This is a genomic window from Streptomyces sp. NPDC004629 (genome assembly GCF_042873595.1).
Lineage (GTDB): Bacteria > Actinomycetota > Actinomycetes > Streptomycetales > Streptomycetaceae > Streptomyces.
Map to the genome: position 1 here is coordinate 1 of NZ_JBIALO010000010.1, position 57671 is coordinate 57671.

Here is a 57671-nt window from a genome sequence, read left to right on the forward strand (position 1 = left end):
CCCTCGCACCGGCCGCGCCCACCGCCCCCGCCCGGGCGTGCCCGGGCCCGGGGGGGGGGGGGGGGGGGGGGCCCCCCCCGCCCCCCCGCCCCCGCGGGGGGGGGGGGGGGGGGGGCCCCCCCCCCCCCCCCCCCGACCCTTGTGGGAGCGCTCCCAGGCGACCATGATGCCGGAATGGCTTCGTCTCCCGTCGTACGCCCCTACCGTCCCGCCGACCACGATGCCGTCGAGGACATCTGCGTCCGCACCGCACACCTGGGCCAGGACAGCCGCCCGCACTACACGGACCCGGCGATCTTCCCCGCGACCTTCGCGGCTCCCTACCTCCGTCTGGAACCGGAGTCGGCCTTCGTGCTCGACGACGGCGCGGGGCGCGCGGTGGGCTACATCCTCGGCACCGCCGACACACCCCGCTTCGTCAAGGAGTTCCGTGCCCTGTGGCTGCCCGGCATCGCCGACCGCCACCCCGAGCCCGTCGGGGCACCGAGCACCCCGGACGCGGAGATCGTCCGGCTGCTGCACCACCCGGAGCGGATGATCGTCCCTCAGGTCGCCGCCTATCCCGCCCATCTGCACATCGACCTGCTGCCGGCCTGGCAGGGCCACGGCCACGGCCGCGCGCTGATGACGGCCTTCCTGAGGGCCCTCGGGCACCGAGGCGTCCCGGCCGTCCATCTGTGCATGGTCACGGCCAACACCGCGGCCCGGGCCTTCTACGGCCGGCTGGGCTTCCACGAGATCCCCGTACCCGACCCGGGTCCGGTCAGCTATCTGGGCCGGACGACTGAAGTGCCGCTGCCGTAGGCGCGGTTGGGCCCAGCCGGGCGGTGCGGGCCGCCGTCAGGGCCTGGCCGGCGATGACGTCGGCCTGCCTGAACAGCGCGGCGTCGGACCGGGCGCGGGCGCCGATCGCGTTGTTCCACTCGACGCCCTCCAGCGGAATGCCGCACGCGAACAGCCGGTCGGAGGCGACCCCGTCGGCGTCCCGCACCCGCAGCCGGGCCGGTTCCACATCGAGGGCGCCGCTGGGCCCGCCGCGGCCTGCGTCCGTGCCATGGAGCCGGGCCAGCCCCGAGTCGAGCAGCGAGCGCAGCAGCGGGTCGGCCGTACGGGACGCGTCGGCACCGGGCAGCCAGGCGTCGATCAGCGCACGTGCCTCGACCGGTGCGCCGGGCACGGTCGCCGAGACCGCCGTGAACACCCCGGCGTCCATACGGACTTCGGGCCGGGCACCGAGGAAGGACACCACCCCCGCCTCGCTCAGCGCCAGCAGTTCGGCGATTCGGGACGGCGGCGGCCCGCTCGACAGATGCGCGCCGAACGCCCGGAACCAGGACAGGGCCGCGCGGGTGTCACCCCGCAGTGCACCGGCCGCCACCAGTCGCCGTACCGGGCCCTTGACCGCGGCCACGGCGGACGCGGCCGCCTTCAGCGGGGCGGCCGCCGGATCCAGGGCCTCGGCCAGGTCGGCACGCAGGTGCCCGCGCATCCAGGTGTCGAACTCCTGCCGTGACGCGAACTGCCGCGCGGCCAGCGGCCGGTCGAGGTCGCGCAGGTCGAACCGGTCGCCGGGATCGGCGAAGGCCCCGGTCAGCAGGTCCGCCTCGGCCGCCGACCGGTAGGGGGCCGCGAGGTACCGGTCCAGGAACTCCCGCGGCGGCAGCGCGCACCTGCCGGGAAAACGGCGCAGCAGCACCTCGTACCAGGCGTGACCCGCTTCCTTGGCGATCAGCGGCCACACATCGTCCGTGAAGGAGACCGAGCCGGGCCCGCGGGCGAGCAGCCGCCGCACCGCCGCGTCGTCGAGGACCCGCCTGCGGTGGCCGGCCGGCATCGTGCCGGGCGCGTGGCCACGCGCCAGATAGGGCACGCCGCGCCCGGAACCCGCGTACACCCGGGGTTCCCGGCCGGACGGCAGATAGCGCAGCAGGCCGTGCTCCCGCGGTGCGAACCGTCCGCCGCGGCCCGTCGTGAGCAACGTGATCTGGTCGAAGAAGTTCAGGGCGAGCCCGCGCATCAGCACCGGTTCCCCGGCGGGCACGGCATCCAGGTCGCTCTCGTGCGCCTGCCCGGGCGGCACGTGGATCAGGCCGTGGGCCGCGGCGTGGGCCGCGAGGGCCGTCTCCTCGGATCCGGGCAGCACCTCGGTGTGCCCGGTGGCGAGCACCACCGCGTCGGCGGTGAGGCCGCCGCCCGCGGCCAGCGTGAGCCGCAGCCGTCCGCCGGGCTCAGCGGCCAGCGCCACCGCCCGGTCCGGGTGGTGGATCACCCGCACCCCGGGCGGCGGATCGGCGACGATCCGCCGGTACGCCCAGGCCAGGTAACGGCCCATCAGGGCGCGCGCCGGATAGGTGTGCGGGGCCAGGCCCGGGGCGTGCTCCGCGGACCACTCCAGCAGCGAGGGGCCCTGGGCCGGCGGGCCCGCCATGCGCACACTCGCGTCGGGGAACGCGGTGGCGTGCCCGGCGAGGGTGTTCATCAGCAGCGACTCCGGCTGGCCGGGCGCCCAGACCCGGCCGGCCCCCGGGACGTGCGGCTCGATCACATGGACGTCGACGCCGAGCGGGCCGGTGCCGTCAAGGCCGTGTCCTGCGTCGCCGCCGCCGTCGTCCGCACCGGCGCGCAGGCGGGCCAGCAGCCGTTCCAGCACGGCCGTGCCGCGCGGTCCCGCGCCGATGACCGCGACCGCCGGGCGCCCGGCATCCGGCGATCGGCCAGGGCCGGGGTGCGGGGAGGTCACGCCGCCTCGCCCCAGATCTCGCCCAGCACCCGCATCAGGTTGCCGGCGAGCACCTTGCGCAGGTCGTCCTCGCCGTAGCCGCGCCGCGCCAGTACGTCCGTGATGACGGGCAGGTCGGCCGGGGTGCCCATGCCGACCGGGTGGATCAGGTCGAGGTTCAGGCTGTCGTCGACGATCGGGATCTCCGGGTAGAGCCGGCGCACCCGGGCCATGCCCTCCTTGGAGTACTTGCGTTCGTCGCCGACGTCGGTGCCGATGATCACGTGGTCGATGCCCACCAGGTCGACGAGGTGGTCGATGTTGTCGGCGAACGTCTCCGGTCCTGTCGGGCCCTTCAGGCCGTCCGGGCTGAGGAACCCGGACTTCGCGGCGAGGCCGAACGCCCCGCCGCGCGCGGCGAGTTCCCGCACGACCCGGTCGCTCTTGTTGCGGGGGCTGTCCACGAAGCGGGTGAGCCCCGCGTGGGTGACCAGCACCGGTTTCTCGGAGAGTTCGATGGTCTCCAGGGTGGACCGCTCACCGGTGTGGGACAGGTCCAGCGCGATGCCGAGCCGGTTGCACTCGCGGACCAGCGACCGTCCGAACCGGCTGAGTCCGCCGTTGGCCGTCTCCCCGCTGCCGTCCCCGGCGAAGTTGCGGTTCTGGTACGTCAGTCCGAGGAAACGCAGCCCGAGCTGGTGCAGCGCCTCCAGCCGCCACAGCTCGTCCCCTATCGGCCTGCTGTCCTCGAAGCCCACGAACCAGGCGACCGAACCGTCCTGCTTGGCCCGGCGCACATCGGCGAGAGTGCGGCCCTGGAAGACCCGCCCGTCCGTCTCCGCAAGCCGGCGCTGCCAGCCGACGATCGAGGCGACGGCGGCGTCGTAGCCCTGGGAGACGACCGTGGCGTGGTTGAACGCGGTCACCCCGGAGGCGGCCAGCTTGCCGAGGTACGTCTCGTCCGCCCACGACAGCGGGGTGCAGTCGAGCGCGTTGAAGACGATGCTCTCGCGGTGCAGCGCCGCGGGGTCGAAGGACGGGGCGGGTGCGATGGACACATGACCTCCAAGGACGGGAAGCGGACGAGGGGTTGGGCGGCACCGGCCGGGGGCGTCGGCGCGGGCACCGGTGGGGGAGGCGGGCAGGCGCCGGTCACGAGCGCAGACTGCGCCGCAGCCCGAGGCTGCGCTCGACGACCACCACGGCCGCGACCGACAGCAGCACCAGGCAGACGGACAGCGCGGCGATCGACGGATCGCTGCGGTACTCCACGTACTGGAGCACCGCCACCGGCAGCGGCCTGGTGTTCTGCCCGGAGACGAACAGCGAGATCACCGTCTCGTCGAAGGACAGCAGGAAGGCGATGATGGCGCCGGAGACCAGTCCGGGCAGCGCGGCAGGCAGCGTCACCCGCCGCAGCACCGTGAACCGGCCGGCGCCCAGGGTGCGGGCCGCCTCCTCGGCGCGTGGATCGGCCCCGGCGAGCGCCGCCGACACGGTCCGCACCACATAGGGGACGGTCACTCCCAGGTGGGCCAGGATCAGCCCCCAGTAGGTGTCGGTCAGCGGGATCGGCGCGAACAGCACCAGCAGCGCGAGGCCGAGCACGATGTGCGGCACCAGCAGCGGCGACAGGAAGGCCGACTCCACCGCGCCCCGGCCCCGGAACCGCAGCCGGGTCAGGGCCAGCGCGGCCGGCACCCCGGTGACCAGGGCGAGCAGGGTGGTGACAGCGGCGGTGACGGCGCTGACCCGGATGCCGGAACGGAAGTCCGCGTTGGCGAAGACCTGCCGGTAGGCGTCGAGGGTGAAGCCCTCGGGCGGAAAGCGCAGATAGGTGGAGTCGTCGAAGGACTCGATGAGCACCACGATGATCGGGGCGAGCAGAAACAGGTACAGGACGGTCAGCAGCGCGGCCCGCAGGATCCGCCCGGCCGGGTGGGACTTCACCGCGAGCCTCCCTTCTCACCGGTGAACCGGCGTTCAAGGGCGCGCTGTGCACGCTGGTACAGGACGATGACGATGCCGAAAAGCACCAGCAGCACAACCGAGAGGACCGCGGCCGCCGGCCAGTTCAGCGCGGTGATCGCCTCGTCGTAGATCTCGGTGGCCAGCACGAAGACCCGGCCGCCGCCGATCAGCCGCGGGGTGATGTATCCGCTGAGGCTGAGCACGAACACCAGGAGCGCCGCGGTCAGCACCCCGGGCAGGGTCAGCGGGAGCACCACCCGGCGCAGCACCTGGAACCGGTTCGCGCCGAGCGAGGCGGCGGCCCGCTCCAGTTCGGGCTCCAGCCGGCCGAAGCCGCTGATCATGGCGAGGATCGCGAACGGCATGTAGATCTCCACGGACGCGATGACCACGCCGGTCATGTTGTTCGCCAGCGGCAGCGGGCCGTCGGTGAGGGCGAGCGCCTGCAACGTCTTGTTGACCAGGCCCTGGTTGCCGAGGATCGCCATCCAGCCGAAGGTGCGGGCCACCGAGGAGATCAGCAGCGGCGCCACGGCGAGCGCCATCAGCAGGCTCCGCCACCGGCTCGTGGTCCGGGCCAGGAACAGGGCCAGCGGGTAGGCCAGCAGCAGCGTGAACACCGTGACCAGTACGCCGAGTTGGAGGGTCTGGCCGATGACCTTCCAGTAGTGGCCGTCACCGAGCACCTGGGTGAACGTGCCGAAGGTGAGGGTCTGCCGGATGGCGCCGCCGTCCAGCGGTTCGTTCAGCGCCATGCGGACGACCCACACCAGCGGCATGGCGTAGGTGAACAGCAGGGCGAGGGCGCCCGGGGCCAGCAGCATCAGGGCGGTACGGCCGGTACGCGGCCCGCGCGGCGCCCGCGCACCGTCCCCCGGTGCGCCGCCCGGCGCCGCCGTCCGAGGTTCGCCCTTCGGGCCGGGGACGGCGCCCCCGGCCGCCGTTGCCGTGCCGCTCACTGCGTCACCCCGCGCGGTGCGGCCGGGGCGGCGTCCGCCGCGCCCACGGCCGCATCGGCACCGCTCTCGTCGTCCCCGGCCGCGTCGACCAGCCGGGCGGCCGAGGCGTCCCAGGTCAGCAGCACCTCGCTGCCCGGTGCGTGCGCGGCCTCGGGACCGGCCGGCCGCTCCACGTCCAGCACCGGTCCTGCCGCGCCGACGCGGACCCGGTAGGCCACGCTCTCACCGCTGTACCCGGCGCCGAGCACCGTGCCCCGCACCGGCGCCGCGGGCGAGCCGTCCGGGACGCCGTCGGCGGGGCCGATCGCGGGGGCCGGGGCCAGCGCGATCCGGTGCGGCCGCAGCAGGACCGCCGCCCGCGCCCCGGCCGGGCGCGGCTCCCCGAGCGCGGGCACCCGGCCCACACCCGGCAACTCCACCACGGTGCGCGCCCCGTCGGCGCCCGCCACGGTGCCCTCGATCAGATTGGCGCGGCCCACGAACCGGGCCACGAACCGCCCGGCCGGGCGTTCGTAGACGTCCTCCGGGGTGCCGATCTGCTCCAGGCGGCCCTGCGCGAGGACGGCGACCCGGTCGGCCATCGACAGCGCCTCGTGCTGGTCGTGCGTGACGAACACCGCGGTGATGCCCGTCTCCTGCTGGATGCGCCGGATCTCGTCGCGCATCTCCCCGCGCAACTGCGCGTCCAGGTTGGACAGCGGCTCGTCGAGCAGCAGCAGGGTGGGCCGCACCACCAGGGCGCGGGCCAGCGCGACCCGCTGCTGCTGGCCGCCGGACAACTGGGCGATGCGACGGCCGGCGAGATGGCCGAGCCGCACCAGGTCGAGCGCCTCGGCCACCCGGCGGGCCCGCTCGGACCGGGGCACCTTGCGCATCTCAAGCCCGAAGGCGACGTTGCGGGCCACGTCCAGGTGCGGGAAGAGGGCGTACGACTGGAACACCATGCCCATGTCGCGGCGGTGCACCGGGATGCCGGTGATGTCGCGGCCGTCCACCAGGACCCGGCCCGCGGTGGGCGCGACCAGGCCCGCGATCATGCGCAGCGTGGTGGACTTGCCGCAGCCCGAGGGACCGAGCACGGCCAGCATGCTGCCGCGCCGCACGGACAGGTCGATCCCGCGTACGGCCGCGCCGTGCTGCCCCGGGTATGTCTTGGTCAGGCCCTCCAGGGTCAGATGCCCCGCGGGAGACCCGCCGGCCGCCGGGGTCGCGACGGCCGGAGCCGTCGGCTCAGCCACCGATGACCTCCCGCTTGATGCGGTCGACCCAGGCGGTGTAACGGCTCGTCATCCAGCTCCAGTCGACCGGGATCTGCCGCTTCTGCTGCTCGGCGGAGGCCGTGGTCCGCTCCGCCGCCTCGCCCTTGAGCTTCGCGTTGCGGTTGACCGGCGCGTAGTACGCGTCGTCGTCGAACGCCTTCTGGGCCTCGGCGCCGATCGCGTAGTCGATGAACTTCTGCGCGGCCTCGGTGTGCGCGGAGTTCGCGACCAGGTTGATCGTGTTGATCTGCTTGACCGTGCCCTCCTTGGGCAGCACCGGCTGGACCACACCGCCGGAGGAGTCCTTGTAGAACTGGCCGCGGGCGTTCCAGCCGACCGCGACGTCGGCCTCGCCGGACTGGACGGCGGTGTAGACGTCGGGCGCGGGCTGCCAGGTCTCCACGGACGGCGACAGCTCCTTGAGCCGGCCGATCGCCGGGTCGATGTCCTTTTTGTAGTCCGCGCCGAGGATCTTCTCCAGGGCGACGATCAGCGCCACCCCGCGGGTGTCGGCGATCGGCATGGCCAGCTTGCCCCGGTAGGCCGCGTCCCACAGGTCGTTCCAGCTGGTGGGCGCCTTGTCCACGGCCTTGGAGTTGTACAGGATGGACAGGCTGTCCAGGGTGAGGCCGGGCCCGTAGCCGTCCTTGCTGCGGGCCTCGTCGACCAGTTCGGACAGGTGCGGGACCTGTGCGCTGTCCAGCTTCGCGAACAACCCCTCCTCATTGGCGGTCGGCGCGACCGAACTGTCCATCAGGGCCACGTCCGCGGCGGGGTTCTTCTTGCTCGCCCGCAGCTTGGCCAGCACCTCCGCGGAGTTCTGGATCGGCACATACGTGACGCTGATGTCCGGATTGGCCTTCTCGAACGGCTCGATCACCGTCTTCGTGAACGAGTCCTGGAAGGTGCCGAAGAAGCCCATGAAGGTGATGGTCTGCTTGCCGCCTCCCGCGCCGGAGCCGCCGGAGGCGGGGCCGGCGGAGGTGGCGCAGGACGTCACCAGCAGGGCGGCCGCGGCGACGCCGGCGGCGGTGACGAGGGGGCGGGGGACTGCGGTCATGACAACTCCGGTTTCACGGGGACGCGGGGCGCGTGGGCACTGGTTCACTGGGGCCGGGCGGCGGGGCCGCCGGGCGGGGCAGGCGGGAGCGACGTCCGGTCAGCCGTGCGACGGGGAGCCCGCCGCGGGCGTCGCCGCCGGTGCGGCGGCGGGACCGGACGTCTGCGTACAGGACTCCGGAACGGCGGGCGCGCCCAGGACCTGCATCAGCCGGTTCGCCCAGCCGAACAGCGCCACGCAGTGCACCACGTCCAGCAGGGCGGCGCCGTCGATGCCCGCGGCGCGCAGCGCGGCCACGTCGTCGGTGGTCGCGGCCGGCGGGGTCGCCGTCTGACGTTCCGTGAAGCGGCCGAGGGCGGCCCGGCGCGGATCGCCGGCGAGCGCCGCGGTGCCCTCGTCGAGCACCCGCCGCGCCGCCTCGGGATCGCGGCTGAGCTGGGCGAACTTGCGGCCGTGCACCGACGCGCAGTACACACAGCCGTTGATCCGCGAGACCAGCAGGGTGACCAGCTCCCGCTCCGCCCGGGGCAGCCCGCCCCGGCCGTACATCAGCGCGTTGTACAGGTGGGTGCGGTGGTCGAGCGTGGCCGGATCGTGCAGCAGGGTGCGGTAGTACGGCGAGTCGGCGGACAGCGTGGCGTGGGTGTCGAGCACCGCGCGCTGATCCGCGTCGAGCGCGTCGGCGGGGACCGGTTCGAGCCACGGGACCCAGGTGAGCGCGTCCAGAGTGAAGGGGCGCTCGACGGCGGGCGCGTCCGGCTCGGCCCGGCGTGTGGCCGGCTCGGCGGGGCCGGAGCGGGCGAGCGCGCGGGCGGCGAGCGCGGTGTCGGCGGCCGGGGCGCCGTCGAGCAGGGCCAGGCCCGAGGCGACCCGGGCCTCGTAGGAGACGAACGCCACGATCTGGGCCAGCGCGACGATGTCCGCCGCGGCCAGTCCGACCCGCTCCAGCTCCGCGAGTTCCGCTCGCCCCGCGCGTGCCGGAGCGAGGGTCACGGCCCGGGTGTACGCCCGTACGGCGGCGGCACGCGCGGAGTCCGGCTCACGCGCCCCGTCGGGACTGCGCGGCGCGTAGGAGCGGTAGGCCGCGGCCGGCGCGGGCTGTCCTGACAGCTCCGCGGCCAGGGCAGCGGCCTCTGCCCGCAGCGCGGGGTCGAGCCGGCCCGGGCGGGCGGGGCGCAGGAGCGCGGTACGGGCCGCGTCGGCGTGCGTGCCGACGGCCGGACGGTACCGTTCTTCGTCGCTCAAGGTCACTCCTCCCTCTCCCTGCCCCGCTCGATCGCGTCGCATGCCGGGCCTGCTCCGGGCGCCACCGCCCGGCGGCGACCGGTGTGCGCCGTCCGGCGGGCCCTTCGTCGGGTCCCTCCAGTGACGGGCACGAGATGGCCCGCCATCCGGACACATCGTGGGACGAGCCCGGAGAGCTGCAAGTTAGCCCCGTGCATGAGCCGTGCGCAAAGCCCTGACAGGCGGGAATACCCGGGGCGACGGCTCTCGCGGGCCCGTCCGCCGCCGGATGCGACCGGCCACCTGTTGCATCAGGTGACGCCTCTTCGAACGCCGACCCGCCCCGCACGGCGCATCCGTACCCACCTGATGCAACAGGTTCGGGGTGCGCGGTACGGTCGGGGCGCGGACGGCTGGCGAAAAATCTTCGGTCGGCCCGAAATTTCTCGTATCGTGAAACGATCGTCCAGAAAGTGAGACGCTGTGGTGCGGGTTGCGTCCTACCGCCGGGTCGCCGACGGCCTACGGCGCCGGATCGAGACCGGCGAGTTCCCGCCCGGCGCCCTCCTGCCCTCCCGGGCGGCGCTGGCCGAGGAGTACGACGTCGGCGTGAACGTGGCCGCCGCCGCGGTCCGCCTACTGGTGAGCGAGGGGTTGGCGCGCGGTCGGACCGGTCGCGGGGTGTTCGTGCGGGAGCGCGTCTCCGCCTCCACCATGGCCCGGTCCTGGACCCACGAACGGCTTCAGGGCCGGCTCGCCGTCCACCCGGCCCTGCGCCGCACGGGACCTGTTGTACCCGGCGCGGACGACGGCCCGGGCGCGGGCTCGGAACGCGGAGTGCCCTCCTCCCGCACCGAGGGCGCGAGCCCGGACATCGCCCGTCGACTGTGCCTCCCGCCGGGCGAGCCCGTGATCCGCAGCGAGTACCAGCTCAGCAACGACGGTCTGCCGGCGATGATCTGCGTCAGCTGGGAGCCGCTGGAGATCACCGGTGGCACGCCTGTCTCGCTGCCCGGCGCGGGACCCCTGGCCGGGGGCAGCGTCGTGGCCCGCATGTCGTACATCGGCATCCGGGTCACCCGCTCGACCGAGACCGTCACCGCACGCCTCGCCACAGCGCAGGAGGCCGCCGCCCTGGACCTGGGCCGCGGCGCGGCCGTGGCCGCCATCGAACGCACCTATTACACCGGCGAACGCCCCCTGGAAACAGCCGACTTGGTCATCCCCGGCGACCGCTTCCGCCTGGCCTACGAAATCCCAGCAGAACCACACCATTGACCAGCCGGTGCCGCGCAGAAAGGGGACCAGGGCAGCGCGCCCCAAAGGGGCGCGGGGCTGTGTCACTATGCGGCTCCGCCGCGTGGGCGCGCCCAGCCACCACGCGCCGTTCAGCCGACGGCAGGGCAGCGCCCCAAAGGGGCGCGGGGAACTGCGCGACCAGCCACAATGCACCCGCAGCCGACGGCCGACGTAGCGGGACCCAGCCAACAAGTTCGGGCCGCGTCTGAAACGGAGGCCGAGGGCAGCACCATAAGGGGCGCGGGGAACTGCGCGACCAGCCACCACGTACCCGCAGCCGACCGACGCCCCGCCAAAACGTACCCGCAGCCGACCGACGCCCCACTCACCACGCACCCGCAGATAAACCGACGCCCCCACCCCAGCCACCACCCACCGAAGAGTGAGCCCCCTTGTCGCCGTCCCCGTCGCCCGCCGACTCCCGTAGTCAATCCGCCGCCCACCCTCCCTTCGCTCTGGTCGAAGACCCGGCGCGGCCCGACCGCGAAGCGGAAGGAACGCTGCTCCTCGTCCGCCGCTTCGACACCCCCTTCCTGCTGACCGCCTCCCTCACCGCCGGCGCCGGATCCAGCGAACTCACCCTCGACCGGGGCAAGTTCGGCAAGGGCCGGATCGCCGAGTTCCGCCGGCTGTCCGGCCGGGCCGTCCTCGTCCTGCGGGACAAGCACCGGCTCGCCACCGGCGGCCCGGCCGCCGTCCGCGCGGGCGCCGACTCCTTCGCCCGGTCCGTGATCTGGAGCGCCCCCGTCCTGCGCGAGGACGCCGACGGCGCCCTCGTGGACCCCACCGGCCTCGCCCTGACCGACCTGCACGGCATCGCCGACCTGCTGCGCGAACGCGGCCAGGGCGACTACACCGTGGACCTGGACGCGTCCTACCCGCTCCCCGCGGCGGCGGGCGCCCGCGGCGTCCGACTGCCCGCGCTGCTCACCCTCCGCGGCCCCGGCACCGGTGCCGCGCTGCGCCGGGTCACCCCCGCGCCCGCGACGCTCTCCCTGGTGCAGCAGGTCCATCTCGTGCCGCTGCCCGACCCGCCGCTGACGGCCCGCCCCTACCATCCGGCGTCCGGCGGCTACGGCATAGGCCACGACGACCACGGTGACCGCGCGGCGGACGGCGTCCACGTCATGTTCCAGCCCCGCTTCCGCCTGGAACCGGCCGACCCCGAGGCCGTGTCCGGGCCGGTACGCACACCCCTCGTGTTCCTCGTGGACCCCGCCGTCCCCGAGCCGTGGCGGTCGGCCGTCGTGGAGGGCGGCAACTGGTGGCGGGAGGCGTTCGAGGCCGCCGGGTTCCGGGACGCGTACCGCGTCGAGGTGGCCGCCGAGGACACCGACCTGGACGACCCGGCGCTCAACACCGTCTGGTGGGTGCACCGGGACGGCCGCGGCTGGTCCCACGGCCAGGCCCTGACCGACCCGCGCACCGGCGAGATCCTGCACGGCCGGGTACGGCTCGGCTCCCAGCGCGTGGAACAGGTCACCGCGCTCGCCGAGGCACTGCTCGCCCCCTACGGCCACCCGGACGAGACCGCCCGGCTGGCCGCCGTACGGGAGACGGTCCTCGCCCGGATGCGGCTGCTGGCCGCGCACGAGATCGGCCACGCGCTCGGCTTCATGCACAACTTCGCGAGCACCGGCCACCCGCACCCCTCCGTGATGGACTACCCGCACGCGCATGTCACCGTCGGCCCCGACGGCACCCCCGACCTTTCCCACGCCTACCCCGCCGGGCTCGGGCCCTGGGACCACTTCCTGGTCGCCCACGCCTACGGCCGGTTCGCGGACGAGTCGGGCGACCTCACCGCCGCAGCGGAGGCGGCCGGGCTCGCCCGGCTGCGCCGGGAGGCGGCGGAGCGCGGGCTCGCCTACCTCGCGGACGAGGACGCCCGCGGCCCGGGCGCCGCACACGCCGACGCCGCCGTCTGGGTGCCGCACCTGCCCGACCCGTTCGAAGCGCTCGACCAGGCACTCGCGGTGCGCCGCGCGGCCCAGGCCGGTTTCTCCCGCGGGGCGGTGCCGCCCGGCCGGCAGACCGGCGAACTGGAGCACCGGGCCGCGCTGCTGCACCTCTTCCACCGGCACCACCTGGCCGCCGTGGCCCGGCTCGTCGGCGGTGTCCGCTACGCCTACGCGCACGCCGGCGACGCCGTCCCCGGCGCCGTCACCGGGACGCCCCCGGTCCCGGCCGAGGACCAGTGGCGGGCGCTGCGGGCGACCGTCGCCCTGCTGGACCCCGCCCGGTTGGTGCCGGATCCGGCCGTGCTCGCCGTGCTGACGCCGCCCGGGATCCGGTACGAGCGGTCACCCGAGTACGTCGACACCCGGGCGGGCCGCGTCTTCGACCCGCAGGCCGCCGTGGAGTCCGCGGCGGCCCTGGTCGCCGAGGCGCTGCTGGAGCCGGCCCGCCTGAACCGGCTGGCCTGGCAGCACGCCGCCGATCCCCGGCAGCCAGGCGTCAGCGATGTGCTCTCGGCCCTGTTCGCCGCGTCCTGGCACCCGGACGACGGCCCGGACCGCGAAGCGCATCCCGTGTCGGACGACCGCCCGGACCGCGACGCGCACCCCGTGTCGGACGACGGCCCGGAGGCCGCCTCGGAACGGGAGTCGCTGGTCCGGGAGACGGCCGGCTGGGTCGTGGTCCGTCATGTCATGGCGGCCGTGCGCGGCGGCGGGCCACATCCGCCGGTCCGCGAGGAACTCAAGGCGTCCCTGCGGAGCCTGGCCGACCGGCTGGCCGCCGAGCCCGGCGGCGCCGACCGGAACCCGGTCCGCGCGGCCCGCCGTCGCGAGACCGCCCGCACCCTGACCGGGTTCCTCGCCGACCCGGCCGCCGCCCGCCTCGATCCGATGCCCCGAGTACCGCCCGGAGCCCCCCTGTGAGAGCCGACCCGTCCCACCGCGGCGAGCGGACCGCGGACTTTGACCGGGTGCCGGGCGGCGCCGCGGCACTCGCGGCCGGCCGGCGGGCCGGCCGCGAGCCGGGCAATCCTCCCCGTCACCGGGGGACCCGCGCCGTTACGGGACGATGTCGACGGTCGCGGAGTCGGTCAGGCCGCCCGACGTCACCGTGACGGTGACCGGCCCGGGACGTACGGCGACGAGCGTGCCGGACGTCAGATCGAGCACGGCCCGTGTCCTGGGGCTGCGCGTGGCCGTGCGGACCTCGGCCGCGGACCGGGCTACGACGAGCCCGGAACCGCCGCCCCAGGTGACGCTGGCCGGGAAGCGCAGCGGGAAGGTGAGGCCGAACTCGCTCGTACTGGCCGTCGCCGAGACCGCCGCGCGGGAGCCCACCTCGATCTGGCGGGGCGCGGACAGCGTGATCCCGTCGATGAGCGGCCGGCTCTCGGCCTGGAGCCAGTCCCGGGTCTTCGGGCTCGGCCGTCCGGCCCTGATCCGGGCGGGGCGCGGATCGACGCCGACGTTCATCCAGCCGAAGAAACCGCCCTGATCGGGCGAGCTGTACGGCGTCTTGCCCACGGCCGGAGTGGTGACTTCCAGTACGCCGTCGGCGCGGGTGACCGACGCCGTGTGGGCGTGACCGGTGAACAGGGCGATCGGCTTCCCGGAGGCCTCCCGGAAGTCCGCGAGCCAGCGCTTGAGGAGACCGGCCTGCAACTGGTCCGACAGCTGCGAGGACTCGGCCCCGGACGGGTCGTGCAGCGGGTGGTGGAAGGAGACCACCACGCCGGTGACCGACCGGTCCTTCGCGGCTTTGGTCAACTCGGACTTCAGCAGTGGGACCTGGTCCCAGTCGGAGGTGCGCATGTCGCCGGTGTGGGAGTCCAGCAGGATGAACCGGGTCCCCTTGTGGTCGAGGACCTGCTTGTTCGGCCGGCCGGTCGCGGCCAGGAAGGCGTCGAGGCCCCCGGTGGCCGACAGCCCGGCCTCGTGGTTGCCGGGCGTCCAGTGGACCGGCAGCCCGTTCGGCACGTGGTCGCTCAGCAGCTTGTCGGCGAGTTCGAAGTCCGCGGCACCGTTGTTGTCGACGAAGTCGCCGTTGATGAGGATGAAGTCGGGCCTGCTCGCGACCGCCTGGTCCAGCGCGAGCGCCGCCTGCCGGGCCGAGAAGGAGTCGGGCCCCGCCGCCGCGCTGACATGCAGATCGGACAGGACCGCGAACGTCCACCGGCCGTGCGGAAGGCCGCCCTGCTCGATCACATAGGGGTCCGGCCGCGGTGCCTCGGTGATGTCCGGCTGCTGCCCGACCTGGGCGGCCAGCGCGTCGAACCTCAACTGCCCGGCGTTCTTGTTGGTCTGCGACGTCTCGGCGATGTAGACGCGCAGCAGGGTGATGGGGTCCGAGAAGCCGGTCGGCAGATCGCCGACGACCTGGCGCCAGCCCGTCCAGTCCACGGTGGTGCTGAAGGTGAACGGCACGTTCGTGGTGCCCTGCGAACGCAGCATGGCGCGCAGCCAGTGACCCCGCCCGTCCCCGTTGACCCACAGCGCCAGCCGCTTCGTCCCGGCGGGCAGGGTGATCGGGGCGGACGCGATCACATAGGCCGCGGAGGTGCTGGGCCTGCCGGTGAAGTCGTAGGTGAGGCGTACGGCGTGGTTGCCGGCGGGGGCGCCCGGCCGGTCGGGTGCCGCGACGATGTCCACCGACGCGGTGCCCTGGGCAAAGGCAGCGGTCCAGGTCTCGTCCGGTTCGAACTCGGCCAGCGAGACCTCGCTCAGGCCCACGGTCACCGCGAGCTTCGCCGTCGCCCCGGCCACCGTGGCCGTGACGACCGTGGCCTTGGAACCCGCGTCCCCGGCCGCGGTGATGCCGAGACTGCCGTCCGGACGCGCGGTCACGCCGATCACGGACGTGTCGTAGTCGAGCGTCACATCGTGGGCCGACACCGGGGCGTCGAACCCGTCGGCGTCGTGTCCGACGAGGTCGACGGCCGCCGTCGCGCCGGGCTCGATCGTGACCGCCCGCTGCGCGAAGGCCAGCCGGTGCAGTGCGCCGACGACGCGCAGGTCGCTCTCGCCCCGGGCACGGCCGGACCGGCCGCGCAGCGTGCCCGCGCCTGGCCTGCCCGCGCGGAAGACGCCGTCGCGCGCCCGGCCCAGCGAGCCCGGGTGCGCGGTCCAGGTGACGGGGTGCCCGTCGATGGCCACGGGCGACCATGTCTCGTCGTAGCCGGCGACCTCGACGTTCAGGGTCAGTCCGGGAACCACCCGGTCGGCGCCGGGCCGCACGTCGAGTCCCCGCAGGACGCCGGAGCCCTTCGGGCCGAACAGGCCGACGGCGTTGGGCACCGGTCGTTCGTTGCCGTCCGAGGGGGTGTTGACGACACTCACCGTGCCGTCGCCCGGGTGTCGTGCGACCATCTCGGTGGAGCCGCCCCCGTCGAGCATGAACGCCTCGGTGGCACCGAGACGCACCATCAGCTCGGCCGTGTCGTTGAAGCCGAGTCCCGCGGAGAACGCGGCCGAGCCGTCGATCGCGACGAGCAGCAGACGGCGTCCGCCGTCCAGCCAGCCGATGGCCGTGCGCGGCTTGAGCGCGTTGTTGCCGTCGTCGGACGGGAAGGTGATCGCCGTACCGCCGCGCACGAGCACCGCGTTGCTGCCGAGCGCCATGTACGGAGCGGAGGGGCTGTCCGTCTTCGGCTCGAACGTCACGGTGACGGCATCGCCCGCACGGGCGGTGGCCAGGGCGGCGGCAGCGGAGCCGCGGCCGAGGACGATCAGCCCGTTGTCCGGTACGGCCGTGTCCGTCAGCCCGGCGTTGACGGCGGTGATCCGGCCGTCCACGGCGACGAGTTCGGTGTAGGGGCCCGCCCCCTGGATGAGCGTGCGGTTGCCGGGGCCCCACTGCGGGGTGAACACGGCGATGCCGTCGGCGGGCACGCCGGCGGAGTTGAGCGCGGCCAGCGACCGTTTGGTTCCGGCCACCGTGACCGTGCCCGCGATGAGGAAGTCGGCGAGCCGGGCCACCCGGTCGGCGCCGACCGTCACGACGGTGGAGTGCTGGTTCGTTCCCTTGCGCAACCGGCCGCCGCGGACCTCGGGTCCGATGGCCGCGTTGGTCTCGGTGATGTCGAAGAAGTCCCCGTTGACGGCGGCGACCGCGCGCTGCGCGTCGGCGGCGGCGGAGACCGTCCGTGTCTCGCTCACCTTGCCGGCGACGAGGTCGACGCCGACCGACGCGTCGCCCAGATCCGCGTTGAGCACATGCACCCGGGTCCAGCCGCTGCGGCCGAAGGTGCTGAAGGTGGTGAGGACGATCCCGGGCGCCACGGGGCGGTCCACCCGGTCCACCTCGACGGACTCCCCGGGAACGGCCGTCTGGTACGGCGGGACGGTGTGGTCGAGTCGGCCTCCGCCCGAGCCGCCGGGAGCGGCGCCGCCGCTGCCGTCCGGTCTGGATCCGCCCGGCCGGCCGGGATTCGCGGTGGCGACTCCACCGGACGCGACGAGCGCGGCGGCGACCGCGCCGACGATGAGCCCGCGACGGGTGAGCCCGGCGGTGTCCTGGTCAAGTGAGTTCATGGCCGATGAACCTATTCACCCATGGCAACACCCCCTTGAACGCCACATGGCTGCCCAGCACTTCGCCGCAGCGCGGCCATCGCGATGCGCTCGGCGACCGGGTTCATCGACGTGCCCTTGGCGTCGGTGGAGTTGACCGAGTAGACCAGCGTGCGGCCGAGGTCCCGGGTGGCCGCGACCGCCGTGCTGTACCCGTAGCGCGCACCGGACTTGAGCCAGTACACGGTGTCGTCGTACACGAACCGCTGGAGCCCGGCGCTGTAGCTGGCGTCGTCGATCCCCGGCGGCAGTGTGAACATCTCCCGCACCTGCGGCTCCGGTACGATCCGCCCCCGGAAGAGAGCCGTGATCAGCCGCTCCAGGTCGGCGGTGGTGGAGATCATGTCGCCTGCCGCCCAGCGGTCCGACTGGTTCCAGTCCGTGACGTCCACGCATCGTGTGGTGCCGTCGGGTCGCTTCACCAGCTGGTAACCGTGGTTGTGCGGGCCGTGGATGTGCGGGTCGGCGCCCGGGAAGTATGTGTGGCGCATCCCGGCGGGGCGCAGCACCAGGCGGGTGGCCTCGCGGGCGTACGAACGTCTCGTCAGCTTCTCGATCAGCATGCCCAGGATCGTGTAGTTGATGTTCAGGTACTCCTGCCGCCGGCCCGGGCGGAACCCCGGGCCCTTCGCCACCGCCGACGCCACCACCCGGGCCGGGGTCAGGGTGTCGAAGCGGTGCGCGTACTGGTCCTCGAAGTCGTCGCCCCAGCCGTCGCCCGGCTGGATACCGCTGGTGTGGTTCAGCAACTGACGTACGGAGATCGGCTCGAACGCCGGGGTGAGCAGGTGCGGCAGGTAGTGCTGGATCGGCGCGTCCGGATCGACCCTGCCCTCAGCCGCCAGCCGCAGCACGGTCGCCGCCGTCACGACCTTCGTCGTCGAGCCCGCGCGGAAGAGGGCGTCGGGGTCCGCCGCCCGGCCATGCACCAGATCGTGCACGCCCGCGCTGCCCCGCCAGCGGCCGTCGAAGCCGCCGACCCGGACCAGCGCGGCGGTCGCGTCGCTACCGGGCAGACCGGCGAGCGCGGCCCGCAGCGCCGCGGCGTCGGGTCCGGCCTTCCTCCGCGCGGCGGCGGGCGCGGCGAAGGCGGGAGCCGCCTGCGGGCCCGCCGCGGCGGCCGAGGCGAGGAAGGCGGCGAGCACGGTGCGGCGGCCGAGCGGTTGCATACGGGGGCTCCTCAAGAAGATCGGCGTCCAGGTCGTGGCGCCATCCTCCGGTGCCGCACCGCCCGCCGAATCGTCGGCGGGGAGGGCTTGTGACCCCGGCCCACCCCCGATGAGATCCCCCCGCACCACGGCACGTTGTCAGGGTCGGCCCCTAGGGTGCCCCCGGTTGGCGGAAGGGCCCCCGGCGGCCCGGCACTTGCCGGGACGACTCGGGCGACGCCGAGCGGCCCCGCTCTCGCCCTGATCACGCCTCGCGCGCCCCGGCCGGCTCCGCTCCCGGCGCTCGGCCCCTCGGGGCGCCGACGACCACAGGGCCGTTCCTGCTGCCGGTGCGGCGGGACCGGCGGCACCCGGCTGCCGTTCGCGCCGCACACGGCAGCATCACCGGCCAACTCCTCGTGGTCCGCGCCCGCCTCGCCCACGGGCATGGCCACCCGGTTGGCAGGCATGGCCGGCGCGCAACGGGCTGGGGAACGCCGACCGCCCCCGCCGCCGGGAGACCGCCCCGCGGCCCGCTCCATCGCCGGTGCCGCTTCGGGAGCCGGACCGGCCGGTGAACGCCGCCGTGCTCCTAGCGTGTCGGGTGGTCAGGCGGCCACGGTCCGGAAGATCATTCCGCTAATCGTCCACAGGCCAACCACCGGCGTTCACCTGAGGTGCCCAGGATTCGCCATGGGCATGCCCGATTTGGTTCACGGTGTGCCCTTCCCTTTCCAAGCGATCAGGAAGGACGGCTGCTGATGCGGCCAACACTGCGGCGAAGATGGCAGGGTGGATCCGGCGGGCAGCGGCTCGCGGGCGCCGTCCTGACCGCGCTCGTCCTGGTGGGCGGAAACCTGACGGTGGCGTACGCCGACACCGGCTCGGACCCGCGTGCCACGGACAAGAAGGACGTGTCGAGCCAGGGCGCGACGACCCTGCCCACCCTCACCCCCGGCGAGGGCTCGTATCTGGAGGGCACCCAGAAGACCGCGGCCACGCCGACCCTGGCCGGCGACTCCGTGACCCGGCTCGCCGTCGACGGCGAGGCGATCGACGCGAAGAAGACGGTCGGGGTGTCCCGGCTGAGCTTCGACGTCGGCTCGAACTCGACGGAGGCCCGCTACCACAACTATGTGCTGGTCAACGGCGAGTACCGGGCGGACATCGACGACCTCGTCAACGAGCGCGGCACCATCGAGATCCCGAACGAACACCTCGTCAAGGGCGAGAACAAGATCCAGGTCTTCGCCGGCACCGTCGAGACCTCGTGCGGCACCAACCACGACGACTTCGTGCTGTCGGACATCCAGCTGACCCTGCTCGGCGAGGTCGCGGACGGCGAGGAGAACGAGTACACGTACTCCTTCGGCGACGGCAACTGCGGCTCCAACAGCGCGCTGCTGAAGGAGGCGACGCTCAGCTTCTTCGTCCTGGGCGACCCGCAGGGCACCACCGGCCTGGAGGGCGACCTGGACACCACGAAACTCGCCAACGGCGAGCACACCATCACCGCGACCACCACCTCGCGCAAGACGGTGACCAACAAGGTGACCGTCAACAACGCCCCGGCGGGCGCCCCCCGGCTGCTGCCCAAGGACGGCACGCTGGTCAAGGGCGGACAGTCGGTGTTCGCCGGCTTCCCCGCGGGCGCCGAAGGTCAGCTGTCCTCGCTGACCGTGGACGGCAACAAGCCGGTCTCCACGCCCCAGTTGGGCAACGGCGCGGCCACGTTCTCCTTCGACGTCGGTGCCAACTCGCTCGACGACAAGTACGACAACCACCTGCTGGTCAACGGCAAGCGGATCGACCTGGGCGGCACCTGGGCCGGCCAGCGGGTGGACATCGCGGTTCCCGCGCGGTACCTGGTGCCCGGTGACAACACCATCAAGGTCGTCACCGGCCCGTACAAGGAGAGCTGCGGCAACAACCGCGACGACTTCGACATCTCCGGCCTGCGCCTCGCCCTGGACGGCGCCACCGTCACCGGCAAGGACATCGCCGCGTCCTACGCGATGGGCGACGGCGCCTGCGGCAGCGCTGCCGACCGGCTGCCCGAGGCCGAACTCCACTACACGATCGACGCCCCGGCCGTCGCCGTCACCGACACGCTCGGCTCCGGCGACGCCACCCTCGGCTTCACCGTGGGCAGCAACTCGATCGAGGCCCGCTACCAGAACCACATCCTGGTCAACGGGCAAAAGCTCGTGCTGGACGCCGACTACGTCAGCCGGCACGTCGACCTGACCTTCCCCAACGAGTGGCTGGTGCCCGGCTGGAACACCATCGACGTCGTCACCGGCGCCTACGCCACCTCGTGCGGCGACAACCGGGACGACTTCGCGCTCTCCGGCATCACGCTGACCCCGCTCGGCGGCACCGCCGAGGGCCGCATGGTCAAGGGCTCCTACAGCTTCGGCGACGGCAACTGCGGTGACAACGTCAACCCGCTGACCGAGGTCGACCTGGAGTTCTTCGTGGACGGCCCGGCCAAGGGAGTCCGCGCCGACCTCGACACCGCGAAGATCAAGGACGGGCGGCACACGCTGGCCGCCACCTCGAAGTCCGGCAGGACGGCCACCCGCGTCCTGGTCACCGACAACTCGGCGCCCGAGGTCGCGAGCAGCACCCCGAAGGCCGGTCAGCGGATCACCGCGTCGGTCGTGCTCGGCGTGCAGATGAAGGACTTCTCCGGCGTGGTGGACGGCCCGGACATCAAGCTCGACGGCAAGGCGGTCAAGGCCGGTGCCGAGATCGGGCCCGGCCTGTCCGCGGGGGCGCACACGCTCTCTGTGACCGCGACCGACTCCCTGGGCAACACCGGCACCCGCGAGGTGAAGTTCACCTCCGCCGGCATCCCGGACACCCCCGCACAGCTGACCCCGGCGTCCGGCACCACCGACGCCGGCCGGAACGTCACGCTGTCCGCGAAGGTGGCCGAGCCCGACGGCGGCGACGTGACCGCCACGTTCTCCGAGGCCGAGATCCTCACCCCGAACCGGGTGTACCAGGGCACGGCCACCGCCGTCCCGACCACGCTGAAGGTCAAGGGCGAGAAGAAGATCAAGGCCGCGGGTCTCGCGCCCGCCGACGGCAGAACGCTCGCCGCGCCGTCCTCCTCCGACGTCACCTTCCAGCGGTTCGACGTCCAGGTCAAGGGCCATGTCGACCAGCCGGTGCTGCGCTGGGAGGGCGTCATCGACCCCGAGCGCCTGGCCTCGCTGCGGGCGTGGAACAACGGCACCGGCCAGTGGGATGTCGTCAGCAGCGCCCGCGGCGCCGCCGAGGGCAACACGGTGCTCACCGCCGTACTGGACCGTGTCCACGTCGACCGCCAGCAGGTCCACGTCATGGTGACGGGTGAGGACCCGTTCGCCGACGACATCGACGCCGGTGACCCGGACTCGTTCGCCGACCCCGGCTCGTACGACTTCTCGATCGTCCACTACACCGACACGCAGTACCTGTCCGAGGGCGCGGTGGAACAGGAGACGCCCAAGGAGCGCGCGGTCTGGGAGAAGGCGTACGGGGACGTCGCCCGCTGGATCGTCGACAACAAGGACAAGCGGAAGATCGCCTATGTCGCGCACACCGGCGACATCATCGAGAACAACATCCGCAAGCCCGCCGACGAGGCCACGCAGAAGCAGGTCGTCGGCGAACTGGAGGTGTCCTCCGAGCAGCAGAAGATCCTGGACGACGCGGGCATCCCGAACGGTGTGATCGCGGGCAACCACGACAACCAGTCGGGAACCGAGAACGGTCCGGACGCCCTCTACAACAAGTACTACGGACCCGACCGTTACCAGGCGCTGTCGCAGGGCTGGGAGCACGCCAGTTACGGCGGACCGTGGCGCGCCGGCGACAACCAGAACCACTACGACCTGTTCTCGGCCGGCGGCCAGGACTTCGTGGTGGTCGGCCTGTCCTACGGTGTGACCCGCGAGGAGGCCGAATGGGCCGACTCGATCTTCAAGCGCTTCCCCGACCGCAACGGCATCCTGCTCTCGCACGACTACCTCGCGCCCAGCTCCAACCCCGACGGCCGCGGGGCCCCGTTCTCCGCGCCCGACGGTTCGATGCTGTTCAAGACGGTGGTCCAGGACAACCCGAACGTGTTTCTGATCCTCGCCGGCCACGAGCACGGCGTGGGCACCAACGTGAAGCCGAAGGTCGGCGAGATCAGCCACGACGTGGTCGAACTGCTCGCGGACTACCAGTTCTACACGGTGTCCGCGGACCGGCTCGGGCTCACCGAGATCGGCGGTTACCAGCCCGAGGACCAGTTGCAGTTCGGCGCGAGCTTCTTCCGGCTGCTCCAGTTCGACGTGGCCCGCTCCGAGCTGACCGTCGACACGTACTCGCCGCTGCTCGACGAGTTCGGCGCCACCGAGTACGACACCAACCACCGCTACGACGGCACCGAGGACAACATGGTGCTGCCGGTCGACCTCAACTCCCGCAAGACGACCTTCGGGACCGACTCGGTCGCGCTGTACAACCCCGTCAGCGTCATCGGGCGTACGAAGGTCACGTCCGGTGAGGTCGCCTCGGTGACATGGCGGAACCTCAAGCCCGGCTCCACCCACGCCTGGTTCGTCACGGCCCGCTCCGCCGGCGGCGGTGTCACCGCCTCCGAGCCGAGCGTCTTCGTGACGAAGGACGCACACGGCCGGCCCGGCACGTGGAACGCGGACACGCCCTACTACGAGTGGTTCGCCCCGTCCGGGGGCCGGCGCTGACCGGCTGACCGCCGGCAGCGCCCGGCGGTCGTCGCCCGCCGCCCCGGACCCGCGCGGTCCGGGGCGGCGGACCCACGCCCCCGTCCCACGCCCCCGGATCACGGCCGCGGCCACCGCCGTGATCATCAGCCACGAGAACCGAGCCCGCCATGCATCCGACACCACCTGCCCGTCCCCCCGCCCCCGTGCCCCGGCGCGGGCCGCGCGGCGCCCTGCGCACCCTCCTCGCCGTTCTCGCCGCGCTGCTCGGCGCCGGTCTGCTCCAGGCGGCACCCGCCACCGCGCACGACGCCACCTCCACCGCCTACGTCGAGGTCGACGGCAGCGCGGCCCGTCCCGAGGCCACCCTCGACCTCGAATACGACCTGCTGATGAAGTCGGCCTGGCTGTACGCCGAGGCGTACGACGCGAAGGGCCGCGCCGAGCAACTGCGCCAGCTCAGGCTGAACGCCCAGGCGGTGTCCGAGTACGTCACCGGGCGCTTCGCGATCACCCGGGACGACACGGCGTGCACGGCCCGCACCGTGGGCGACGCGGACATCCGCATCCGCGGCGCACGCCCCTACGCCGTGCTCACCCTCGCCTTCACCTGCCCGGCCGGCGCCACCGGGCCGATCACCGTCTCCAGCGCGCTGTTCCCCGACGCCGAGAGCTTCGTGCACAGCACGAGGACGATCGTGCACTACGACATCGACGGCGGGCGGGGGTCGCAGATCCTCACCGTCACCGACCCATCCGTCACCGCCGCCGCGGCCCGGGGACAGGAGTCCCACCAGGTCCGGGAGTTCTTCCTGCTGGGCACCGAGCACCTGCTGTTCGGCCTCGACCACATCCTCTTCCTGCTCTCGCTGCTCATCGGGGCGCGCAGTCTGCGGGACATCGCGCTCACGGCGACCGCGTTCACCGCCGCGCACAGCATCACGTTCCTGCTGGCCGCGTGCGGCGTCGTGGACGTGCCCGCCGGGCTGGTGGAGCCGGTGATCGCCGCGTCCATCGCCATAGTCGCGATCGCCGGCTTCTGGCTGCGCGACCGCACGGACAACGCGCGCTGGCGACTGCCCGCCGTCTTCGTCTTCGGTCTCGTGCACGGCCTGGGCTTCGCGGGGTCGCTGGGCATCGACGAAAGCTGGTCCTGGGAACTGCTGTTGTCGCTCCTCAGCTTCAACGTCGGCATCGAGGCGGTGCAGTTGGGCATCATCCTCGTGGTGTTCCCGCTGCTGCTCCTGCTGCGCCGTTCACCGGTCCACCGCTGGGTACTGCCGGCCCTGACCGCACCCATCGTGCTCGTCAGCCTCTACTGGTTCTGGGACCGGGTGGCGATCAGCGCCTGACGCCCGCCGTCCAGAACAGTCGTGAGCGGCCCCCGTCGCGGGTAGCACTGAGTCACCACTGCACACCACATGGTGCCGACCGTGCCGTGTGCCGACGAAGACGATGGGGAGGCCGGGTGGACAGCTCGGGACCAGGGGACTTACGCGAGACACCCACGCTGGGCGTCGAGGAGGAGTTTCTGCTCCTCGACCGCAAGGCGTACCGGCCCGTGGGGCGGGGCAGTCAGGTGCTGGAGGCCGGCCGGCGGCGGTTGCCGCCCGAACAGCTGGTGCCGGAGATCTCTCAGGCGATGGTGGAGACGGTCAGCGGCGTCTGCGGCACCGGGGCCCAGCTGCGCGGGGAACTGGTGCGGCTGCGCGGGGCCGCCGCGCGGGCCGCGGGGGAAGCGGAGTGTCTGCTGCTCGCCTCGGGAACCTCGCCGCTCGGGCGGACCGGACCGGGGGATGAGGACGATCCTCCGGAGGTACCGCCGCTGCGCGAAGACCCCCGGTACCTGCGCATCCGGGAGCGGTTCGGGCCGCTGGTGCGCGACCAGGGTGTGTGTTCCTGTCATGTGCATGTAGGCATGCCGGATGTGGGCACTGCCGTCGCGGTCGTCAATCACCTGCGCCCGTGGCTGCCGCTGCTGCTCGCGCTGACCGCCAACTCGCCCTACTGGAACGGCGCCGACACCGGATACGCGAGCTGGCGCACCATGCTGTGGCGCCGATGGCCCACGGCAGGACCGCCCCCCGTGCTGCGCTCCGCCGAGCACTACGAGGAGGTCGTCCGGGCCCTCGTGGCCAGCGGTGCGGCCCTGGACCCGGCGATGGTCTACTGGTACGCCCGCCCCTCGCGGCATGTGCCGACCGTCGAGGTCCGCGTCGCCGACGTACTGCCGACCGTGGCCGAGACGGTGGCCTACGCACTGGTGGTGCGGGCCATGGTCGTACGCGCCCGCGCCGCGGTCCGGGCGGGTGCTCTCCCGCCGCGGGTGGAGCAGGACGTGCTCGTCGCCGCCTGCTGGCAGGCGGCGCGCGAAGGGGTCACCGGAGAACTGCTGGACCTCATCGGGGGCTCGGCCCCCGCGGCCACCCCGGTCGTGCGGCAGATCGAGACGGCACGACGCCTGCTCGGGCCCCATCTGCCGGACCTCGACGAACGGGCGTTGGTGAACGCCTGGCTCGACCGGCTCACCGACGAGGGCGGTGCCGCCGACCGCCAGCGGGCACTGCACCGCGGCACCGGCCGCCTGGACGGCCTCGTCGAGCACCTCACCCTCACCGATCCGGGCCATGCCCCTGAAACCCTCGCCGATCCGGGCCGTGCTCCCGAAACCCTCGCCGATCCGGGCCATGCTCCCGAAACCCTCGCCGGTCCGGGCCGTGTCCCCGAAACCCTCGCCGGTCCGGGCCATGCCCCTGAAACTCTCGCCGGTCCGGGCCATGCCCCTGAAACTCTCGCCGGTCCGGGCCATGCCCCTGAAACCCTCGCCGGTCCGGGCCGTGCCTCCGAAACCCTCGCCGGTCCGGGCCGTGCCCCTGAAACCCTCGCCGGTCCGGGCCGTGCCCCCGAAGCGGCCCGTGCGTCGCTCTCCCGTTCCGCGCTGCCCGCGTCCGACCCGGAGGAGGCGACCTGACCGAGCGGGCGCCCCGCGCGGACCCGCGCTCACCCGCCGGGGCAGTCGCCGTCCGTGGCCTTCGCCCGCCATCCGCCGACGGTCACGGTCACGGTCACCGCATCGGCGGACGGTGTGCCGATGCGGTGCGCCGCGGCCGCCGTACAGACCAACTGCCGCGTCGCGAGGCGGGACAGCCTGTCGATGCCGCCGGAGAGCCGGACCGTGACCGTGTCGCCCTTCACCGAGACGGTCGGGGCGTCCGCCGGGGCCCTCCCGGGTACGGCGAAGGACCCGCCCGGTGCCGGGGGCGCGGCGGTCGGTGCCCCCGGCACTTCGGTGGACAGGCTCCCGAGCACTTCGGCGGGCGTCGGTCCGGCGAAGAGCAGTTCCACGGCCGCCTGGACGTCCCCGGGACTGGCGGTCGTGCGCCGTACCGCGACGAGCGCCCCGTCCCGGACGAAGTACACCGGTGTCACCGGTACGATCCCGCTCGCCGGACCGCCGGCCTCCACCACCCCGGTCGCGGGGATCCCGCAGGCGGAGAGCGCGAAGAGGGCCGGCGCGAGCAGCAGCGGCATGAGCCGGCGGGTGGCTTTCATATCCGGTTCTCCTCGGGCACGTCGTCCCGCCGCAGCGGGAGTTCCACGGTGAACAGGGCGCCGCCCGCCGGATGGTTCGCCGCGCGGACGGTGCCGGCGTGCATCCGGACGTTCTCGGCGGTGATCGACAGTCCGAGCCCGCTGCCCTCGGAACGGGTCCTCGCGCTGTCCGATTTGTAGAACCGCTCGAAGACATGCGGCAGTACGTCGTGGGGGATGCCGGGCCCGCTGTCCCGTACCTCGATGACCGCGAGGCGCTCGGCCCCGGCGGTGTCGCGCGCATGGAGGCGCACCACCACCGGACGGGCGCCGTGCCGCAGGGCGTTGCCGACCAGATTGGCGACGACCACGTCGAGGCGGCGCGGGTCGACGCGACCGCGCAGCGCGTCGGGCGGCGGCAGATCCGTCCGTACCGACTCGGACCAGCCGCGGGCGGCCAGCGTGCGCCGGACGGACTCGGCGAGATCGATCTCGTCCAGGTGCAGCACCGCCGCGCCCGCGTCGAACCGGGACATCTCCATCAAGTCGTCGACCAGGCGGGCGAGTTTCACGGTCTCCTCACTGATCAGCCGCACCGCGGTGGCCGTGTCCGGATCGAGGCCGGCGGCGTCCTCGTCCAGCACGTCCGTGACCGCCGACATGGCGGCCAGCGGAGTGCGCAGTTCGTGCGAGACATCCGCGGCGAAGCGGCGGGCCCGGGCCTCCATCTCCCGCAACTCCGCAACCGACGCCTCCAGCGCGGCGGCCGTCTCGTTGAACGTGTGCGACAGATCGGCGAGTTCGTCCGAGCCGTTGACCGCGAGCCGCGTGTCGAGGCGGCCCTGGGCGATGCTGCGGGTGGCCTGCCGCAGCGCCCGCACCGGCAGCAGCACGCCACGGGCGGCCAGCAGGGCGAGCGCCACGGCGAGGACGAGCGCCGGCACCAGGGCGCGCTCGACGGCGGTGACCAGGGCGTCGACGTACGCCTGCTCGGTGGTCTGCGGAACGACGAGGAACACCTGCACCCCGGACGCCGTCTGCCGCCCGTTCGGGACGCCGAAGGTGACGGACGTGCCGACGACCAGTGAGGTGCGCCCGTCTTTGCGCACCCGCTGGAAGACGGTGGCCCGGCTGGATCCCACGGCCTTGCGCACGGCCGGCGTCAGCTCCTCGAAGCGGTCGCCGGGGACGGAGGCCGCGCTCGATTCCCGGAACGCGACCAGCACGCGCCAGTGGCCCTGCCCCTCGGTGGCCGCCACGTCGGACGCGAACCGCTGCAACGCCGACTGGTCGGGCGGAAAGCCGAGTTCGGGGGCGCGCTGGCTCACCTGGGTCCGCAGCTGTCTGATCACGGCGTCCTGGCTCTGCTGGAGCACTCCGGTGCGCGCCTCCCGGAAGGTCAGTGCGCCCGTCGTGGTGGCGGCGACGGTGGCGACGAGCCCGAAGCCGACCACCAGGCGTGGCCGCAGACCGCGCAGCCGAGGCACCCTCACCGGGCGGCGAAGCGGTAGCCGAAACCGCGCACGGTGTGGATGTAGCGGGGTGCGCGCGGCGGCTCGTCCAGCTTGGTGCGCAGTCGTTTCACACAGGCGTCCACCAGGCGGGCGTCGCCGTGGTAGTCGTGCTCCCAGACCGCCTCCAGCAACTGCTGCCGGCTGAACACCTGGCCGGGTGAGGCGGACAGGGTGAGCAGCAGCCGTCGCTCGGAGGGGGCGAGCGGTATCGGCACGCCGTTCAGGGTGACGGTGAGCCCGGCCCGGTCGACGGCCAGATCCCCATAGGTGTCGATCTTCGGCAGGGCGGGGTCGGCGGACGTCCCGCCGGCCCGGCGCAGTACGGCGCGGATGCGCGCGTCGAGCACCCGCGCCTGCACGGGCTTGACCACGTAGTCGTCGGCGCCCGCCTCCAGACCGACCACGATGTCCACCTCGTCGCCCCGCGCGGTCGCCATGATGATCGGCAGCGTCTGGTCGACGGCCCGTATGCCGCGGCACACCTCAAGTCCCGGCATGCCGGGCAGCATCAGATCGAGTACGACGATGTCCGGCCGGAAGGACCGCAGCCGGTCCATCCCCTCCTCCCCGGTCCCGGCGGCGACGACATCATGGCTCTGCCGGCGCAGCGCCAGGGTGACGCCCTCGCGGACGGCGCGGTCGTCTTCGATCAGCAGTACACGTGGCATGGGCCCAGTATCGGTATGCCGTGCGCCCGGCCGGAAAACTGTTACCGGTTGATCATATGGACGCGCCCCTGATCGAGCGTTATCGATCCGTTACGCATCGGGCCAAGGTCGATCACATTGCGGTCACACCGTGAACCATCGTGACTGCGTACCAAGGAAATTCGCCCGGCTCCCGTCGTCGCCGCAGCGGCCCGGCGTCCACCGCCGCGCGGAGTGACAAGCGGCGCGGGAGCAGACGCGCGAAGAGGCACCCGAAACGGCAGCTGGCCGGCGGTCTTGCCGCGTTGGCCGCCCTCGCGGCCGCCGGCTGTGCGGTGGTGGCATGGCAGCCGTCCGACGCGAAACACCCGGCAGCGGCGGACGCGCCCGGCGTACCCGCCGAGCACACCCCACCGGCCTCCCCGGGGCCGTCCGCACCCACGCCGAGCGCCACGGGGACATCGAGCGCCCGCGCCGAGGATCCTGCGCCCGCCCGCACCTCCGGCGCCGGCATCCCTCTCAAGGGGCCGGGCACATTCGTCACCGCGCCCGGCGAGAGCGCCGAGGCCGGCACGGGAAAGGTGCTGCGCTACCGGGTCGAGGTGGAGAACGGCATCGACGTGTCCGCCGCCGACGCCGCCGAGGAGGTGGAGCGCATCCTCCGCGATCCGCGCGGCTGGACGGCCGACGGACACTCGGCGTTCCGACGGGTCGCCACCGGCCCCACCGACTTCGTGGTCCGGATCGCCACACCGGGAACCGTCGACGACATCTGCGGGCAGTACGGCCTCGACACCGGCGGCGAGGTCAACTGCAGCGTCGACCGCAACGTCATGGTCAACCTCAAACGCTGGGAACTGGCGACCCCCGTCTACGCGCGCGACGTCACCGCCTACCGGGCCCTCATCATCAACCACGAGGTGGGCCACTTCCTCGGCCACGGCCACGTCACCTGCCCGGGCAAGGGGAAACCGGCGCCCGCGATGATGCAGCAGATCAAGGGCATGCACGGCTGCGTCCCCAACGTCTGGCCGTACGACACCGAGGGACACCTCATCACCGGCCCGTCCGTCCCGTGACCGAGGCGAGCCCCCTCGCCTCCGCGGTGGCGTCCCGTGGTCCGTCCGGATGTGACAGACCGCGGGCGAGGGGGACGACACACGCTTCGAGTCCTTCCTGATGCGGATGCCCGGACCGGCCCGAGGGGGCTCCTACCAGGCCACCGGCAGTTCCAGTGGGAAGCGGCGGATCGTCGCCGTGTCCCACTTCACCTCGTGTGGCGCCACCGCGAGCCGCAGCCCGGGGAAGCGCTCCAGGAGCCGCCCGACGGCCACTTCCAGCTCCGCCATGGCCAACGGCATCGCGATGCACCGGTGACCGCCCCAACCGAACGCCATATGGGGCGCGTTGGGCCGGTCCACGTCGATGGCGTGCGGATCCGGGTACCGTTCCGGCTCGCGGTTGGCCGTCAGGTACGACACATGGACGAAGTCGCCCGCGCGGATCAGCACACCGTCCAGTTCCACGTCCTCAAGAGCCACCCGGGGAATCCCGACGCCCTTGCGGAACGGGATGTAGCGGAGCAACTCGTGCAGCACATCGGTCAGTTTCCCGGGATGGTTCCTGACGTGTTCCATCAACTCGGGTCGGGTGAGCAGCAGGAACATGATGTCGCTGATCTGGCAGGTCGCCGTGTCCTGGCCGCTGAGCGCCAGCACCAGGGTCATGACCGCCAGTTCCCTGTCGTCGAGCTGTTCCTGGCCCTCCCGGGCGGCGGCCATCGCGCTGATGATGTCGGGACCCGGCGACTTCCGGCGCTGCTCGACGAGTTGGGCGAAGCAGGCCGTCAACTCGGCCTTGGCGTTGGCGGCGGCCTCCTTGTTGCCCTCGCCCACGACGAGCAGTCGGTGCAGGGACTTCTGGATGCGGGGCCACTCGTCCCGTTCGATGCCGAGCAGGTCGAGGACGGTCTGCTGGGGCAGCGGATCGGACAGGTGCTGGACCAGGTCGGCCGGCGGCCCCTGCCGTTCCATGTCGTCCAGCAGGAGATCCGCGAGCCGGACGATCCGGGGCCGCATGGCGTCGACATGCTGCTGGGTGAAGGCCTGCGAGGCCAGGTGCCGTACCCGGCTGCTCTGCGGCGGGTCCATCACGTTGATCGACTCGGGCGAGACGATGGGCTCCGGCGTCATCCGGGGGTAGTCGCGGCCGATGATGCCCGCCCGGCTGAACCGGTGGTCCGTGGTGACCTGCTTGACGGAGTCGAAGCCGGTGATCAGCCAGGCGTCGGCGTCGCCGTGGGGAAGCCGGATCTTCACGGGTTTGTCGCGGCTCATCAGGTCGGCGAGCACGGGATCGAAGTCCAGGGCGTCACTGAAGTCGAACGGGCAGGTGATGGTCTCATCGTTCCCGGTCATCGGATGGCTCTCCTCGGGGCAGTGGTACGACGTGGGGGTGTCCACGGCTGGCAGGCCGGGGCGGGACGCGGGTGGTCGGGACCGGGAATCCTGCTGTCGCTCGTCAGCCATGACAAATGCCTCCTGGCGCGATGGAAGCACGGCAGACGGTGCGGACCGGTGATCGGCACCGACGCGTTCGGCTCGATGGACTAATCGCCGTCATCGACCGACGGCGCGACCGTCCGGTACGGCCGATCGGCGCAGCGCCGCCCCCGCGGCCGGTCTGGGCGGTGTACCGGGGCATGCCCGATGACGCCGCCCGACCTGGGCGGTGCGGCGGCCCCGTCCCGGGCGCCGACCGCTGCCCCCGCAACCGGGGGAACCGGGCCGCGGCGGGCGACGGCACGGCCCGGCCGGCCCGTCACCCCTGGCCGGCGCGGACGCCGCCCGACCGCCCGCGTCGCGCGCACGGCCAGGTCACAGCGGGGTCACCGGCATCGGCCGTGCGCCCGCGCCGCCCGCCCGCACGCCGCGGTGCCGCCTCCCGGCGCACCACTACCTGGAAGGAGTGCCCCGGCCGCCACGATCGGAGGGCGGCTCGGCGCCGATCACATGGCGTGTACGGCGATGGCCCGCACGCACTCCATCGACTCGGTGCGGGTGGCGTCCACCTCCAGGTCGTGGACCACACCCCGGTGGACCACCTCCGTCCGGGAGGCGGCCATGCCGACGACCTGATCGCCCCGCGCGATCTCACGGCCCGCGGCGATGGCACCGTCACGCCGGACGCCGACCCACAGCACCCGCAGCCCGCCCAGAGCCTTGTGCCGGCGCCGCTGTGAGTCCGCGCCGCCGAGGAAGACCTCGTCGACGACGACCGGGGCGCCCGCGCGTGCCGCCGCGGCAGGCGTCCCGGTGGGCGGCGGGTGCGTCGGCGGTGTGCCGCTCAGCCGCCCGGCCCGCCCTGCGGACCCGTCCGTTCGGATTCGGCGGGGGAGCCGGCGTCGGCCGGCGCGGGCAGGGGCGAGCCCGCGGGCCCGGCGGCGCGGGGGGTGTTGACGGCGGGGGCGATGAGGACGGCCACGATGGTGCAGGCCAGCACGGCGATCATGGCGGTGCGCAGGCCGAGGTGGTCGCCGAGGAACCCGAGGCTGGGCGGCCCGACGAGGAACGCGACGTATCCGACGGTCGCCACGAGGCTCACCCGCGCCGTCTGGTCCGGGCCGGAGTCGCCCGCTGCGGACAGCGTCAGCGGGAACCCGAGCGAGGCGCCGAGTCCCCACAGCAGGACGGCCGTTCCGGCGAGCACCGCGCTGTCGGAGAAGATCACCAGAACAAGCCCCAGGGACGCGGACAGGGCACTGGCCCGGACCACGGCGCCCCGGCCGAAGCGGTCGACGAAGACGGCGCCGCCGAAACGCCCGAGGGTCATCGCCGCGGCGAATCCGGCGTACACGAGCGAGCCCAGCGCCGGGGCGAGCCCGTGTCCGTCGACCATCAGCAGCGGCAGCCAGTCGTTGGCCGCGCCCTCGGCGAGGGCCATGGACAGCACGATGAGGCCGATCAGCAGCAGCCTGGACTCCCGCCACAGCCCGCTGGAGGAGCGGCCCGCGGAACGCGCCGATCGCACCTCGCTGCGTCCGGTGCCCGCGGGCACGGCACGGAACGCGTACCCGAACGCCACCGCGGACACCAGCGTGACCACCGCCAGATGCCAGTGGGTGGGAAACCGGCCCGCCGTGGCGGCCATGCCCGCGACCGCGCCGATGACCGTGCCGAGGCTGAAGAAACCGTGCAGTGTCGGCAGCACCGTGCTCCGGGTGACCCGTTCGACGTCCGCGCCGTCGATGTTGACCGCGACCTCGCCCGATCCCATGCCCGCGCCGAACGTGAAGAGCCCCGCGGTGACGACGCCGGCCGAGGACAGGTAGCTGCCCGCCGCAATGACGGCCGTGCTGGCGATCACCAGGCAGGTGCCCAGGCCGATGACGGGCCGGGAACCGTAGCGGGCGACCAGCCGCCCGGAGCAGAGGATGCCGATCATGGAGCCGACCGAGAGGCCGAACAGCACGAGCCCCATCTCGGCCGTGGAGGCACCGAGCCGGTCCCGGACGTCCGGCGTCCGTGTCACCCAGGACGACATGGCGATGCCGGGGATGAAGAAGAACACGAACAGTGACCGACGTCGTCGGCGCGTGGCGAGATCCATCGGGCACAGTCTCCGCAGTGATCGAACAGGAGGCGCGGTTCCGGGGTGCGTGACGGGCGCGCCAGACGACGTGTACAAATGTACATACTGGGCCGGGTGTCGTGCAGAGGCAACGGGAGACGTCGATATGGCAGGGACATCACGCGGGCCGAACGACCCCGCACGGCGCGACCGCATCATCGGCGCGGCGCTCGACGTGATCGCCGAGCACGGGGCCATCAACGTCACCTACCGCAAGATCGCCCAGGCCGCCGGCGTTCCGCTCGGCTCGCTCACCTACTACTTCGACGACATGCAGCAGCTGCTCACCGAGGCGTTCACCCGGCTCGCCGAGTCCATGTCCGAGCGCTATCGCGCCCTGCTGGACGCCGCGCGGACACCGGAGGAGGCCGGGGCCGCCGTCGTCGAGATCATCTGCGGCGACACCCTCGGTAGCCCGCGGGAACTCCTGCTCTGCTACGAGCTGTACGCGTTCGCCGCACGCAATCCGGCGCTGCGCCCGGTCATGCAGTCCTGGATGTACGCCAGCAGGACCGCGCTCGCCCGGCACTTCGATCCCACGACGGCGCGTACCCTTGACGCGCTGGTCGAGGGCTTCTCGATCCACAACTCCTTCGACCCCACCCCGACGGCCCGCGCGGACATCGCCGCGGCCGTCACCGCGGTCGTCGCTCGCGGGCGCCGTGCGTCGCCTCCCGGCGCGGACGGACCGAAAGGCGCTCCGGCGAAGCCGGCGGGCCGCCCGAGCGCGCCCTGAAGGCCGCCGTTCGCGTCGCCGTCGGCCGTTGCCAAGTATCCGCAGAAGCCGCTGCCACGTACCGCAAAAAGGTGGGTACCGCGCACACCGGCATGCGCCGGTCGGCACGCCGGCCGTGTGGATCACGGGTGTCGTCGGCGCTGTTCGTCGCCTCGGCCGGCCGGCGATCGTCTTCTGACGTGCGCGGTCACCGCGTGGTGGCCGCCCGGATCAGGGCGGCCGCCGCGATCTCGACGTCCCTGTCGTCGCTCCAGCGGCCCAGCGAGAGCCGCAGCGCCCCCAGCGCCCGCTCGGCGGGCAGGCCCATGGCCGTCAGGACGGGCGACGGCTCGTACCGGCCGCTGTGGCAGGCCGAACCGGTGGAGGCCGCGATCTCGGGGCAGGCGGTGAGGAGTTCGAACCCCAGGGCGCCGTCAATGCTGACGTTGAGCGTGTTCGGCAGCCGGTCCACGGCCGGGCCGTTCAGGTGGACGCGGCCGGGCAGCCCCTCGGCCAGCCGCCGCTGGAGGTCGTCGCGCAGCGCCGCGATCCGCGCGGCCCGGCCGCCGGCCGGCTCATCGGCGGCGAGCCGTGCCGCGGCGCCGAGCGCGACGGCGAGGGCCACGTTCTCGGTGCCGGCGCGCAGCCCGTGTTCCTGGCCGCCGCCGTAGACCACCGGCTCCAGGCGCACCCCGTCGCGTACGTAGAGGGCGGCCGTGGCCTTGGGCGCGTACATCTTGTGTCCGACCACGGTCAGCAGATCGACACCCAGCAGCCGCACGTCCAGAGGGAGTTTCCCGGCGGCCTGGGCGGCGTCACAGTGGAACAGCGCGCCGTGCGTGCGGGCGAGGCCGGCCAGTTCGGCGACGGGCTGGAGGGCACCGGTCTCGTTGTTGGCGGCCATCACCGACACCAGCACCGTCTCCCCGGTGAGGGCAGCGGCGAGTGCGCCCGGGTCGACAAGGCCGGCACCGTCGACCGGAAGCACCGTCAGCCGTGCGCCGTGCAGCCGCTCCAGGGCCCGTGCCGTCTCCAGCACGGCCGGATGCTCGGTCGCCTGGGTGATCACATGGGGCCGGGCGCGGCCGGAGGCCAGCACCGCGCCGCGCAGGGCGAGCAGATTCGCTTCGGAACCCGAGCAGGTGAAGACGATCTCGGGGGGCCCGGCCCCGATCAGGGCGGCCACCCGGTCACGCGCCTCGGCCAGCGCCCGGCGGGGCTCGGCGCCGTAGGGATGGCTGCTGGAGGGGTTGCCGAAGAAGTCGCTCAGGTACGGCGCCATCGCCTCGGCGACCCGCGGGTCGACGGGCGTGGTGGCGTTGTAGTCCAGGTAGACCGGCCCGCCGGCCAGTGCGGGGTGCGGCGGGAGGGCGTCGCCGGTCATGTCGGCTCCGCGGCGGCGACGGGCATCGCGGTCCGGGCGGTCTTTGTCATCCAGCCTCCATGAATCCAGCCGCCGAAAAAGCCGGGGAATGCCGTAGATGAAACAGGGCGCTCCGAGCGAACGCCGCTTGCGACACGCTGGTCACCAGGCGGTTGCGGTGCCCACCACGGCGCCACGTCGCCGGACCGCTGCCGGCCGGGCCGTATGGCCCGGTGCCACCGGGACCACGCTGAGGGCGGTGACGCCGGCGTCGCGGTGCGGTCGGCCGGTCTCAGAGGCGGCTGTAGCGCTGGATGTCCTCGGTGAACTCCTCGACCGCCTTCGCGGTGAGCGTCGGCCGGGTGTCGGCGATGGCCGTCATGTAGTCCTCGGTGCCGGCCGGCCGGCCCTGGGGGTCGGTGACCTCGCGTTCGAAGGCGGCCTGTGCGCCCTTGCGCGCGGCGAACTCGATGTCGGCCGGGGTGAACAGCTCGCTGGCCCCGACCAGTTGGGTCACGTCCACCGTGTCGGCCGCGGCACCCAGATAGCGGGTCCAGATCGCCGCGCGGGCGGTGGTGTCGGGCGGCCCGATGGGGATGACGTAGTCGAACCGGCCCGGCCGCAGGAAGGCCGCGTCGAGGGAGCGCACGGAGTTGGTGGCACAGACCAGCAGCCGCTCGTCGTGCTCGCGGAAGACGGGGATCAGTTTGAGCAACTCGTTGGTCACCCCGTGCCCGGGATCCACCGCCTTGCCGGACCGGGCGCCGGCGATCTCCTCGACCTCGTCGATGAAGAGCAGCACCGAGTCCAGTTCCGCCAGCTCCGCGAAGACCTCGCGCAGCGCCGCGGCGAGTCCCTCGCTCGTGTCGGCCGCGAGCCGGGACGGGAACAGCTCCACGAACGGCCAGCCGAGCCGGGAGGCCACCGCCTTGGCGAAGCTGGTCTTCCCGGTGCCGGGCGGCCCGAACAGGATGACCGCCTTGGGCGGGACGACGCCGTAGCGGTCGGCCAGCGCCGGCTCCGTCAGCGGGAGCACGACACGGCGTTCGACGACCAGTTTCTCGCGTTCCATGCCGGCCATGGCGCCCCAGCACCCGGCGGGCAGCATGCGGCCGCCCAGGGCCGCGAGGACATCGACGTTCGGGGCCCCGGGCGGTTCGACCTTCTCGTAGTAGATCAGGTCGTCGCGAGAGCGGTAGCCGGAGTTCTCCAGCGCTTTCGTCCCGGGCGACCCGGCGGGCAGCAGCGCGCTGCTGTGGCGGATGCCCAGGGCCCTGAGCCGCCGTTCCAGCTCGGCGAGGAGAGCGCTGCCGATGCCCCGCTTGCGCCACTGCGCGGCGAGCGCCACCAGCAGGATCCATGCCCGCTTCCCGCACGCCTCGGCCACGGCCATGCCCACCAGTTCGTCGCCGACCGCCGCGACCACCGCCGTCTGACTGGTCTTGGCCGCGGCCATCACCTCGGAGATCGGAAACACCCGGTCCTCGTCGGCGCGGTGGCTCTGGTCCCAGATCTGGACGGCCTGGTCGAGATCGTCGTCGTGATAGTCGCGCAGATGCCATGCGGGCATCGCCACCACCTCACAGGGTACGGGGACCTCATTGTCCCCCGCGGGCGCTTCGGGGAGCACCTTGAGCCGGGGCGGGCCGCGGCGGCGCCGCAGCGCTCAGCCCGCCTCCTGCCCGCGGGCCGCGGCCCGGTGGGTGAGGGGTGCGCGCAGCCCGAGGTGGGAGCGCAGCGTCGTACCGGTGTACTCGGTGCGGTACACGCCGCGCTCCTGCAACGCGGGGACGAGCAGGTCCACGATGTCGTCGAGGCCGTCGGGGATCAGGTACGGCGTGACGTTGAAACCGTCGATCGCGCCGTGCCGCACGAAGTGGGCGAACTTGTCGGCGAGACCGGACGGGGTGCCCACGTGGCCGCGCTGGGGGCCGAGCGCGATGACCGTCTCGCGCAGCGACCAGCCGTGCGCCTCCGCCTTCGCGCGCCACTCGGCCACCACCGTACGCGGGTCGGCGATGCGCCGCGCACCGAAGGAGCCGTCGTTCTCGGTGACGACCGGATCCTCCTTCGGCAGCGGGCCGTCGGCGTCACGGCCGGACAGGTCGATGCCCCACAGCAGTCCCGCGATCCCCAACGCGGTCGCGGGGGTGACCTGTTGCAGCCGGATCCAGCGCTTCTTCTCCAGCGCCTCCTCCTCGGTGGCGCCGAGGATGATCTCCGTGCCGGGCAGGATGCGCAGGTCGTCGTCGGGCCGCCCCACGGCCCGCAGCCGGCGCCGGATGTCCTCGGCGAAGCCGAGCGCGTCGTCGAAGTCCGAGCCGTGCGCGGAGAAGATGACGTCGGCGTTGCGGGCGGCGAAGTCGCGTCCCTCGCCGGAGTCCCCGGCCTGGAAGATGACGGGATGGCCCTGGGCGCTGCGCGGCAGGGTCGGGGCGAGGTCGACGTCGAACTGCGGTCCGCGGTGCCGTACTCGGCGTACGGCCGAGGGCGCCGACCAGGCGGGGGCGCCCGCGGAGCCGGCGACGGCACGGTCCTCCCAGCCGTCCCAGAGGGCGCGGGCCACGGTGAGGAACTCCTCGGCGCGCCGATAGCGCTCGGCGTGGTCGAGGTAGCCGCCCCGGCGGAAGTTCGCGCCGGTCCAGGCGTTGTCCGTGGTCACCACGTTCCAGCCGGCGCGGCCTTCGGAGAGCAGGTCGAGGCCGGACAGGCGCCGGGCGAGGTCGGCGGGTTCGTTGAAGGTCGAGTTGGAGGTGGAGACCAGGCCGATCCGGCGGGTGACGGCGGCCAGCGCGGCGAGCTGGGTGATGGCGTCCGGCCGCCCCGCCACGTCGAGATCGTGGATCCGGCCGTCGACCTCGCGCAGCCGCAGCCCCTCACCGAGGAAGAACGCGTCGAACAGGCCCTGTTCGGCTCTTAGGGCGACCCGCTGGAAGGAGGCGGGGTCGATCTGCGAGCCGCTCTCGGGGGCGGACCAGATGGTCCAGTGGTTGACGCCCTGGAAGAACACGCCGAGGTGGAGCCGCGCGTGCGGCCGGGGGACGTCGAGGGGGTCGGTGCGGGTCATCGGGCATCCTCCTGGGTGGCCGCGACGGCGAAGCGGTTGGCGGGGCGGCGCAGACCCAGGGTCGAACGCAGGGACGTGCCGGGCAGCGGGCGGGTGATGCGGCGTCGTTCGGCGAGGGCGGGGAGCACGAGCCGGGAAAGGACGGGCAGGTCCTCGTCCAGCACCAGCGGATGCAGTCGTACGCCGTCGACGACTGCGCTCAACTCTTCCAGTAGGGCCACCAGTTGGGATGCGGGCCCGGTGTGGCGCAGTCGGCCGCGGTCGTTCCAGGGCGCGTGGCGCTCCAGGTCGGCGACGCGCTCGGCACCGGTGGCGTCCGGCGTGTCCAGGGCGACCTCGACTTCGGCGAACACGAGCGGGGTGCCGGCGTCCGCCGCGGCGGCAGCCAGCGCCGCACGGTCGCGGCCCGTGACCAGGGCGACGTCGAGCCGGTCCGCGGGCACCGCGTCCGGGCGGCCGAGGACGACGAGCTGCCCCTGGGGCGGACGCGGCACGATCGCCGGGCCCTTGACCGCGTACGTCTGTCCGGTGAAGTCGATGTAGTGCAGCCGGTCGCGGTCGAGGTAGCGGCTGGTGGCCACGGAGCGGATGACCGCGTCGTCCTCCCATGAGTCCCACAGCGCGCGGGCCACCTCCACACCGTCACCGGACTCCCGTGCCCGCGCGGCGGCGTCGCCGACCAGGGGACGCCCCCAGGCGCGGGCCGCCTCGGGCCGGTCCTCCTGCGTCACCACCCAGCCGGCCCGGCCCGCGGAGATGTGGTCCAGGGACGCCAACTGTCCTGCGACATGGAAGGGTTCGGCGTAGGTGACCGGTACGACGGGCGCGATGCCGATGGTGCTCGTGGACGCGGCGACAAAGGCCGCACGCTCCACCGCGCCGATACGGCCCACCGGATCGGGCGCGGCACCGGGCGGCAGCACGCCGTCGTCCAGGGTGATCAGGGTGAACCCGGCGTTCTCGGTGACGGCGGCGAGGTGGGCCACCCGGCGTGGGGTGAGGAGTTGGTCGGGGGAGTGGGCGGCGCGGCGCCAGGCCGCGGGATGGGCGCCGTCACCGTCGAGTTCGACGGCGAGGTGCAGGGCGGGACCGGGCATGGGTGATCCTTCCGGGAACACGGGAGCGGACGGGCGCGGGGCCACGACGAGACGGCCGGCGGTGCGGGCCGGCAGGGTCAGATGTGTACGGAAGGACAGACCGCGGAGGAGGTGCGGCAGTAGTCGACATGCCGCCGGGTGATCAGAGGCGTACCCGTGCCGGCACCCTGCGGTGCCACGCCAGGTACGCGCATCGAAGTCCTCCACCGGTCCGGAACGTGCGGGTTCAACGTAAGTGGTCGGTCCGGGCGCGTGTCAAGGGCGCCGTCAGTCGGTGGGCGCGGCGTCGCGTGTGCGCTGATAGTGACGCCTGGCCTTCATCCGGTTGCCGCAGACGGCCATGGAACACCAGCGGGCCTTGTTGGTCTTGCTGCGGTCGACGAGGAACCGCCGGCAGTCCGCGTTGGCACACGGCCGCAGGCGTCCGGGCGTCGTCTCCTGCAATGCGCTCCAGGTCATGATCGCGTCCACCGCCATCCGGCGGTCCGTGGGGACGTCGAGTTCCCAGGAGACTCCGGCGGGGGAGAGGCGCGGGTGCGCGGTGACGTCCGCCAGGAGCGGGGTCAGTGACGAGGCCGGGTCGCTGCCGCGGATCACGGCCTGCAGGGCGTCGCGGGCCCGCACGAGGTGCCGTCGCTCCTCGGCGGTGCCGCTGCCGCCGTGTGCCTGCTGCCAGAGCCTGGCCGCCTCCGGGTCCGCGAGCCGGTCCTGGACGGCCCCGCCCTCCACCGGCGTGGTGTTGAGGAGCTCCAGCAGCGTGTCCTGCCGCTCCCGATCGGCCACCTCGCGCCTCCTGACCTGCCTGATCGTTCGACAGGCTACACGAGCCCCCTCACCCGACCAGCCTAACCATTGAACGCGGCTTGACGGGTTAGGGGTGGTGTGCTCGACTGGCCATGTGACCGACGAAGTCAACAGAAGGGTCAGGGATATGGCTCCCGCCGTGCACCACCGCACCGCCACGGTCGACGGCCTTGAGGTCTTCTATCGGGAGGCCGGCGACCCGAAGACACCCGCGGTCGTCCTCCTCCACGGCTTCCCGACCAGCTCGCACATGTTCCGCCTGCTGATCCCGGCCCTGGCCGACCGCTACCACGTGATCGCGCCGGACCACATCGGGTTCGGCCAGTCCGCGATGCCGGCCCCGCGCGACTTCCCGTACACCTTCGACGCCCTCACCGACGTCACCTCCGGGCTGCTTCGGCACCTGGGCATCGACCGGTTCGCGATGTACGTACAGGACTACGGCGCCCCCATCGGCTGGCGGCTCGCGCTGAGGGACCCGGACCGCATCACCGCGATCATCACGCAGAACGGCAACGCCTACGAAGAGGGCTTCGTCAAGCCCTTCTGGGACGGCCTCTTCGCCTACGCCGAGGCGCCGGGACCGGAGACCGAGGCGTCCGTGCGCGGCGCCCTGACGCCCGAGAGCATCCGCTGGCAGTACGTCAACGGCGTGGCCGACCCCAGCCTGGTCAGCCCCGACAACTGGGTCCATGACCAGGCGCTGCTCGACCGGCCCGGGAACGACGAGATCCAGCTCAGGCTCTTTCGCGACTACCCCACCAACGTGGACCTGTATCCGCAGGTCCACCGGTACTTCCGCGACTCGCGAGTGCCGCTGCTGGCGGTGTGGGGCGCGAACGACGAGATCTTCGGCCCCGCGGGCGCGGAGGCGTTCGGCCGGGATCTGCCCGACGCCGAGATCCATCTGATCGACTCCGGCCACTTCGCCCTGGAGACCCACCTGGGCCCCATCACCGACCACATCCGCACCTTCCTCGCCCGCACCCTGACCTGAACCGGCGGACGGCACGGCGGCGGTGCTTTTCCGCACCGGCGGCAGTTGGTCAGTCGGCCGCAATGGGCAGGTTCGGCCCGCCCACGAGGAACCCCCGCAGACGGGGGGCGTGGGAACGGTCAGGAATGGAGAAGCGGGGGGTGGGGAGGCGTGGCTAGCTTGGCGGGTATGACGTCCATCGAACCCGTCACCCTTGAGGTGGCCGACCCCACGGCCGCCCGCCGCTTCTACACCACCGCCTTCGGGCTGGACACCCAGGTGCGTCTGCGTGCCTCCGAGGCGCCGACGACCGGCTTTCGCGGTTTCACGCTGTCGCTCACGGTGTCCCGGCCCGCGACCGTCCGCGGCTTCGTCGACGCCGCCCTCGACGCCGGCGCGAGGCCGCTCAAACCGGTCGCGAAGTCCCTCTGGGGCTACGGCGGTGTCGTACAGGCCCCGGACGGGACGATCTGGAAGGTGGCGACCTCCGCGAAGAAGGACACCGGCCCCGACACCCGCCAGATCGACCGGATCGTGCTGCTGCTGGGCGTCGCGGACGTGGCCGCGAGCAAGCGGTTCTACGTCGAGCAGGGCCTGGCCGTGAGCAAGAGCTTCGGCCCCGTGTACGTCGAGTTCGCCACCGCGTCGAGCCCCGTCCGACTGGCGCTGTACCGGCGCCGGGCCCTGGCCAAGGACGCCGGTGTCCCCGCCGAGGGCACCGGTTCGCACCGGCTCGTGATCGGCGGCGCCCGCGGGCCCTTCACCGACCCGGACGGATTCGCGTGGGAGGCCGCGTCCGTGGCGGCGACGTCCTGAAGTCCCCGCGCTGTCCCGCAGCCGGGCGTGCACGTGGCGTGCCGGTCGCACGGGGCCGCGAGCGGGTTGTCCCCACGCTCGGTGTACGGCGGGTGAGACAAATCGACGGTCCTCGCTCTCACTTCGGCGGCGCGGACGCCGGTGCCGGTTAGTGTCCGACGGCGTATGACGCGTGCGGTGCGAGAACGCAGCGCGAGAACGCAGCGCAAGAACAAGGAGACGGCATTGAAGGCAGTCGCCATCCAGGCGTTCGGCGGTCCGGAAGGTCTGGCACTCATCGATCTCCCCGCCCCGGACCCCGGCCCCGGACAACTGCTGGTCGTCGCTGAGGCGATCGGCGTCAGCGGCGCCGACACCCTGATCCGGAGCGGCGCCCTCGCCGGCTACGGCTTCAAGGAAGGGCACGTCCCGGGCAGCGAGGTGGCGGGCACCGTGACCGCGGTCGGCGACGGCGTCGATGCGTCCTGGGTCGGCCGGCGGGTGTGGGCGTTCACCGGAACGGGCGGCGGCTATGCCGAGCAGGCCGTCGCTGCCGCCGGGGAGATCCTTCCCCTTCCGGCGGGCCTGTCCGCGGTCGACGCGGTGACGCTCGGGAGTTCCGCGGTGGTGGCGCATTTCGGCCTCGCCCATGCCCGCTTCGCTCCGGGCGAGTCCGTGCTGGTGCGCGGTGCCGCCGGGAGCATCGGGATCATGACGGTCCAGCTCGCGGCCCGTGGCGGTGCCGGTGCGGTGGCGGTCACGACCTCGTCGGCCGAGCGTGGGCAGCGGCTGCGCAAGCTGGGCGCGACCCATGTGCTGGACCGCTCCGGTGAAGGAGCCGAGGATGCTCCCTCGGGTTTCGACGTCATCATCGACGTCGTCGCGGGCGCGGACATGCCCGCCTTCTTCGGCAGACTCAACCCCAACGGACGCCTGGTCGCGGTCGGCGCGGTCGGAGGTCAGCCGCCGGCGGACTTCGGCACCAGGATGATGGCGGCGTTTCAGAAGTCGATGTCGTTCGCCACCTTCAGCGCCGCGACCGTGCCCGCATCCGACCGACGTGCCGTGCGCGCCGGGCAGTTCGCCGCCGCGAGCCGTGGTGAGCTGCGCACGGTGGTCCACGACGTGCTGCCGCTGGAGCAGGCCGCGCTGGCGCACCGCAAGATGGACTCCGGCGAGGTGTTCGGCAGGATCGTGCTCACGCCGTAGCCGCCGGGGTGCGGTGCGCAGTCTGTGCGGGTGGGTGGTGGCTGGGCGCGCAGTTCCCCCCTGGTGGGTTGCCGTGGGCGTGTGACTGTGCGGGTGCTGGGGGCTGGTGTCGGTGGGGGCGTTGGTCAAGGGGTGACGGGGTCGGGTTCCGGGGGGAGGATGGTTGTGCGCTCCTCCTCGTTCGCCCACGACCAGGTGACGGCGGCCGCGGCGACGGCGAGGGGGAGCATGCCCACGATCATGGCCAGCCCCTCCAGCGGGTGCCCGGCGGCGATGACGCCGAGGGCGGGCAGGTCGAGGAGCGGTGCGGCAAGGAAGAGGTACAGACACCGGCCCGGGTCGCCCAGCCGGTGCCGGGTGCGGCCGACGACCGGGACCCAGAACACCACGGCCGCCGCCACCAGCACCGGCTCCGTCACCAACGAGCCGCCCGGTGGCCGCAGTGCGGCCGCCGGGCCGGCGAGCACCGCCCACGCGTGCGTCAGCACCAGCAGCGGGAGGGCGGCACCGGCCGGCAGGCTCACCCGCTCCCACAGCGGCGCCCGCCGCAGGAGCAGGACGAGGCCCGGAACCACGGCGGCGAGCACAAACCCGGCGAGCCCCATCGCCACCACGGACGGCAGCGGGGACATGTGCGTCGAGTGGTCCATGCGGTTCCTGCCCGTGTTGTGGCGCGGACCTCCAGGGTCACTGGGACCTTACGAAGGTTCCGGACGGGTCGCGAGCGGACACACCGCCCACATGGCGGGCAGGGCCCCTGACCGGCGATGACGCCGGTCAGGGGCACCCAGGATCTCCAGGGTGCCGCCGTCGGCGACGGACAGGCCCAGCAGGAGGCCGAGCAGCAACGTCTTTCAAGCGGACGTCGACTGCGACAACGCCACTGGTCAGAGTGGTACAACCGGGGATTTGGTCATCTCAAACGATCCTGAATCGCCCCACCAGCAGATCGCGGTCGCGGGACGAGGAGCCGACCAGCAGGTCGAACGCGCCGGGTTCCACGACGCGGCGCCCGTCCGCCGCGACGAGGGTGCAGTCGGCGGCGGGCAGCACGATGTCCACGTCGACCGTCTGGCCGGGCCGCAGATCGACCTGCCGATGGGCCTTGAGCTCCTTGTCGGCCCAGGTCACCGAGGTGACCAGGTCGCGCACGTAGACCTGGACGGTCTCGCGGGCCGGCCGGCGGCCGGTGTTGGCGAGGGTGACCGTCGCGCGCACGTCGTCGCCCGGTCCGACCTGCGGCGTATGGATCCGCAGGTCCGTGTAGGCGATGTCGGTGTACGCGCGTCCTTCGCCGAACGCGAACAGCGGGTCCTGGGTCAGATCGGCATAACGGTCCCCGTGCTGGCCGCGGATCTGGTTGTAGTACACGGGCTGCTGACCGACGTGGCGCGGAACGGTGAGCGGGAGGCGGCCGCTGGGCTCGATCAGACCGAGCAGGAGTTCCGCGATGGCACGCCCGCCGCGCATGCCCGGGTTGAACGCCTGGATGAGCGCCGCCGCGTCCACGGCCGACCGCGGCAGGACCTGCGGCTTGGAGCTGATCACCACGACGACCATGGGTTTCCCGGTGGCCGCGAGGGAGTCGAGGAGTTCGATCTGGCCGCCGACCAGGTCCAGGGTGGCGGTGGAACGGGTCTCACCGATCAGGCCGATGGTGTCGCCGACGACGGCGACGACGAGGTCGGCGTCCTCGGCGGCGGCGACGGCCTCACGCAGCAGGTCCGGGTCGGGCCGGGCGGGCACGACGATGTCCGGAGCGGGCTGCCCGTCGGGCAGCAGCGGTCCCTGCGGATCGGGCACGAACTCCGCGATGTGGCAGCCACGGGCGTGGGTGACCGACCAGTCGGCGGGCACGACCGCCTTCAGACCGTCCAGAACGGTCTCCGTCAGATGCCGCGGATGGCCGTCCGGCAGCCAGTCGGCCTGCCCGGAGGAACCGGCCCAGTCACCGAGTTGTGCGTCGGCCGCGTCGGCGTTGGGGCCGATCACGGCGATGCGCCGCGGGGCAGCCCCGGCGGGCGCCGCGGCCCGTCCCGATGCGTCGGCCGTCGCCTCGTCCACAAGGGGCAGCGTGCCGTCGTTGGAGAGGAGGACGAGGCTGCGGCGCGCCATCTCCAGGTTCAGCGCGGCGTGATCGGGGGATGCGATGGACACGGCCTGTCGGGCGGGGTCGGGCCGGCGCGGGTTCTCGAAGAGCCCGAGTTCGAACTTCAGCGTGAGGATGCGGCGTACGGCGGCGTCGATCTCGGCTTCCGTCAACTGCCCGCGGGCCACCGCGTCCTGTGCGCCGTCGAAGAACTGCGGCGTGGTCATGATGATGTCGTTTCCGGCGCGCACGGCCCGTGCCGCGGCCTCGGTGTGGTCGGCGCACACATGCTGCTCCCACACCATGCGGCCGACGTTGTCCCAGTCGGTGACGAGGGTGCCCGTGTAGTTCCACTCGTCGCGCAGGACCTCGCGCAGCAGCCACTGGTTCACGGTGATGGGCACGCCGTCGATCGACTGGTATCCGATCATGAAGGTGCGGCAGCCCTCGCGTGCGACGCGTTCGAAGGGCGGCAGGAACCAGGAGCGCAGCTTGCGGCGGCTGAGGTCGGCCTCGCTCGCGTCGCGGCCGCCCTGGGTCTCGGAGTAGCCGGCGAAGTGTTTGGCGCAGGCGAGCACGGCCGTGGGGTCGTCCAGGCCGTCGCCCTGGTACCCGCGCACCATCGCGGAGCCGAACTCGCCCAGCAGATAGGGGTCTTCGCCGAAGGTCTCGCCCACCCGCCCCCAGCGCAGGTCGCGGGCGATGCACAGCACGGGGGAGAAGGTCCAGTGGACGCCGGTGGCGGAGATCTCGACGGCGCTCGCGCGGGCGACGCGCTCGACCAGCTCAGCGTCCCAGGACGCGGCCATGCCCAGTTGGGTCGGGTAGATGGTGGCGCCGGGCCAGAAGGAGTGGCCGTGGATGCAGTCCTCGCCGATCAGCAACGGGATGCCCAGGCGGGTGCCCTCGGCGAGGTCCATGGCCTGCACGATGCGGTCCGGCGACGCGTGCAGGATCGACCCGACGTGCAGGTCCTCTATCAGATGGGTGACGCCGTCCTTCGCGTTGAGCTGGAGCATCTGTCCGACCTTCTCCGGCAGCGTCATGCGTGACACCAGATCCTCGACCCGTGCGGGAACGGGCAGTGCGGGGTCGCGGTAGGGGAGGTCGGCCATGCTTGTTCCTGTTCGTGAGGCAAAGAAGGTGGATACGGATACGACGACGGGGGGCGGCGGGAAGGGGCGGCTGGTCAGTGCCGGGGCTGGGGCATGATGGGTGGATGACCCCTGCCGAGACCCGCACCGCGGGCGCCACGCCCGCCTACGCCAAAGGCCGACAGCGCCGCGAGGAGATCGTCACCGCGGCCGCGTCCGTGTACGCCGACGCCGGGTACCACGGCGCGTCGCTGCGGGAGATCGCGAAGCGGGTCGGCATCAGTCATGCGACGCTGATCTACTACTTCCCGAACCGGGAGGCGCTGCTGGCCGCCGTGCTGGAGCGGCGCGACGAGGAGGACGACGCCCGCGGCTTTCCCCGGGAACCCGTCGGCATCGGGGGTGTGCGCCACCTCCTCGCGCTCGCGGCCCACAACGCGCGCCATCCCGGCATCGTCGAGCTGTACGTCCGCCTGGCGGCCGAGGCGGTCACGCCCGAGCATCCGGCGCACGACTACTTCACCCGCCACTACCGGGATGCGCGTGACTACATGCACTCCGCCTTCCGCGCCATGGCCGAGGGCGGGCATCTGCGCGAGGGGGTCGAGCCGCGTACCGCGGCCGTCGGCTTCATCGCGCTGATGGACGGGCTCCAGGTCCAGTGGCTGACCAATCCCGACGAAGTGGACCTGGTGAGCCCGCTGAGATTCTTCCTCCAGCAGGTGCTGACCACCCCGGTGGACTAGGGCGGCCGAGCCGACGCGCCGCTGCCCCATGCCCTCTCCCCCCTCTGGTCCGGGAACCGTCCATCTTTTCTACCACCCGGTTGAAAATCCCGCCATGGGGCAAGGGGCAGCGGCCGGGGTCAGCAGCCGGAGTCGGCGAGCACGTAGTGACCGGACGACGTCTGCTTGAGGGTGTGGGTGACGAACACGTTGTACAACCCCATGTTCTCGTTGGAGCCGTTGGCGTAGGTGGAGCCGCCGCTGGTGTGGGCCCGGCCCGCCGTGACATGGGCGTAGTTGGTGGCCGTCGTGCAGGTCGGCGCGGAGCCGGTGGTGGTGGCCGTGACGGCCGAGGAGGCCGTGCCGACCGTGCCGTCGGCGGCGACCGCGGCAACCGTGTACGTGTACGCCGTGGCCGGGGTCAGGGCGGTGTCGGTGAACGTGGTGCCGGTGGGTGTGCCGACCTGGGTGCCGCCCCGGTGGACACGGTAGGACGCGGCACCCTGGACCGGAGACCAGCTCAGGGAGATCGAGGTGTCGGTGGCCGGGTCGGCCGTGAGGCCGGTCGGCGCGGGAAGCTGCTCACCGCCGTCGCCCGGGGCGGTGCCGCCGCCCTGGTCGAGTCCCCAGAACTTCGCCGTGTAGTAGCTGGAGCAGATGGTGTCGAGGAAGTACGCGGCGGTGGTGCCGCACTGCTCGGCGCCGGAGCCCGGGTCGACGGCGAGGCCGTGGCCCATGCCGTTGATCTGGTAGAGCTGTACGGCGGGCTTCCCGGACGTGTCGTCATAGCTGGTCAGCGTGGTGCCCGCGGGCAGGCTCGTGGTGCTGGACGGGGTCTGTGAGATGCCGTGGACATTGGTCCACTGGTCGCGCAGCTCGGTCGCGTTGACGGGGTAGACCGTGTAGTCCGAGGTGCCCTGCCAGATCGCGACGCGCGGCCACGGTCCGGCATAACCCGGGTACTGGGCGCGGACCTTGTCGCCCCATTGGGCCGGGGTGAGGCCCAGGCTTCCGTACTGGCAGCTGGACGCGCCGATCTGGCTGGTCGCGCACTGCGCGGGCAGGCCGGAGGCGATCGAGCCGCCCGCGAACACGTCCGGGTACGCGGCGAGCAGGTTCGCGGCCATGCCGCCGCCCGCCGACAGGCCGGTCACGTACACGCGGTGGGCGTCCGAGCCGTACAGCGACTCGGCCTTGGTGACCATCTGGGTGACCGAGGCGGCCTCGCCCTTGTCGCGGGTGGAGTCGGCCGGGTCGAACCAGGTGAAGCAGGAGAGGGAGTTGTTCGCCGCGCCGGTCTGCGGGAACACCAGCGCGAAGCCGTACTGGTCGGCCAGCTTGGTCCAACCGGAGTTGGCGTAGTAGCCGTTGGCCGTCTGGCCGCAGCCGTGCATTGCGACCACGAGCGGGGCGCCGGCCGGCAATCCCGCGGGGACGTATGTGTACATCGACAGATTGCCGGGGTTGGAACCGAATCCGGTCACCTGGGTCAACCCGTCCGCGGCGGAGGCGGGTGGGGCGAGGGCGGTGGTCCCGGCAGCCGCCATGAGCAGGCCGGACACGGCGAACCGTCCGACCAGCCGGGCGAGTCGGCTGAGCAGGGTGGGGCGCACGGTAGTACCTCCGGAGTTCGTGAGACGCACGGAGGCGGGGGATTGACCCGTTCGTGCGGCTCTGGGGTCAGGGGGACGGTAGGCGCGGTGGGGTGGGGGCGGACATGTGGCGGTGCGCCATCGGGCCTCCTGGGATGTGTGGGTACGGTCCGTTGCCGGGGTCATGCCAAGAGCCCAGCGCGCACTGCGAAGAGCGAAGAGCGTGTCCGTGTGCAGTCCGTCCCGGTCCAGGCCCTATGGGGCCGGACACCATGGCTGGGCCGGGGAATGTATGGGCCGACCCTGTGTGTTCGGCCGGTTCGGCTTCCTACGGTGGCGGCCAGCGAACGCAGGGTGGGGAAAGCACAGAGGTGGGGGGAACGAGACAGGAGACGGACATGGAAGCGAGCACGGCAGTGGGTGGCGAAGGGCGCACCGTCGCCGAGATGCCGGTGCCCCGGGCCCGCGCCGACGAGCCCTCACACGCCTTCGGCGGGGAGGCCGACCGCACGGTGAGCGGCGATCGCGGGGCCCTGAGCGGTACCGACCTGATCAAGAGCGGCGGCGGGAACTCCCGCGGCGCCTCGGCCGCTTCGCACCTGCGGCATCTGCTGGAACTCCTCGCCGCCGACGCGCCCGCCGAGGCGCTGGGCGCGGTCACCGGGCAGGCGCGCGAGGCGGGCGTCGACGGGACGGACCTGGCGGAGACCGAGCGGGCGGTGGCCACGGCGCTGCGGGTGCGCAGCTCGCTGCGCGCGCATCGCCGCCGGGAACTCGAACTCGCCGCCCTGTTCGACACGGCCGGCGACCTCGCCGCCTCCCGCGACGTCGACGAGGTGCTGAAGGCCATCGTCCGGCGGGCCAGGATGCTGCTGGGCACCGACACGGCGTATCTGACGCTGCCGGACGAGGAGGCCGGGGACACCTACATGCGGGTCACGGACGGCTCCGTGTCCCCGGTGTTCCAACACCTCCGGCTGGACCTCGGCGAGGGACTGGGCGGCCTGGTGGCGCAGACCGCCCGCCCGTACGCGACCCCGGACTACTCCACCGACGAGCGCTTCCGCCACACCCGCGACATCAACGCGGGCGTGTCCGAGGAGGGTCTGGTCGCGATCCTCGGTGTGCCGCTGCTGCTCGGCTCGGTGCACGGCGGGGACCGGAAGGTGATCGGCGTGCTGTTCGCCGCCGACCGCAGCCCCCGCTCGTTCAGCCCCGACGAGGTGGCGCTGCTCTCCTCGCTCGCCGCGCACGCCGCCATCGCCATCGACACGGCCCGCGCGCTCGACGACACCCGGGCCGCGCTCACCGAACTCGCCGAGGTCAACGAGGTCGTGCGGGCGCACGCGGCGGCCGTGCAGCGGGCCGAGGAGGCACACGACCGGCTCACCGACCTGGTGCTGCGCGGCGGGGACGTGCGGGAGGTGGCCGTCGCGGTGGCCGGACTGCTCGACGGGGCGCTCACCGTGCACGATCCCGCCGGCCGGCCGCTCGCCGCGGTACGGCACGACGGCGGACCGTTCGCCGCCGACTCCATGGACGCGGGCTGGCTGGTGTCGGCCGCCGAGGAGTCCCGTACGGCGGGCCGCGCGGTGGCCCGCTCGGGGCGGTGGGTCTGCGCGGTGCTGGCCGGGCACGAACTGCTGGCCATCATGGTGCTGCACCAAAGCCACCCGCTGGCGGACGCCGACCGGCGGATGTTCGAGCGCGCGGGCGTCGTCACCGGCCTGCTCATGCTGCTGCGGCGCACGGTCGCGGAGACCGAGAACCGGGTGCGCGGCGAACTCGTCACCGACCTGCTGACCGACGCCGGACGCAACCCCGCGCTGCTCACCGAACGGGGCCGCCGACTCGGCATCGACCTCGACCGGCCGTATCTGGTGCTGGTCGCCGACACGGAGCCCACGGCCCGGGAGCGGCTGGGTTCGGCCGCCGTGCGCTACCTCTTCGGGGCCCCGGCCGGCTGCGCCGGCGCCGAACACGCCGGTGGCGTCGTGCTGTTGACGGTGGCCGACGAACGGCTCACGCCCGGTCAGTGCGCCCGTGCCGCGGCCTTACAGCTCGGGCACCTCACGGGCGCCCCGGTCACGGTGGCGGCCGCAGGACCGGTCTGCGGGCCGCACCGGATCGCGGACGCGCACGCCGAGGCGGTGCGCTGCCTGCGCGCCCTGCATGTGCTGGGCCGCCACGGCGACGGCGCGTCCGCCGGTGAACTGGGCTTCCTCGGCATGGTGTTGAGCGACAAGAAGGACGTGAGCGGATTTGTGCGCGGCACGCTCGGGCCGCTCCTGGACTACGACGCCCGGCGGGGCACCGAGCTGGTCCCCACGCTCGCCGCCTACTTCGGCGCGGGCGGCAGCCTGACCCGCGCCAAGGACACGCTGCACGTGCACGTCAACACGGTCGTGCAACGCCTCGACCGTATCGAGGCGCTGCTCGGCGCGGACTGGAGCCGCCCGGACCGCGCGCTGGAGCTGCAACTGGCCCTCAGACTGCGGGAACTGAGCGGTTGACCCGCTTGCCGGCGGTGGGCGGCCGCCAGTCCGCCGCCCTCGCGTGTCAGCCGCCCCGCCCCCGTGTGTCAGCGGCCCGTCGACCGGACGGCCGCCTTCAGCAGCAGGTCGGCGACGAGGCCCGCGCCGTCCTCACCGGTGAGCACCGTGTAGTGGTTGGTGCCCGGCGCGCGCAACGGTGTGACGCCGGTGCCGTCGAGGGCGGCGCGGGCGAGGCGTTCCTCGTCGTACAGCCCCTGCGGCTCGTCCATCAGACCGCGCTCCGCCCACAGCAGCGTGGCGGGGGAGGGCAGACGGCGGATCGCGGTCAGCACGTCCTCCTCGAACTGGCCGACACCGTCGGTGCGGACCGCCTCCAGACGGCACGAGGACCGCATGCTCGGCTCCTCACCCACCAGGTCGCGCTGGATGTACGCGTCCACCTCCCGCGTCCACCGGTCCGTGAACGCGGGGTGGACCCGCCAGAACGCCCGGTAGGCGGCCCGGTCGCGAAAGGTCATCGACAGCCGGTCCATGGCCGGGCCGATCACCGCGGTCATCAGCTCGTCAGGGGACAGCTGGGTGGGGGCCGGGAACCCGACCCCGCCGTCCACGAGCAGCAGCGGACCGAACCGCTCGGGGTGGCGTACCGCGGCCAGGGCCGCGGTGAACGCGCCCATCGAGTGCCCGGCCAGCACCGGCCGTCGCAGCCCCAGCGCCTCGGCCGTCGCGGCGGCGTCGTCGGCGTGCGCGGCGATGCCGTACGGCCCGGGAAGGTCCCGGCTGCCCGCGCGTCCGCGCAGATCGGGGGCGACGAGCGTGGCACGGCCCGCGAGACGGCGGGCGACCGGCCCCCAGGACAGCCCGTTGGCGGTGATGCCGTGCAGGGCGAGCACCGTGGGCGCCCCGGGATCGGCGGCGGCCCAGCGCAGCACGGCCAGGTCGCCGCCCGGCACGGGGACGCTCAGCTCCTCGAAGGGCAGCGGCTCGGGGCCCGCGGGCGCTTCGGCGGGCGGGGTGTCGGCGGTGGTCACGACGATTGCCTTTCCTTGACGTCGGCGTCGGCGGAAGCGGCCGACGCCCTGCTGTGCCGGACGGCGGGAGCGGTCCGCCCACCGCCGGTACCGGACCCGGATCCGTCGGCATCCGATTCTTCCCCGCGACCGCCGTCGCCGTCACCCGGGCCGGCGTCGGCACCGCGGCGCGCGGCGCGGGCGGCACGGACACGTCCGGGCAGGGCGGCGAGGCCGCCCGGCAGGACGCCCACGATGACCACGAACAGCACGCCCAGCAGGAACAGCGGCTGGCTGAGCGGCACCCGCAGCACGGCGGGCAGGTCCGCGACGGCCGCCGAGCCGGCGACATCGCCGAGGCGTTGGTCGGCCCAGGTGTACAGGACACCGCCCAGCATCGGCCCCCACCGGGTGCCGGAGCCGCCGAGGACGACCATCACCAGCAGCGACAGCGTGAACTCGGAGCTGGTGGTGTGCGGGGTGGAGCCGCCGGTCAGCAGCAGGTGCACGATGCCGCCCAGCGCGGCCAGTGCGCTCGCGACGGTGAAGGCCAGCAGCTTGAACCCGTACGGGCGCAGGCCCAGCACCTCGACGCGCCGCTCGTTCTCCCTGATGCCCTCCCAGACACGGCCGGTCGGCGAATGGGTGGTCCAGTGCACGACCGCGAGGGTGAGGGCGAGAAACGCGAGGGTGATCCAGTACAGGTTGGCGGTGTTCTCGATGCCGACGAGTGCCGACGGCAGCAGATCGGCGGCGACCGCGCGGCCCTCCTCGCCGCCGGTGAAGCCGCCCGGGTCGCGGGCGACCAGGATGGAGGCGGCCTGGGCGAAGGCCAGCGTCACCATCGAGAAGGCGATGCCGGTGACGCGCAGGGCGACCGAGCCGAGCAGCACCGCCAGGGCGATGCCGAAGACGAGGCCGAGCACGGCGGACAGGCCGAACGACAGCCCCGCCTCCTGCATCATCGTGTTGGTGGCGTAGCTGCCCGCTGCGAAGTACAGCGCATGGCCGAAGGAGAGCAGGCCGGTGCGGCCCAGCAGCAGGTCGTAGCCCGTCGCCAGGGCGCCGAACAGCAGGCACAGCGCGAGGAGTTGCAGACTTCCGGGACTGCCGACGGGCCCGTCCAGCAGACCGGGGACCTCGATGGCGCCGTAGGGCAGCACGAACAGCAGGACGAACAGGCCCACGGGCCACCAGCGCAGCAGGCGGCGGGCGGCGGAACGCTCCGCACCGGCCGCGAGAGCGGCGCCGGTGCCGGTGACGGTGCTCATGCGAGCCTCCCGGTGAGACCGCGCGGGCGCACCAGCAGCAGGGCGGCGAGCAGCACGACGACGGCGAGGTCGCCGAGTCCGGCGGTGGTGTAGTAGTTGGCGAACTGCTGGACGAGCCCGATGACGACGGATGCGACGGCCGCGCCGGTCACCGAGCCCATGCCGCCCGTCACGACGACCACGAACGCGAAGATCAGCAGCGAGGTGCCCTGGCGGGGGTCGACCGAACCGAAGTACAGGCCGCCGAGTGCGCCGCCCAGCGCGGCGGCGGCACCGCCGATGGCGAAGACCAGGGTGAACGCCTTGCCGACGTCGATGCCCAGCGCGGTCACCATGGCCCGGTCCTCGACACCGGCCCGGACCACCAGTCCGTGCCGGGTGCGGTCCAGGAACAGCTTCAGACCGGCCCAGACCAGGACGGCCCCGGCGATCAGCACGAACCGGTTGGCCGGGATCTGCGCGCCGAGCACACCGACCGTGTCCTTGAGCGCCTTCGGGCCGGGGAAGGTCAGCGCGTCGGTGCCCCAGATGCCCGCGAGCAGCGCGGGCACGGCCAGCGAGACGCCGACCGTGGCCAGCACCTGCTCGCGGGGCCTGGTGTACAGCGGTCGTACGACGGCCAGTTCGAGCAGGACCGCCGCGAGGGTGCCGACCACCACGCCGAACCCGACGGCCAGCACGAAGCCGGCGCCGCCGGAGCCGGCGCCGGGCAGGTTGCCTGAGGCGGCCCACCAGGTGGCGTAGGCGCCGATGGACAGCAGCGCGCCGTGCGCGAAGTTGAGCACGTCCATCAAGCCGAAGATCAGCGAAAGGCCGGAGGCGATGAGGAAGTACAGCGCGCCGAGGCCGAGCCCGGTCAGGGTGAGCAGGACGACGGTGTCCATCAGGCGTCGGCCTCCGTTCGGTCGGACCGCGGACCCGCGGGCGCATCGGCGTCGGCGGACCCGTCGGGCGGAGCGGCGGCCGGCGCCGCGAGGGCTGCGGAGGCGGTGGGCGCGCGGCCGACACCGAGCAGCCGGCGGGTGGCGTCCGGGTCGCCGAGCAGGCCGGCGGCGGGCCCCTGGTGGGCGGTGCGGCCGTCGGCGAGCACCGCGCAGTGCGTGGCGAGCCGGCGGACCATGGCGAGGTTCTGCTCGACGAGCAGCACCGGGACGGCCTCGGCGGCACGCTCCAGTACCTGTGTGACCTCGGTGACGACCTTCGGTGCCAGGCCCTTGGTCGGCTCGTCCGCGATGATCAGCCGATTGCCGTTGAGCAGGGTGCGGCCGATGGCCACCATCTGCTGCTGGCCGCCGGAGAGCGTGCCGGCCGCCTGCTTGGCGCGCTTGAGCAGTTCGGGGAAGAGTTCGTGGACGAGGGCGTAGTCCGGCTCGCCGTCGCCGCGTTCGGCCAGGCGCAGGTTCTCCGCGACGGTCAGCCCGGCGAAGACGCCACGGTCCTCGGGCGCGTAGCCGATGCCGCGGCGCACCAGGGTGTGCGTGGGCAGGCCCACGGTCTCCTCGCCGTCCAGCAGCACGCTGCCGGTGCGCGGCACCAGGCCGAGCACGCCCCGCACAGTGGTCGTCTTGCCCGCGCCGTTGCGGCCGAGCAGGGCGGTGACACCCTGCTCGGCCACATCGAGGTCGACGCCGTGCAGGATGTGCCGGCCGCCGATCAGTACCCGCAGGCCGCGCACGCTCAGCAGGGGAGCGCCGCCGGGTGCGGGGGGTGCGGCGGTGACGGTTCGGGCCGCCCGGTCGGGGCTCACAGGGCCTCCCCGAGGTAGGCCTGCTGGACGGTGGCGTCGGCGGTGACGGCCTCAGGGGTGTCCAGCGCGAGCAGGCTGCCGTGGTGCATCACGGCGAGCCGGTCGGCCAGGCCCAGCAGGACGTCCATGTGGTGCTCGACCATGAGCACGGTGCGGCCCTCCTCACGGTGCAGGGTGCGGATGAGTTCGGTCAGGGCGGGTACCTCCTCGGCGCTGACGCCCGCCATCGGCTCGTCCAGCAGCATCAGCCGGGGCTCCGCGACCAGCAGGACGGCGAGCTCCAGTTTCCGTTTCTCGCCGTGCGAGAGGGACCGGGCGGGGGCGTCGGCGCGGTGCGTGAGGCCGGTGCGGGCCAGCACGTCGTCGACCTTGTCCTGGTGCCGTGGGGCCCGCCGCCAGATCCGGTACGAGCCGCCGACCGCGGCCTGCGCGGCGAGCCGGACGTGTTCGGCGACGCTCATCGCGGGCCACAGGCTGGACGTCTGGAAGGTGCGGCCGAGGCCGCGCCGCGCCCGCACGTACGGGGCCTCGCCTGTGATGTCCGTCCCGTCCAGGACGATGCGGCCCGTGGTGGCCGGGACCAGCCCGCTGATCAGGTTGAACAGCGAGGTCTTGCCGGCCCCGTTGGGACCGATGAAGGCGAGGAACTCGCCCTCGTACACGTCCAGGGAGACGTCCGAGAGGATGGTCGCGCCGCCGACGCTCCAGCCGACGCGGTCCAGACCGAGGACGGCCGCGGGAGCCGCCGTCGCACCGGACACGCCTCCCGCGCTGCGGGATGCCGTGGTCACGGGTCAGCCCGCCAGGGGCTTGACGGGCGGGGCCACCTTGTCCAGCGGGAGCGTCCGGACCAGCTCCGGCTCGGCGGTCTTGCCGCTGCCCTTGAGCCGCGCCTGGAACATCGGCTGGAGCAGGGCGTGGTCCTCGGCGCGGATCCGCTGCTCACCCTTGACGCCGTCGAACGTCCAGCCCTCCAGGGACTTCACCATGGCGTCGGTGTCGGTGGCGCTCGCTGCGACGGCGCGCACGATCATCTGGGCGGCGGTGAAGCCGTCCGGGGTGAACAGGTCGGGGGTGCCGCCGGCCTTCTCGACCGACTCGGTCATGGCCTTCTCGGCGTCGGTGCCGGCCGCGCCCGGGAAGTAGTGCGCGAGGAAGGTGATCTTCTCGCCGCCCGCCCCGAAGACGGGGTACGAGGCGGTGCCGGCCAGGCCGGTGGTGACCTTCGACGAGGTCAGCACGCCCTGCTGGTCGAGGGCGGTCCACAGCGCGGGGGCGGTGGCGCCCGCCCAGGCCACGAACACCAGGTCGGGTGCGGCGGACTTGACCTGCCGGGCGAACGGGGTCAGGTCGGTGGCGCTGGGCGGGGCCAGCACGGAGGAGACGGTGGCGCCCTCGCCGCCGAGCACCGCCTTCACGGCGTCGACGTTGGCCTGACCGAAGGTGGAGTCCTGAGCCAGCACGGTGACCTTCTTGCCCTTGGCGTCGCCGAGCATCGCGGCGGCGGTCAGGGTGTCCTGGTAGGACTGCCGGCCGGACCGGAACGTGTACTTGTTGATGCCGGTCAGGCCGTCCGTGGCGGCCGGGCCGTCGATGAAGAGCACCTTGTTCTGGGCGGCCAGCGGGGCCATCTGCAGGGCGATGCCGGAGTCCGTGCTGCCCGCGAGGATCTTCGTGCCCTTGCCGATCAGGTCCTTGGCCGCGGCGATCGCCTTGGAGGCGTCACCGGCGTCGTCCCGCTCGGTGATCTCGATGGTGTGGCCGCCGGCCTTGCCGGTGCCGTTGGTGGCGTGATCGAGACCGGCCTTGAAGCCCTCGATGTACTGCTTGCCGTAGGCGGCGAGCGGACCGGTCTTCGAGTAGACGAGGCCGACCTTCACGGCCGCCGTGCCCTTCGAGTCGCCGGCGGAGTCGGAGCCCGCCGTGCCGGCCTCGGCGCAGCCGGAGGCGAGGAGTGCGGCGGCCGCGAGGACGGCCCCGGCGAGGATTCTGGTGCGGCGCAGGTGTGCGCGGTGTGCGGGCATCGTGGGCATCGGACCGGCTCCCGGGGGGTGGATGCCGCGCCGAGCCGTGCCGCGGACAGTGGCGGCGGCACATGTACGGCGGACGGCGGCGGCGCGGTTGCTGACGCAGGGGACGGTAGGAGCCACCGAAGGGCTGCCGATATGGTGTTGACCACCGCAGCTGAGGTGGTGCACATATGTCCGTCCCACATGGTTCCGGCCCATAGAGAACGGTCGGCCGCGCCGCTCCAGGCCGACGAGCCTGCCCGTGGTCGTCGTCGGGTCCTCGGAGGGGGCAGCCGCCGGTCTGCGGTCTCCGCCCCGCTCAGCTCGAACACCGGCCGTTCCACCTGCGGGAACGGCCGGAGGATCGGGTGGTCGGCGAACACTGCCTTGGCTCCCCGGCCGGCG

41 protein-coding genes and 1 pseudogene are annotated in these 57671 nt (G+C 73.1%); 13 read left to right on the forward strand and 29 right to left on the reverse strand.

What is annotated here, in order from left to right:
- The first annotated feature begins 174 nt into the window (after positions 1-174).
- Complete coding sequence (locus ACFYTE_RS16680) at positions 175-804, forward strand: GNAT family N-acetyltransferase (RefSeq protein ID WP_388710187.1); 630 nt, start codon at positions 175-177, stop codon at positions 802-804.
- Here the strand turns inward: ACFYTE_RS16680 and ACFYTE_RS16685 are convergent.
- From ACFYTE_RS16685 to ACFYTE_RS16715, 7 genes are all read right to left on the reverse strand, one after another.
- A complete protein-coding gene (locus ACFYTE_RS16685) occupies positions 764-2740 on the reverse strand; it encodes an FAD/NAD(P)-binding protein (protein ID WP_388710188.1) in 1977 nt (658 codons plus the stop codon). The genes ACFYTE_RS16680 and ACFYTE_RS16685 overlap by 41 nt on opposite strands.
- Complete coding sequence (locus tag ACFYTE_RS16690) at positions 2737-3777, reverse strand: dipeptidase (protein ID WP_388710189.1); 1041 nt, start codon at positions 3775-3777, stop codon at positions 2737-2739. The genes ACFYTE_RS16685 and ACFYTE_RS16690 overlap by 4 nt, the downstream gene beginning before the upstream one ends.
- A gap of 94 nt (positions 3778-3871) precedes the next feature.
- The gene (locus ACFYTE_RS16695; RefSeq protein WP_388710191.1) at positions 3872-4669 is read right to left on the reverse strand and encodes an ABC transporter permease; all 798 of its coding nucleotides are present in this window, start codon (positions 4667-4669) and stop codon (positions 3872-3874) included.
- Entirely contained in the window at positions 4666-5649 is a 984-nt protein-coding gene (locus tag ACFYTE_RS16700) for an ABC transporter permease (RefSeq protein ID WP_388710193.1), read from the reverse strand. The genes ACFYTE_RS16695 and ACFYTE_RS16700 overlap by 4 nt, the downstream gene beginning before the upstream one ends.
- Complete coding sequence (locus tag ACFYTE_RS16705; protein ID WP_388710195.1) at positions 5646-6887, reverse strand: ABC transporter ATP-binding protein; 1242 nt, start codon at positions 6885-6887, stop codon at positions 5646-5648. Before ACFYTE_RS16705 ends, ACFYTE_RS16700 begins: the two co-directional genes overlap by 4 nt.
- Positions 6880-7968, reverse strand: a complete 1089-nt coding sequence (locus ACFYTE_RS16710; RefSeq protein WP_388710197.1) for an ABC transporter substrate-binding protein — start codon at positions 7966-7968, stop codon at positions 6880-6882. The genes ACFYTE_RS16705 and ACFYTE_RS16710 overlap by 8 nt, the downstream gene beginning before the upstream one ends.
- A 99-nt stretch (positions 7969-8067) precedes the next feature.
- Entirely contained in the window at positions 8068-9213 is a 1146-nt protein-coding gene (locus ACFYTE_RS16715; protein WP_388710199.1) for a peroxidase-related enzyme, read from the reverse strand.
- 462 nt (positions 9214-9675) lie between these two features.
- On the opposite strand from ACFYTE_RS16715, the gene ACFYTE_RS16720 reads away from it, so the two are divergent.
- Together ACFYTE_RS16720 and ACFYTE_RS16725 are read left to right on the forward strand one after the other, a co-directional pair.
- Positions 9676-10470 (forward strand): GntR family transcriptional regulator, encoded by a 795-nt coding sequence (locus tag ACFYTE_RS16720; protein WP_388710201.1) that lies wholly within the window; start codon positions 9676-9678, stop codon positions 10468-10470.
- A gap of 413 nt (positions 10471-10883) precedes the next feature.
- Entirely contained in the window at positions 10884-13373 is a 2490-nt protein-coding gene (locus ACFYTE_RS16725) for a zinc-dependent metalloprotease (RefSeq protein ID WP_388710203.1), read from the forward strand.
- Between the two features lie 135 nt (positions 13374-13508).
- Here ACFYTE_RS16725 and ACFYTE_RS16730 read toward each other — a convergent pair whose 3' ends face one another.
- Together ACFYTE_RS16730 and ACFYTE_RS16735 are read right to left on the reverse strand one after the other, a co-directional pair.
- Positions 13509-16979 (reverse strand): phosphodiester glycosidase family protein, encoded by a 3471-nt coding sequence (locus ACFYTE_RS16730; RefSeq protein ID WP_388710205.1) that lies wholly within the window; start codon positions 16977-16979, stop codon positions 13509-13511.
- A gap of 11 nt (positions 16980-16990) precedes the next feature.
- Complete coding sequence (locus tag ACFYTE_RS16735) at positions 16991-18187, reverse strand: serine hydrolase domain-containing protein (protein WP_388710207.1); 1197 nt, start codon at positions 18185-18187, stop codon at positions 16991-16993.
- 740 nt (positions 18188-18927) lie between these two features.
- On the opposite strand from ACFYTE_RS16735, the gene ACFYTE_RS16740 reads away from it, so the two are divergent.
- From ACFYTE_RS16740 to ACFYTE_RS16750, 3 genes are all read left to right on the forward strand, one after another.
- Positions 18928-22908, forward strand: coding sequence for a metallophosphoesterase (locus ACFYTE_RS16740; RefSeq protein ID WP_388710209.1), 3981 nt, complete (start codon positions 18928-18930; stop codon positions 22906-22908).
- Positions 22909-23093: 185 nt separating this feature from the next.
- Entirely contained in the window at positions 23094-24239 is a 1146-nt protein-coding gene (locus ACFYTE_RS16745; RefSeq protein ID WP_388710211.1) for a HupE/UreJ family protein, read from the forward strand.
- 116 nt (positions 24240-24355) lie between these two features.
- The gene (locus ACFYTE_RS16750) at positions 24356-25858 is read left to right on the forward strand and encodes a glutamate--cysteine ligase (protein ID WP_388710213.1); all 1503 of its coding nucleotides are present in this window, start codon (positions 24356-24358) and stop codon (positions 25856-25858) included.
- Positions 25859-25887: 29 nt separating this feature from the next.
- Here the strand turns inward: ACFYTE_RS16750 and ACFYTE_RS16755 are convergent, their stop codons facing one another.
- The 3 genes from ACFYTE_RS16755 to ACFYTE_RS16765 are packed head-to-tail and all read right to left on the reverse strand — an operon-like array spanning position 25888 to position 28600.
- Positions 25888-26439 (reverse strand): hypothetical protein, encoded by a 552-nt coding sequence (locus ACFYTE_RS16755; protein WP_388710215.1) that lies wholly within the window; start codon positions 26437-26439, stop codon positions 25888-25890.
- Positions 26436-27911, reverse strand: coding sequence for a sensor histidine kinase (locus ACFYTE_RS16760; protein WP_388710217.1), 1476 nt, complete (start codon positions 27909-27911; stop codon positions 26436-26438). Before ACFYTE_RS16760 ends, ACFYTE_RS16755 begins: the two co-directional genes overlap by 4 nt.
- Positions 27908-28600: a response regulator gene (locus ACFYTE_RS16765; RefSeq protein ID WP_388710219.1), complete on the reverse strand. Its 693-nt coding sequence runs from the start codon at positions 28598-28600 to the stop codon at positions 27908-27910. Before ACFYTE_RS16765 ends, ACFYTE_RS16760 begins: the two co-directional genes overlap by 4 nt.
- Before the next feature lie 140 nt (positions 28601-28740).
- On the opposite strand from ACFYTE_RS16765, the gene ACFYTE_RS16770 reads away from it, so the two are divergent.
- A complete protein-coding gene (locus ACFYTE_RS16770; RefSeq protein WP_388710221.1) occupies positions 28741-29658 on the forward strand; it encodes a DUF3152 domain-containing protein in 918 nt (305 codons plus the stop codon).
- Between the two features lie 132 nt (positions 29659-29790).
- Here ACFYTE_RS16770 and ACFYTE_RS16775 read toward each other — a convergent pair whose 3' ends face one another.
- The 3 genes and pseudogenes from ACFYTE_RS16775 to ACFYTE_RS16785 form a co-directional block, all read right to left on the reverse strand.
- The gene (locus tag ACFYTE_RS16775; RefSeq protein WP_388710223.1) at positions 29791-30996 is read right to left on the reverse strand and encodes a cytochrome P450; all 1206 of its coding nucleotides are present in this window, start codon (positions 30994-30996) and stop codon (positions 29791-29793) included.
- A 590-nt stretch (positions 30997-31586) separates the two neighbouring features.
- Positions 31587-31883 (reverse strand): annotated as a pseudogene (locus ACFYTE_RS16780) (chloramphenicol phosphotransferase); the annotation flags it as partial.
- 41 nt (positions 31884-31924) lie between these two features.
- The gene (locus tag ACFYTE_RS16785; RefSeq protein WP_388710225.1) at positions 31925-33187 is read right to left on the reverse strand and encodes an MFS transporter; all 1263 of its coding nucleotides are present in this window, start codon (positions 33185-33187) and stop codon (positions 31925-31927) included.
- Positions 33188-33314: 127 nt separating this feature from the next.
- On the opposite strand from ACFYTE_RS16785, the gene ACFYTE_RS16790 reads away from it, so the two are divergent.
- Positions 33315-33944 carry a TetR/AcrR family transcriptional regulator gene (locus tag ACFYTE_RS16790; protein WP_388710227.1) on the forward strand — a complete coding sequence of 210 codons (630 nt, stop codon included), beginning with the start codon at positions 33315-33317 and terminating at the stop codon, positions 33942-33944.
- Positions 33945-34131: 187 nt separating this feature from the next.
- Here the strand turns inward: ACFYTE_RS16790 and ACFYTE_RS16795 are convergent, their stop codons facing one another.
- From ACFYTE_RS16795 to ACFYTE_RS16815, 5 genes are all read right to left on the reverse strand, one after another.
- Positions 34132-35307 (reverse strand): cysteine desulfurase family protein, encoded by a 1176-nt coding sequence (locus ACFYTE_RS16795; protein ID WP_388710229.1) that lies wholly within the window; start codon positions 35305-35307, stop codon positions 34132-34134.
- Between the two features lie 271 nt (positions 35308-35578).
- Positions 35579-36856 carry an ATP-binding protein gene (locus tag ACFYTE_RS16800; RefSeq protein ID WP_388710231.1) on the reverse strand — a complete coding sequence of 426 codons (1278 nt, stop codon included), beginning with the start codon at positions 36854-36856 and terminating at the stop codon, positions 35579-35581.
- A gap of 96 nt (positions 36857-36952) precedes the next feature.
- Positions 36953-38353: an NtaA/DmoA family FMN-dependent monooxygenase gene (locus tag ACFYTE_RS16805; RefSeq protein ID WP_388710233.1), complete on the reverse strand. Its 1401-nt coding sequence runs from the start codon at positions 38351-38353 to the stop codon at positions 36953-36955.
- Entirely contained in the window at positions 38350-39450 is a 1101-nt protein-coding gene (locus ACFYTE_RS16810; protein ID WP_388710235.1) for an LLM class flavin-dependent oxidoreductase, read from the reverse strand. The genes ACFYTE_RS16805 and ACFYTE_RS16810 overlap by 4 nt, the downstream gene beginning before the upstream one ends.
- Before the next feature lie 267 nt (positions 39451-39717).
- The gene (locus ACFYTE_RS16815) at positions 39718-40233 is read right to left on the reverse strand and encodes a CGNR zinc finger domain-containing protein (RefSeq protein WP_388710237.1); all 516 of its coding nucleotides are present in this window, start codon (positions 40231-40233) and stop codon (positions 39718-39720) included.
- Positions 40234-40381: 148 nt separating this feature from the next.
- Here ACFYTE_RS16815 and ACFYTE_RS16820 point away from each other — a divergent pair, with 148 nt between their 5' ends.
- The 3 genes from ACFYTE_RS16820 to ACFYTE_RS16830 all read left to right on the forward strand — a co-directional run bounded on the left by ACFYTE_RS16820 (position 40382) and on the right by ACFYTE_RS16830 (position 43234).
- Positions 40382-41251 carry an alpha/beta fold hydrolase gene (locus ACFYTE_RS16820; RefSeq protein WP_388710239.1) on the forward strand — a complete coding sequence of 290 codons (870 nt, stop codon included), beginning with the start codon at positions 40382-40384 and terminating at the stop codon, positions 41249-41251.
- 168 nt (positions 41252-41419) lie between these two features.
- On the forward strand, positions 41420-42046 hold the full coding sequence (locus ACFYTE_RS16825) for a glyoxalase (protein ID WP_388710241.1): 627 nt from the start codon (positions 41420-41422) through the stop codon (positions 42044-42046).
- Between the two features lie 225 nt (positions 42047-42271).
- Positions 42272-43234, forward strand: coding sequence for a zinc-dependent alcohol dehydrogenase family protein (locus ACFYTE_RS16830; protein ID WP_388710243.1), 963 nt, complete (start codon positions 42272-42274; stop codon positions 43232-43234).
- 125 nt (positions 43235-43359) lie between these two features.
- On the opposite strand, the gene ACFYTE_RS16835 is transcribed toward ACFYTE_RS16830, so the two are convergent.
- Entirely contained in the window at positions 43360-43884 is a 525-nt protein-coding gene (locus ACFYTE_RS16835; protein ID WP_388710245.1) for a hypothetical protein, read from the reverse strand.
- 268 nt (positions 43885-44152) lie between these two features.
- Entirely contained in the window at positions 44153-46438 is a 2286-nt protein-coding gene (locus ACFYTE_RS16840; RefSeq protein ID WP_388710247.1) for a glycoside hydrolase family 3 N-terminal domain-containing protein, read from the reverse strand.
- A 104-nt stretch (positions 46439-46542) separates the two neighbouring features.
- Between ACFYTE_RS16840 and ACFYTE_RS16845 the strand changes: the two genes are divergently transcribed.
- Entirely contained in the window at positions 46543-47163 is a 621-nt protein-coding gene (locus ACFYTE_RS16845; RefSeq protein ID WP_388710249.1) for a TetR/AcrR family transcriptional regulator, read from the forward strand.
- A 119-nt stretch (positions 47164-47282) separates the two neighbouring features.
- On the opposite strand, the gene ACFYTE_RS16850 is transcribed toward ACFYTE_RS16845, so the two are convergent.
- Positions 47283-48755: a PHB depolymerase family esterase gene (locus ACFYTE_RS16850; protein WP_388710251.1), complete on the reverse strand. Its 1473-nt coding sequence runs from the start codon at positions 48753-48755 to the stop codon at positions 47283-47285.
- A 377-nt stretch (positions 48756-49132) separates the two neighbouring features.
- Here ACFYTE_RS16850 and ACFYTE_RS16855 point away from each other — a divergent pair, with 377 nt between their 5' ends.
- Positions 49133-51247 carry a helix-turn-helix domain-containing protein gene (locus ACFYTE_RS16855; protein ID WP_388710253.1) on the forward strand — a complete coding sequence of 705 codons (2115 nt, stop codon included), beginning with the start codon at positions 49133-49135 and terminating at the stop codon, positions 51245-51247.
- A 68-nt stretch (positions 51248-51315) separates the two neighbouring features.
- On the opposite strand, the gene ACFYTE_RS16860 is transcribed toward ACFYTE_RS16855, so the two are convergent.
- From ACFYTE_RS16860 to ACFYTE_RS16885, 6 genes are all read right to left on the reverse strand, one after another.
- Complete coding sequence (locus ACFYTE_RS16860) at positions 51316-52260, reverse strand: alpha/beta hydrolase (protein WP_388710255.1); 945 nt, start codon at positions 52258-52260, stop codon at positions 51316-51318.
- A complete protein-coding gene (locus ACFYTE_RS16865) occupies positions 52257-53510 on the reverse strand; it encodes a branched-chain amino acid ABC transporter permease (protein WP_388710257.1) in 1254 nt (417 codons plus the stop codon). The genes ACFYTE_RS16860 and ACFYTE_RS16865 overlap by 4 nt, the downstream gene beginning before the upstream one ends.
- Positions 53507-54394 (reverse strand): branched-chain amino acid ABC transporter permease, encoded by an 888-nt coding sequence (locus ACFYTE_RS16870; protein ID WP_388710259.1) that lies wholly within the window; start codon positions 54392-54394, stop codon positions 53507-53509. Before ACFYTE_RS16870 ends, ACFYTE_RS16865 begins: the two co-directional genes overlap by 4 nt.
- Complete coding sequence (locus tag ACFYTE_RS16875; RefSeq protein ID WP_388710789.1) at positions 54394-55185, reverse strand: ABC transporter ATP-binding protein; 792 nt, start codon at positions 55183-55185, stop codon at positions 54394-54396. Before ACFYTE_RS16875 ends, ACFYTE_RS16870 begins: the two co-directional genes overlap by 1 nt.
- 68 nt (positions 55186-55253) lie before the next feature.
- A complete protein-coding gene (locus tag ACFYTE_RS16880) occupies positions 55254-56018 on the reverse strand; it encodes an ABC transporter ATP-binding protein (protein ID WP_388710261.1) in 765 nt (254 codons plus the stop codon).
- A 33-nt stretch (positions 56019-56051) separates the two neighbouring features.
- The gene (locus tag ACFYTE_RS16885) at positions 56052-57281 is read right to left on the reverse strand and encodes a substrate-binding domain-containing protein (RefSeq protein WP_388710263.1); all 1230 of its coding nucleotides are present in this window, start codon (positions 57279-57281) and stop codon (positions 56052-56054) included.
- Positions 57282-57671 lie beyond the last annotated feature (390 nt).

Bases quoted from the DNA above. Each gene is read 5' to 3' on its own strand.
- ACFYTE_RS16680 (WP_388710187.1), top strand. From the start codon at position 175: ATGGCTTCGTCTCCCGTCGTACGCCCCTACCGTCCCGCCGACCACGAT.
- ACFYTE_RS16710 (WP_388710197.1), bottom strand. From the start codon at position 7,968: ATGACCGCAGTCCCCCGCCCCCTCGTCACCGCCGCCGGCGTCGCCGCG.
- ACFYTE_RS16730 (WP_388710205.1), bottom strand. From the start codon at position 16,979: ATGAACTCACTTGACCAGGACACCGCCGGGCTCACCCGTCGCGGGCTC.
- ACFYTE_RS16735 (WP_388710207.1), bottom strand. From the start codon at position 18,187: ATGCAACCGCTCGGCCGCCGCACCGTGCTCGCCGCCTTCCTCGCCTCG.
- ACFYTE_RS16740 (WP_388710209.1), top strand. From the start codon at position 18,928: ATGCGGCCAACACTGCGGCGAAGATGGCAGGGTGGATCCGGCGGGCAG.
- ACFYTE_RS16755 (WP_388710215.1), bottom strand. From the start codon at position 26,439: ATGAAAGCCACCCGCCGGCTCATGCCGCTGCTGCTCGCGCCGGCCCTC.
- ACFYTE_RS16765 (WP_388710219.1), bottom strand. From the start codon at position 28,600: ATGCCACGTGTACTGCTGATCGAAGACGACCGCGCCGTCCGCGAGGGC.
- ACFYTE_RS16775 (WP_388710223.1), bottom strand. From the start codon at position 30,996: ATGACCGGGAACGATGAGACCATCACCTGCCCGTTCGACTTCAGTGAC.
- ACFYTE_RS16785 (WP_388710225.1), bottom strand. From the start codon at position 33,187: ATGGATCTCGCCACGCGCCGACGACGTCGGTCACTGTTCGTGTTCTTC.
- ACFYTE_RS16790 (WP_388710227.1), top strand. From the start codon at position 33,315: ATGGCAGGGACATCACGCGGGCCGAACGACCCCGCACGGCGCGACCGC.
- ACFYTE_RS16795 (WP_388710229.1), bottom strand. From the start codon at position 35,307: ATGACCGGCGACGCCCTCCCGCCGCACCCCGCACTGGCCGGCGGGCCG.
- ACFYTE_RS16800 (WP_388710231.1), bottom strand. From the start codon at position 36,856: ATGCCCGCATGGCATCTGCGCGACTATCACGACGACGATCTCGACCAG.
- ACFYTE_RS16805 (WP_388710233.1), bottom strand. From the start codon at position 38,353: ATGACCCGCACCGACCCCCTCGACGTCCCCCGGCCGCACGCGCGGCTC.
- ACFYTE_RS16810 (WP_388710235.1), bottom strand. From the start codon at position 39,450: ATGCCCGGTCCCGCCCTGCACCTCGCCGTCGAACTCGACGGTGACGGC.
- ACFYTE_RS16820 (WP_388710239.1), top strand. From the start codon at position 40,382: ATGGCTCCCGCCGTGCACCACCGCACCGCCACGGTCGACGGCCTTGAG.
- ACFYTE_RS16825 (WP_388710241.1), top strand. From the start codon at position 41,420: ATGACGTCCATCGAACCCGTCACCCTTGAGGTGGCCGACCCCACGGCC.
- ACFYTE_RS16835 (WP_388710245.1), bottom strand. From the start codon at position 43,884: ATGGACCACTCGACGCACATGTCCCCGCTGCCGTCCGTGGTGGCGATG.
- ACFYTE_RS16840 (WP_388710247.1), bottom strand. From the start codon at position 46,438: ATGGCCGACCTCCCCTACCGCGACCCCGCACTGCCCGTTCCCGCACGG.
- ACFYTE_RS16845 (WP_388710249.1), top strand. From the start codon at position 46,543: ATGACCCCTGCCGAGACCCGCACCGCGGGCGCCACGCCCGCCTACGCC.
- ACFYTE_RS16855 (WP_388710253.1), top strand. From the start codon at position 49,133: ATGGAAGCGAGCACGGCAGTGGGTGGCGAAGGGCGCACCGTCGCCGAG.
- ACFYTE_RS16865 (WP_388710257.1), bottom strand. From the start codon at position 53,510: ATGAGCACCGTCACCGGCACCGGCGCCGCTCTCGCGGCCGGTGCGGAG.
- ACFYTE_RS16870 (WP_388710259.1), bottom strand. From the start codon at position 54,394: ATGGACACCGTCGTCCTGCTCACCCTGACCGGGCTCGGCCTCGGCGCG.
- ACFYTE_RS16885 (WP_388710263.1), bottom strand. From the start codon at position 57,281: ATGCCCGCACACCGCGCACACCTGCGCCGCACCAGAATCCTCGCCGGG.